At 53.2% G+C, this 57671-nt stretch carries 53 protein-coding genes and 5 tRNA genes (2 of these 58 running past the window's edge); 46 read left to right on the forward strand and 12 right to left on the reverse strand.

Annotated elements, in window-relative coordinates:
- The 3 genes from ACMGGR_RS03690 to rpoS form a co-directional block, all read left to right on the forward strand.
- Positions 1 to 612: the 3' portion of a protein-L-isoaspartate(D-aspartate) O-methyltransferase gene (locus ACMGGR_RS03690; protein WP_246761813.1), read on the forward strand. Its footprint begins 15 nt before the window's first position; 612 of the gene's 627 nt are visible here — the last part of the coding sequence; its start codon lies beyond the left edge, outside the window; it ends in the stop codon at positions 610 to 612.
- A 151-nt stretch (positions 613 to 763) separates the two neighbouring features.
- Positions 764 to 1828 carry a murein hydrolase activator NlpD gene (gene nlpD / locus ACMGGR_RS03695; RefSeq protein ID WP_246761814.1) on the forward strand — a complete coding sequence of 355 codons (1065 nt, stop codon included), beginning with the start codon at positions 764 to 766 and terminating at the stop codon, positions 1826 to 1828.
- Between the two features lie 52 nt (positions 1829 to 1880).
- Positions 1881 to 2873: an RNA polymerase sigma factor RpoS gene (rpoS, locus tag ACMGGR_RS03700; protein ID WP_125287448.1), complete on the forward strand. Its 993-nt coding sequence runs from the start codon at positions 1881 to 1883 to the stop codon at positions 2871 to 2873.
- A gap of 67 nt (positions 2874 to 2940) precedes the next feature.
- Here the strand turns inward: rpoS and ACMGGR_RS03705 are convergent, their stop codons facing one another.
- Both ACMGGR_RS03705 and mutS read right to left on the reverse strand, forming a co-directional pair.
- On the reverse strand, positions 2941 to 4290 hold the full coding sequence (locus tag ACMGGR_RS03705; RefSeq protein WP_246761816.1) for a hypothetical protein: 1350 nt from the start codon (positions 4288 to 4290) through the stop codon (positions 2941 to 2943).
- 238 nt (positions 4291 to 4528) lie between these two features.
- Complete coding sequence (gene mutS, locus ACMGGR_RS03710) at positions 4529 to 7084, reverse strand: DNA mismatch repair protein MutS (protein WP_414148192.1); 2556 nt, start codon at positions 7082 to 7084, stop codon at positions 4529 to 4531.
- Positions 7085 to 8031: 947 nt separating this feature from the next.
- Between mutS and ACMGGR_RS03715 the strand changes: the two genes are divergently transcribed.
- The 12 genes from ACMGGR_RS03715 to ACMGGR_RS03770 all read left to right on the forward strand — a co-directional run bounded on the left by ACMGGR_RS03715 (position 8032) and on the right by ACMGGR_RS03770 (position 18485).
- Positions 8032 to 8508: a type II secretion system protein N gene (locus tag ACMGGR_RS03715; RefSeq protein WP_414148193.1), complete on the forward strand. Its 477-nt coding sequence runs from the start codon at positions 8032 to 8034 to the stop codon at positions 8506 to 8508.
- A 32-nt stretch (positions 8509 to 8540) separates the two neighbouring features.
- A complete protein-coding gene (gene gspD, locus ACMGGR_RS03720; protein WP_414148194.1) occupies positions 8541 to 10496 on the forward strand; it encodes a type II secretion system secretin GspD in 1956 nt (651 codons plus the stop codon).
- Positions 10493 to 11947, forward strand: a complete 1455-nt coding sequence (gspE, locus tag ACMGGR_RS03725) for a type II secretion system ATPase GspE (protein WP_246761823.1) — start codon at positions 10493 to 10495, stop codon at positions 11945 to 11947. Before gspD ends, gspE begins: the two co-directional genes overlap by 4 nt.
- Positions 11948 to 11949: 2 nt before the next feature.
- A complete protein-coding gene (gspF, locus tag ACMGGR_RS03730; RefSeq protein ID WP_414148195.1) occupies positions 11950 to 13155 on the forward strand; it encodes a type II secretion system inner membrane protein GspF in 1206 nt (401 codons plus the stop codon).
- A gap of 2 nt (positions 13156 to 13157) precedes the next feature.
- Complete coding sequence (gspG, locus tag ACMGGR_RS03735) at positions 13158 to 13604, forward strand: type II secretion system major pseudopilin GspG (RefSeq protein ID WP_414148196.1); 447 nt, start codon at positions 13158 to 13160, stop codon at positions 13602 to 13604.
- Positions 13597 to 14142: a type II secretion system protein gene (locus ACMGGR_RS03740; RefSeq protein WP_414148197.1), complete on the forward strand. Its 546-nt coding sequence runs from the start codon at positions 13597 to 13599 to the stop codon at positions 14140 to 14142. Before gspG ends, ACMGGR_RS03740 begins: the two co-directional genes overlap by 8 nt.
- Positions 14139 to 14501 (forward strand): type II secretion system minor pseudopilin GspI, encoded by a 363-nt coding sequence (gene gspI, locus ACMGGR_RS03745; RefSeq protein ID WP_246761828.1) that lies wholly within the window; start codon positions 14139 to 14141, stop codon positions 14499 to 14501. Before ACMGGR_RS03740 ends, gspI begins: the two co-directional genes overlap by 4 nt.
- Positions 14498 to 15088, forward strand: coding sequence for a type II secretion system minor pseudopilin GspJ (gspJ, locus tag ACMGGR_RS03750; protein WP_414148198.1), 591 nt, complete (start codon positions 14498 to 14500; stop codon positions 15086 to 15088). The genes gspI and gspJ overlap by 4 nt, the downstream gene beginning before the upstream one ends.
- Positions 15085 to 16068, forward strand: a complete 984-nt coding sequence (gspK, locus tag ACMGGR_RS03755; RefSeq protein ID WP_414148199.1) for a type II secretion system minor pseudopilin GspK — start codon at positions 15085 to 15087, stop codon at positions 16066 to 16068. The genes gspJ and gspK overlap by 4 nt, the downstream gene beginning before the upstream one ends.
- Before the next feature lie 14 nt (positions 16069 to 16082).
- Positions 16083 to 17234 carry a type II secretion system protein GspL gene (gspL, locus tag ACMGGR_RS03760; RefSeq protein WP_414148200.1) on the forward strand — a complete coding sequence of 384 codons (1152 nt, stop codon included), beginning with the start codon at positions 16083 to 16085 and terminating at the stop codon, positions 17232 to 17234.
- A gap of 64 nt (positions 17235 to 17298) precedes the next feature.
- Positions 17299 to 17697, forward strand: a complete 399-nt coding sequence (gene gspM / locus ACMGGR_RS03765; protein WP_414148904.1) for a type II secretion system protein GspM — start codon at positions 17299 to 17301, stop codon at positions 17695 to 17697.
- Positions 17694 to 18485, forward strand: a complete 792-nt coding sequence (locus ACMGGR_RS03770) for a prepilin peptidase (protein WP_414148201.1) — start codon at positions 17694 to 17696, stop codon at positions 18483 to 18485. The genes gspM and ACMGGR_RS03770 overlap by 4 nt, the downstream gene beginning before the upstream one ends.
- A 42-nt stretch (positions 18486 to 18527) precedes the next feature.
- On the opposite strand, the gene gspS is transcribed toward ACMGGR_RS03770, so the two are convergent.
- Together gspS and narL are read right to left on the reverse strand one after the other, a co-directional pair.
- Complete coding sequence (gene gspS / locus ACMGGR_RS03775) at positions 18528 to 18902, reverse strand: type II secretion system pilot lipoprotein GspS (protein WP_414148202.1); 375 nt, start codon at positions 18900 to 18902, stop codon at positions 18528 to 18530.
- Positions 18903 to 19170: 268 nt separating this feature from the next.
- A complete protein-coding gene (narL, locus tag ACMGGR_RS03780) occupies positions 19171 to 19866 on the reverse strand; it encodes a two-component system response regulator NarL (protein ID WP_414148203.1) in 696 nt (231 codons plus the stop codon).
- A gap of 258 nt (positions 19867 to 20124) precedes the next feature.
- Between narL and ACMGGR_RS03785 the strand changes: the two genes are divergently transcribed.
- From ACMGGR_RS03785 to luxS, 21 genes are all read left to right on the forward strand, one after another.
- On the forward strand, positions 20125 to 21519 hold the full coding sequence (locus tag ACMGGR_RS03785; protein ID WP_414148204.1) for a NarK family nitrate/nitrite MFS transporter: 1395 nt from the start codon (positions 20125 to 20127) through the stop codon (positions 21517 to 21519).
- A 70-nt stretch (positions 21520 to 21589) separates the two neighbouring features.
- Positions 21590 to 25351 carry a nitrate reductase subunit alpha gene (locus ACMGGR_RS03790; protein WP_414148205.1) on the forward strand — a complete coding sequence of 1254 codons (3762 nt, stop codon included), beginning with the start codon at positions 21590 to 21592 and terminating at the stop codon, positions 25349 to 25351.
- A complete protein-coding gene (narH, locus tag ACMGGR_RS03795; protein ID WP_414148206.1) occupies positions 25348 to 26883 on the forward strand; it encodes a nitrate reductase subunit beta in 1536 nt (511 codons plus the stop codon). The genes ACMGGR_RS03790 and narH overlap by 4 nt, the downstream gene beginning before the upstream one ends.
- Positions 26880 to 27605 carry a nitrate reductase molybdenum cofactor assembly chaperone gene (narJ, locus tag ACMGGR_RS03800; protein WP_414148207.1) on the forward strand — a complete coding sequence of 242 codons (726 nt, stop codon included), beginning with the start codon at positions 26880 to 26882 and terminating at the stop codon, positions 27603 to 27605. Before narH ends, narJ begins: the two co-directional genes overlap by 4 nt.
- Complete coding sequence (gene narI, locus ACMGGR_RS03805) at positions 27602 to 28279, forward strand: respiratory nitrate reductase subunit gamma (RefSeq protein ID WP_414148208.1); 678 nt, start codon at positions 27602 to 27604, stop codon at positions 28277 to 28279. Before narJ ends, narI begins: the two co-directional genes overlap by 4 nt.
- Before the next feature lie 164 nt (positions 28280 to 28443).
- Positions 28444 to 29580 (forward strand): FMN-dependent L-lactate dehydrogenase LldD, encoded by a 1137-nt coding sequence (lldD, locus tag ACMGGR_RS03810; RefSeq protein ID WP_414148209.1) that lies wholly within the window; start codon positions 28444 to 28446, stop codon positions 29578 to 29580.
- Between the two features lie 227 nt (positions 29581 to 29807).
- Positions 29808 to 30881, forward strand: coding sequence for a lytic murein transglycosylase B (gene mltB / locus ACMGGR_RS03815; protein WP_414148210.1), 1074 nt, complete (start codon positions 29808 to 29810; stop codon positions 30879 to 30881).
- A gap of 168 nt (positions 30882 to 31049) precedes the next feature.
- Positions 31050 to 31544, forward strand: a complete 495-nt coding sequence (gene pncC / locus ACMGGR_RS03820) for a nicotinamide-nucleotide amidase (protein WP_414148211.1) — start codon at positions 31050 to 31052, stop codon at positions 31542 to 31544.
- A 98-nt stretch (positions 31545 to 31642) separates the two neighbouring features.
- On the forward strand, positions 31643 to 32710 hold the full coding sequence (recA, locus tag ACMGGR_RS03825; RefSeq protein WP_246761853.1) for a recombinase RecA: 1068 nt from the start codon (positions 31643 to 31645) through the stop codon (positions 32708 to 32710).
- Positions 32711 to 33067: 357 nt separating this feature from the next.
- Complete coding sequence (locus ACMGGR_RS03830) at positions 33068 to 33583, forward strand: regulatory protein RecX (RefSeq protein WP_246761855.1); 516 nt, start codon at positions 33068 to 33070, stop codon at positions 33581 to 33583.
- Between the two features lie 128 nt (positions 33584 to 33711).
- Complete coding sequence (gene alaS / locus ACMGGR_RS03835; protein ID WP_414148212.1) at positions 33712 to 36339, forward strand: alanine--tRNA ligase; 2628 nt, start codon at positions 33712 to 33714, stop codon at positions 36337 to 36339.
- Positions 36340 to 36586: 247 nt separating this feature from the next.
- Positions 36587 to 36772 carry a carbon storage regulator CsrA gene (gene csrA / locus ACMGGR_RS03840; protein ID WP_004155916.1) on the forward strand — a complete coding sequence of 62 codons (186 nt, stop codon included), beginning with the start codon at positions 36587 to 36589 and terminating at the stop codon, positions 36770 to 36772.
- Positions 36773 to 37078: 306 nt separating this feature from the next.
- A tRNA-Ser gene (locus ACMGGR_RS03845) sits at positions 37079 to 37171 on the forward strand.
- Positions 37172 to 37174: 3 nt separating this feature from the next.
- A tRNA-Arg gene (locus ACMGGR_RS03850) sits at positions 37175 to 37251 on the forward strand.
- Positions 37252 to 37492: 241 nt separating this feature from the next.
- Positions 37493 to 37569, forward strand: a tRNA-Arg gene (locus ACMGGR_RS03855).
- A gap of 93 nt (positions 37570 to 37662) precedes the next feature.
- Positions 37663 to 37739: transfer RNA gene (locus ACMGGR_RS03860), tRNA-Arg, on the forward strand.
- A gap of 164 nt (positions 37740 to 37903) precedes the next feature.
- Positions 37904 to 37980: transfer RNA gene (locus ACMGGR_RS03865), tRNA-Arg, on the forward strand.
- 319 nt (positions 37981 to 38299) lie between these two features.
- Complete coding sequence (gene yqaB, locus ACMGGR_RS03870; RefSeq protein WP_246761859.1) at positions 38300 to 38866, forward strand: fructose-1-phosphate/6-phosphogluconate phosphatase; 567 nt, start codon at positions 38300 to 38302, stop codon at positions 38864 to 38866.
- A complete protein-coding gene (locus ACMGGR_RS03875; protein ID WP_246761861.1) occupies positions 38863 to 39288 on the forward strand; it encodes a YqaA family protein in 426 nt (141 codons plus the stop codon). Before yqaB ends, ACMGGR_RS03875 begins: the two co-directional genes overlap by 4 nt.
- 31 nt (positions 39289 to 39319) lie before the next feature.
- Complete coding sequence (gene gshA / locus ACMGGR_RS03880; protein ID WP_414148905.1) at positions 39320 to 40921, forward strand: glutamate--cysteine ligase; 1602 nt, start codon at positions 39320 to 39322, stop codon at positions 40919 to 40921.
- Between the two features lie 152 nt (positions 40922 to 41073).
- Positions 41074 to 41589, forward strand: a complete 516-nt coding sequence (luxS, locus tag ACMGGR_RS03885) for an S-ribosylhomocysteine lyase (protein WP_246761862.1) — start codon at positions 41074 to 41076, stop codon at positions 41587 to 41589.
- 34 nt (positions 41590 to 41623) lie between these two features.
- Here the strand turns inward: luxS and ACMGGR_RS03890 are convergent, their stop codons facing one another.
- On the reverse strand, positions 41624 to 42910 hold the full coding sequence (locus ACMGGR_RS03890) for an HlyC/CorC family transporter (RefSeq protein ID WP_246761864.1): 1287 nt from the start codon (positions 42908 to 42910) through the stop codon (positions 41624 to 41626).
- Between the two features lie 25 nt (positions 42911 to 42935).
- Positions 42936 to 43727: an inner membrane protein YpjD gene (locus tag ACMGGR_RS03895; RefSeq protein ID WP_246761865.1), complete on the reverse strand. Its 792-nt coding sequence runs from the start codon at positions 43725 to 43727 to the stop codon at positions 42936 to 42938.
- A 158-nt stretch (positions 43728 to 43885) separates the two neighbouring features.
- On the opposite strand from ACMGGR_RS03895, the gene ffh reads away from it, so the two are divergent.
- From ffh to ACMGGR_RS03925, 6 genes are all read left to right on the forward strand, one after another.
- Positions 43886 to 45247 carry a signal recognition particle protein gene (gene ffh / locus ACMGGR_RS03900; RefSeq protein WP_246761867.1) on the forward strand — a complete coding sequence of 454 codons (1362 nt, stop codon included), beginning with the start codon at positions 43886 to 43888 and terminating at the stop codon, positions 45245 to 45247.
- 136 nt (positions 45248 to 45383) lie between these two features.
- Positions 45384 to 45632: a 30S ribosomal protein S16 gene (gene rpsP / locus ACMGGR_RS03905; RefSeq protein WP_105593983.1), complete on the forward strand. Its 249-nt coding sequence runs from the start codon at positions 45384 to 45386 to the stop codon at positions 45630 to 45632.
- Between the two features lie 18 nt (positions 45633 to 45650).
- On the forward strand, positions 45651 to 46199 hold the full coding sequence (gene rimM / locus ACMGGR_RS03910; RefSeq protein ID WP_246761868.1) for a ribosome maturation factor RimM: 549 nt from the start codon (positions 45651 to 45653) through the stop codon (positions 46197 to 46199).
- Between the two features lie 35 nt (positions 46200 to 46234).
- Complete coding sequence (gene trmD, locus ACMGGR_RS03915) at positions 46235 to 47005, forward strand: tRNA (guanosine(37)-N1)-methyltransferase TrmD (RefSeq protein ID WP_246761870.1); 771 nt, start codon at positions 46235 to 46237, stop codon at positions 47003 to 47005.
- A gap of 45 nt (positions 47006 to 47050) precedes the next feature.
- Positions 47051 to 47413, forward strand: a complete 363-nt coding sequence (rplS, locus tag ACMGGR_RS03920) for a 50S ribosomal protein L19 (RefSeq protein WP_024965502.1) — start codon at positions 47051 to 47053, stop codon at positions 47411 to 47413.
- A 155-nt stretch (positions 47414 to 47568) separates the two neighbouring features.
- On the forward strand, positions 47569 to 48867 hold the full coding sequence (locus ACMGGR_RS03925; protein WP_246761888.1) for a methyl-accepting chemotaxis protein: 1299 nt from the start codon (positions 47569 to 47571) through the stop codon (positions 48865 to 48867).
- Between the two features lie 107 nt (positions 48868 to 48974).
- Here the strand turns inward: ACMGGR_RS03925 and ACMGGR_RS03930 are convergent, their stop codons facing one another.
- Genes ACMGGR_RS03930 through ACMGGR_RS03940 form a run of 3 tightly spaced genes read right to left on the reverse strand, consistent with a single transcriptional unit; the run spans position 48975 to position 50790 of the window.
- Positions 48975 to 49574 (reverse strand): glutathione S-transferase family protein, encoded by a 600-nt coding sequence (locus ACMGGR_RS03930; protein ID WP_414148213.1) that lies wholly within the window; start codon positions 49572 to 49574, stop codon positions 48975 to 48977.
- Complete coding sequence (locus ACMGGR_RS03935) at positions 49571 to 50266, reverse strand: CTP synthase (protein ID WP_414148214.1); 696 nt, start codon at positions 50264 to 50266, stop codon at positions 49571 to 49573. Before ACMGGR_RS03935 ends, ACMGGR_RS03930 begins: the two co-directional genes overlap by 4 nt.
- Positions 50266 to 50790: a GNAT family N-acetyltransferase gene (locus tag ACMGGR_RS03940; RefSeq protein WP_246761892.1), complete on the reverse strand. Its 525-nt coding sequence runs from the start codon at positions 50788 to 50790 to the stop codon at positions 50266 to 50268. The genes ACMGGR_RS03935 and ACMGGR_RS03940 overlap by 1 nt, the downstream gene beginning before the upstream one ends.
- A 275-nt stretch (positions 50791 to 51065) precedes the next feature.
- Here ACMGGR_RS03940 and ACMGGR_RS03945 point away from each other — a divergent pair, with 275 nt between their 5' ends.
- The 4 genes from ACMGGR_RS03945 (at position 51066) to tyrA (ending at position 55342) form a co-directional block, all read left to right on the forward strand.
- The gene (locus ACMGGR_RS03945) at positions 51066 to 52655 is read left to right on the forward strand and encodes an OFA family MFS transporter (RefSeq protein ID WP_414148215.1); all 1590 of its coding nucleotides are present in this window, start codon (positions 51066 to 51068) and stop codon (positions 52653 to 52655) included.
- A gap of 18 nt (positions 52656 to 52673) precedes the next feature.
- Positions 52674 to 52856 (forward strand): hypothetical protein, encoded by a 183-nt coding sequence (locus ACMGGR_RS03950; RefSeq protein WP_414148216.1) that lies wholly within the window; start codon positions 52674 to 52676, stop codon positions 52854 to 52856.
- Positions 52857 to 53141: 285 nt separating this feature from the next.
- The gene (locus ACMGGR_RS03955; protein WP_246761895.1) at positions 53142 to 54221 is read left to right on the forward strand and encodes a 3-deoxy-7-phosphoheptulonate synthase; all 1080 of its coding nucleotides are present in this window, start codon (positions 53142 to 53144) and stop codon (positions 54219 to 54221) included.
- Between the two features lie 2 nt (positions 54222 to 54223).
- A complete protein-coding gene (tyrA, locus tag ACMGGR_RS03960) occupies positions 54224 to 55342 on the forward strand; it encodes a bifunctional chorismate mutase/prephenate dehydrogenase (RefSeq protein ID WP_246761897.1) in 1119 nt (372 codons plus the stop codon).
- Between the two features lie 134 nt (positions 55343 to 55476).
- Here the strand turns inward: tyrA and ACMGGR_RS03965 are convergent, their stop codons facing one another.
- From ACMGGR_RS03965 to pheA, 3 genes are all read right to left on the reverse strand, one after another.
- Positions 55477 to 56328: a substrate-binding domain-containing protein gene (locus ACMGGR_RS03965; protein ID WP_414148217.1), complete on the reverse strand. Its 852-nt coding sequence runs from the start codon at positions 56326 to 56328 to the stop codon at positions 55477 to 55479.
- A complete protein-coding gene (locus ACMGGR_RS03970; RefSeq protein ID WP_414148218.1) occupies positions 56217 to 57266 on the reverse strand; it encodes an ABC transporter substrate-binding protein in 1050 nt (349 codons plus the stop codon). Before ACMGGR_RS03970 ends, ACMGGR_RS03965 begins: the two co-directional genes overlap by 112 nt.
- Positions 57267 to 57370: 104 nt before the next feature.
- A protein-coding gene (gene pheA / locus ACMGGR_RS03975) for a bifunctional chorismate mutase/prephenate dehydratase (RefSeq protein ID WP_246761903.1) crosses the window boundary here: on the reverse strand, positions 57371 to 57671 show its end. It continues 860 nt past the right edge of the window; 301 of the gene's 1161 nt are visible here — the last part of the coding sequence; the start codon falls outside the window, past its right edge; it ends in the stop codon at positions 57371 to 57373.

Here is a 57671-nt window from a genome sequence, read left to right on the forward strand (position 1 = left end):
ATAGAAACCCTGTTAGCGCAGCTGCGTCAGCAGGGCATTACTGACGAAGCGCTGTTAAAAGCGATGGAGGCCGTGCCGCGCGAGCGCTTCGTTGATGAAGCCTTTGAACATAAAGCCTGGGATAACATGGCGCTGCCCATCGGCTCCGGCCAGACCATCTCCCAGCCCTATATCGTGGCGAGAATGACTTCGCTACTGGCATTAAAGCCTGACTCCCGCGTGCTGGAAATCGGCACTGGTTCCGGCTATCAAACGGCGATCCTCGCCCATCTTGTCGAACACGTTTACTCCGTCGAACGGATCAAAGGCCTGCAGTGGCAGGCCAAGCGGCGTTTAAAACAGCTCGATCTGCATAACGTTTCAACGCGCCACGGCGATGGCTGGCTGGGGTGGCCCGCACGCGGCCCTTTTGACGCCATTATCGTGACCGCCGCGCCACCGGAAATCCCGCTGGAATTAATGAACCAGCTGGAAGAGGGCGGAGTGCTGGTATTACCGGTAGGCGATGAGCAGCAGGAGCTAAAGCGCATTACCCGTAAAAACGGCGAATTTCTGGTCGAAACGATTGAGCCGGTGCGCTTTGTTCCGCTTGTGCAGGGCGAACTGGCCTGAGTTACCCGGGCAATTGTACACATCTGTTAATAGGCTCATCCGTTAATGGCACGCGACGGGCGATATTGCTACTATCCTATGGCTTCAGAATTTACGCCTGCAAATGCAGGTGATTACAGCTGTCACAGATTTGCCGTAACGGGGGATATACATGAGCACGGGAAGCCCGGTAATAAAATTGCGCCGTCTTGCGGCGATTTCATTTGTTGGCTTTTGGTTAGCTGGCTGTTCCAGCAATAATGCACCAGCACCTGTCAGCTCGGTTGGCAGCAACAGCGCGGCCGACAACGGCGGCGGCGGTCTGATTAGCCAGCCACCGCCGATTGTTTCACGTTCCGGCGGCACCATGGTCTCCGGCAACCAAAATGAAAACGTTGTTACGCAAAATGGCCATATCGTCTATAACCGCTCGTATGGGAATATTCCGAAAGGTAGCTACGGCGGACACACCTATACCGTTAAACGCGGCGACACGCTGTTCTATATTGCGTGGATTACCGGCAACGATTTCCGCGATTTAGCGGACAGAAATAACATCCCTGCACCTTACAGTCTCAACGTGGGCCAGCAGTTGCAGGTTAGTAACGGCTCCGGTAGCACCCTGACCGGCGGCAACGCGATTACCGCAGCAGATGCCACGGCCGGCGGCGTGCCAGCTCAGCCGACCAGTGCACAAATGAAAGGGGTAACGGTTGCGCGTCAGCCAGTTATTACGTATTCTGAGGATTCAGGTAAACCAAGTGAAGGCAAAATGTTACCTTCAGCCGGTACAAATAATGTCGCAATGACGACAGCGCCGGTAAGTGCTCCGACCGTCAGCAGTACAACGAACAGCTCTACTCCGGTAGGAAGCTGGCGTTGGCCGACCGACGGGAAGATTATCGATAACTTCTCTGCTTCCGAAGGTGGCAATAAAGGTATCGATATCGCGGGATCGCGAGGACAGCCCGTTGTATCAACCGCTTCAGGGCGCGTTGTGTATGCCGGGAATGCGCTACGCGGTTATGGCAACTTGATTATCATCAAACATAATGATGACTACCTGAGTGCATATGCCCATAACGATACGATGCTGGTCCGCGAGCAGCAGGAAGTCAAAGCGGGTCAGAAGATTGCGACCATGGGTAGTACCGGCACCAGCTCGGTTAGATTGCATTTTGAAATTCGTTACAAGGGGAAATCCGTAAACCCGTTGCGTTATTTACCGCAGCGATAAACCGGCAGAACCCTCTGGTGTTCTGCCCTGGGATCACGGGTAGGAGCCGCTTATGAGCCAGAATACGCTGAAAGTTAATGAGTTACATGAAGACGCGGAATTCGACGAAAACGGAGCTGAGATTTTTGATGAGAAAGCTCTTGTCGGAAATGAACCTGCTGATAACGACATAGCTGAAGAAGAGCTGTTGTCGCAGGGCGCCACACAACGTGTATTGGATGCGACGCAGCTCTACCTGGGAGAGATTGGTTATTCTCCGCTCCTTACGGCTGAGGAAGAGGTTTTCTTTGCTCGTCGTGCTCTGCGTGGTGACATTCCTTCTCGTCGCCGCATGATCGAAAGTAACTTACGTCTGGTAGTGAAGATTGCCCGTCGTTACAGCAATCGTGGTCTGGCTTTGCTTGACCTGATTGAGGAAGGTAACCTCGGTTTGATCCGCGCGGTAGAGAAATTTGACCCTGAAAGAGGGTTCCGTTTCTCTACTTACGCTACCTGGTGGATTCGTCAGACCATCGAACGGGCAATCATGAACCAAACCCGTACGATCCGTCTGCCAATTCATATTGTTAAAGAGCTGAACGTCTATCTGCGTACGGCACGTGAACTGGCCCACAAGCTGGATCATGAACCAAGCGCGGAAGAAATTGCTGAACAGCTTGATAAACCCGTTGATGACGTCAGCCGTATGCTGCGCCTCAACGAACGCATCACGTCAGTTGACACGCCGTTAGGCGGAGATTCTGAAAAAGCGCTGCTGGATATCCTGGCCGACGAAAAAGACAACGGTCCGGAAGATACCACCCAGGACGATGACATGAAGCAGAGCATCGTCAAATGGCTGTTCGAACTGAACGCCAAACAGCGTGAAGTGCTGGCGCGTCGTTTCGGCCTGTTAGGCTACGAAGCGGCAACGTTGGAAGATGTGGGTCGCGAAATTGGTCTGACCCGTGAACGTGTTCGCCAGATTCAGGTTGAAGGTCTTCGTCGTCTGCGGGAAATTCTGCAGGCTCAGGGACTGAACATTGAAGCCTTGTTTCGCGAATAAAACGGGCGCTTAAAAAGTGACTGCGAAAAGCGGTGGTGAAAACCACCGCTTTTTTATTGCCCGTTAATCAGACAATGTCTTTTACCTTATCTTTGGCATCGGATTTAACGTCCTGCATTGCATAGGTATCCATGACCGCGCCTTTATAAGCGCTCATCAGCATCTGCACCGGACTCACTTTGCCAGTCAGCAAGCCTTGCGCCACGCCTTTCAGCGCGTCAAAAGCCGTCTTCACGCCGCCGACAATCCCGCCTTTGATCACATCCCACGGATTAGTACTTTCCGCGCGCCCCATACCGGTCAGGACGTTGCTCAGCCCAGGAATAAAGGCCAGCGCCTTGCCCAGCTTCAGGCAGATCCCCTGAAAGCCGCTCTTGTTGGTGCCGTTAAGGTTCACCATCTCATCTTTGGTGGTGGTTAACCTGCCGTCTTTGGGGAAAGCCTTGTCCAGTCCCTGTTCCGCCACGTCTTTCACGATAGCGGCTTCGGTGCCGTGACGCGCATCGCCGTCTTTGGTCAGCCCTTCAATTTTGCCATTAGTGGAAATTTTGCCGCGATCGCCACCTTCGCGGTTATCCAGCGCCTTCACGTTGTTTAAAAAGTAAGACATGTTTTTGGCGGCCAGCGCCCGGCTTTTCTCGTCGGGATTATTCGACGTCCAGTCACCAAACTGCTTTTTCAGCTCATCCTGCTTAATGTCTTTCTGGTTGCCGAGATTTTTCAGCACGGGGTTGTCGTTAATAATCTGATCGGCGGAACGGTTGTCGCCATCCATATTCTTAAACAACGTGCTGCTGGAAGGCGGTACGCTGGTGTCCTTTTCGCTGGTCGGCATCGGCTGGGCGCTGGTGCCGCCATCCGTTGCCGTAGTGCCATCCGCCCCCGTGGTGGTGCCTGCTGCTGTCGTGCCGCTTGCGGCAGTAACGCCGGCGGAAGAGAGCAGCTCTTTCAACTGTGACAATGCGCTGCTGAGCTGAGAATCGGTAGAGCTACTGCCGGAAGTCTGCTGGCCTTCCTGACTTTGCTTGAGCAGTTTGCTGATGCTGTCGAGCAGCATCTGTAGCTGTGACATCACGTTTTGCGTACTGCTGCCGGACGTCCCGCTAGCGGAAGTCCCGTTGCCGGAAGCCTGGCTGCTGGCGGAAGATTGCTGCTGTGCAAGCTGCTCCTTCAGGCTTTTCAGCTCCTGCTGGCCCTGTTTGACCAGCGAGTCGATCAGCGTCTTGTAATCCGAACCTAACGAGGCGGTTGAGGTTTTCTGGCTGGTTTTGCCGTCAGCGCCGCCATACTGTAGCAGGCTGGACTTTTCCGAACCGGCAGCGCCACCGCCGTTTTGCGTCTTGCTAAAGCGTGCGGAGAACTGGCCCACGTTCATCGCCTCGCTGTTTATCCCACTGGGATTGACTCTCATGTTCATGACACGCTCCACTGGATTAGATGAAATGACACGGACAAAACGGCGCGGCGTTAGCCGGGCCTTAACGCTTTATCACTGTCATTACGTGGGAGCGAAGTGAGGATGGTTCCATAAACAGGCGAGACAGGAGAAGAACCAGCGCGTTGCCATTCCGCAAAGGACAAACTGGCGCACGACATCCCTGTCGCAGCGCCCGGCACTTTTATCCCGTTATCCTGCCTTAGCAAAACAGAAGGGCTTACACCAGCGACTTCAGGCGATAAATCCACTCCAGCGCCTGGCGTGGTGAAAGAGAATCGGGATCGAGCGCCTCCAGCGCTTCGACAGCGGGTGACGTCTCCTCAACCAGCAGCGGTAGCTGGGGACCTTCGGCACTGCCGGACGCCGCGTTGCCTGACAGGGTTTCCAGCTCCTTAAGCTTCTGCCGTGCGCGTTTGATCACCTCTTTTGGCACGCCCGCCAGCGCCGCTACCGCCAGACCATAGCTTTTACTTGCCGCGCCATCCTGCACGCTGTGCATAAAGGCGATGGTATCGCCATGCTCAACCGCGTCCAGATGCACGTTGGCCACACCCTCCATTTTCTCTTCCAGCGTGGTCAGCTCAAAATAGTGGGTGGCGAACAGCGTCATGGCTTTAATGCGGTTGGCCAGATTTTCTGCGCAGGCCCAGGCCAGCGACAGACCGTCGTAGGTGGAGGTGCCGCGACCAATTTCATCCATTAGCACCAGGCTGTATTCCGTGGCGTTGTGCAGGATATTGGCGGTTTCGGTCATCTCGACCATAAAGGTGGAGCGACCAGAAGCCAGATCGTCCGCCGCGCCGACGCGGGTAAAGATGCGATCGACAGGGCCAAGCACCGCCTCTTCCGCCGGTACATAGCTACCGATATAGGCCATCAGCGCAATCAGTGCGGCCTGGCGCATATAGGTACTTTTACCGCCCATATTGGGACCGGTGATCACCAGCATGCGCCGCTGTGGCGACAGCGTCAGCGGGTTAGCAATAAACGGCTCTTTCAAGACCTGCTCGACCACCGGATGACGGCCGCCGACCAGCTTAATGCCGGGCTTATCGGTAAACGTCGGACGGTTGAAGTTCAGGGTCCAGGCGCGCTCTGCCAGGTTTGCCAGCACGTCCAGTTCGGCCAGCGCGGCGGCGCTAATCTGCAACGCTTCCAGATGCGGCAGCAGTAAATCGAACAGCTGTTCATACAGCGCTTTTTCCAGCGCCAGCGCCTTACCTTTGGAGGTGAGAACCTTGTCTTCATACTCTTTCAGTTCGGGGATGATATAGCGTTCGGCATTTTTCAGCGTCTGGCGGCGCACGTAGTTGATCGGCACCAGATGGCTCTGCCCACGGCTGACCTGGATATAGTAGCCGTGGACGGCGTTGAAGCCGACCTTCAGCGTATCCAGCCCCAGCTTCTCGCGCTCGCGGATTTCCAGCCTGTCCAGATAGTCCGTGGCGCCATCGGCCAGCGCGCGCCATTCGTCCAGCTCCTCGTGATAGCTAGGCGCAATCACGCCGCCGTCGCGTACCAGCACCGGCGGCGTTTCGATAATGGCTTTCTCCAGCAGCTCGCGCAGCTCGTCAAACTGGCCCATCTGCTTACGCAGCGTTTGCAGATGCGGGATATCGCTGTCGACTAACAGCGCATCCAGTTCAGGAAGCTGCTGAAAAGCGTGACGCATTCTGGCCAGGTCGCGCGGACGAGCGGTGCGCAGCGCCAGGCGTGCCAGAATACGCTCAAGATCGCCCACCTGGCGCAACAGCGGTGCCACCTCGGCAGAGAAATCCTGCAGCGCGCCAATACTTTGCTGGCGATCGGTCAGCGTTTTCGTATCGCGGATTGGCATATGCAGCCAGCGCTTCAGCATGCGGCTGCCCATTGGCGTCACGGTTCTGTCCAGCACCGACGCCAGCGTATTGTCGATACCGCCTGCCAGATTCTGCGTAATTTCCAGATTGCGGCGCGTTGCGGCATCCATAATGATGCCGTCCTGCTGGCGCTCCATCGTCAGCGAGCGGATATGTGGCAGCGAGGTGCGCTGGGTATCTTTAACATACTGCAGCAGGCAGCCTGCTGCACGTAGCGCAAACTGCGCCTGTTCAACGCCAAAACCGTTCAGGTCGCGCGTGCCGAACTGCAACGTAAGCTGCTGTCGGGCGGTATCCACTTCATACTCCCACTGTGGACGGCGGCGCAGGCCGCGACGGTTCTCAATCAGCTGCATAGCGGCAAAATCTTCCGGATAAAGCAGCTCGGCCGGATTGGTGCGCTGGAGTTCCGCCGCCATCGTTTCCAGGTCGGTCGGTTCGGCCAGCCGGAAGCGGCCCGAGCTGATATCCAGCGTGGCGTAACCAAAACCGCGAGGTCCCTGCCAGATAGCGGCCAGCAGATTGTCCTGGCGCTCCTGCAATAACGCTTCGTCGCTGATGGTACCTGGCGTCACGATACGCACAACTTTGCGTTCTACCGGGCCTTTACTCAGCGCCGGATCGCCAATTTGTTCGCAGATGGCCACCGATTCGCCAAGCTGCACCAGCTTAGCAAGATAGTTCTCTACCGCATGGTAAGGCACGCCAGCCATAGGAATCGGCTCGCCAGCGGAGGCGCCGCGTTTAGTTAACGAAATTTCCAGCAGCTGAGAAGCGCGTTTGGCATCGTCATAGAAGAGCTCATAAAAATCGCCCATCCGATAGAACAGCAGGATTTCCGGGTGCTCGGCTTTCAGACGCAGGTACTGCTGCATCATTGGGGTGTGCGAACCGATATTTTCTAATGTACTCATAGTGTTGAGATGTCCATTATCATAAATAGTAGAGAGTTAAGTGATGTTATGGTTATCATTTTTCTCACGTTGTCTCGCTGGATCTCATGAAATCCTACATTTTCCTGCAGGCAAAAGTGTCGCTTGCCAGACATGTAGAGGGGAAAAAAGCAGCTTTGCGTGCCACAACCCACACTTCTTTTCACGAGTACGTAGCGAATATGATAACGGAGTCTTTATGGCAGGAAAACCAGCGTGACAGGCCCTTTCTTCGAGCGTGCTCGAAACAACGAGATCGGATGATGGCGGGAACGCTGTTATCGATCGACACGGCCCTGAATCTGCCAGCCCGGTGAGTCGTTCGTGTACTCGACAGGATCGCAGCCAACCGAGGATATCCCGTCATGCTTCATTGCGCTACGTGAAACAGACATTGTGGTACCGCAGGCGATAGGGATAATGGCCCTGAATCCTTTAATAAACAGACCGCACGCACGGCAGGCGAATGAGACGGTTTAACGTTTTTTTAATTTATTATTAATTAAGGCTATTAAATTAATTTAATGCGATTTTATTTTTTGTAAATTAGCGATTGTTAAAGTCACCTGTCCAGCATTAGCGTGATAAAAATGGCATCACGATAACGCTGCTGCAGGCGATTTACAGCGGTAAGTGCCGCATCATTATTCGTCTGGAAGGGGGGTAAGTTCGGGATATAAGATGAGGGAGGTAATTACTCATCCAGAATAACCGATGCAGCAGAGGTGAAAATTAATTCGACTGTCAGCACAGGCGATGATATAACGATAGCCCACAATGCCGGAACACCCGGTGGCGCTACAGTTATAGTATTTGAAAAAAACTTTACGAGAAGAAAACCAGTTTTTATTAATTTTGTGAAAAAAATAGGCGCAACGAGCTTCTTTTTATCGCATGCCTGTTAATGAATTATAATTAAAGGATGTTTGGTGAGTAAACGCGGCCTTAATCTTTTTATGATGATGATTACGCTGTTAGTCTTATCTGCGACAGGTGTTACTTTGTATAATAAAAGCCCTGACAAGAAGATAACATCTGGCGTCATTCCGTTTAAAAAAGATGAAGCATCAAGCCAGCTTGCGTTAACCGACTTGCCCTTGTTCAAAAACAAAAAAAATGTATTGTCTGATGAATGGGCGGTCGGACCCGATCCGCTGCCGGATGGTGTTTTAATGAATGCGCCTCTGGCAGAAAACGCGATAAAGCTAACGGGTACGCTGGCCGGTAGCGATTGTCAAAAATCGATCGCTATTATTGAGATGAACGGTATCCAGCGAAGCTATACGTGTTTTGACCATTTAGAAAACAACAACCAGAAAATAATCAGGATTTTCTCTGGCAAGGTGATTATTGATAACAATGGCTATTATGAATCTTTACAAATTAATAAAGATGAGTGGCGGTAGGTTGTGCCTGTTTATCAAAGAAGGTATTCCGAATGTTCTGTAATGCTTTAAAAAGATTTTCTGGTTTTTTTCCGGCTGCAGGCTGGGCATTAATACTGGTTTTAGTCGTGCCGGGTCAGGCAGTCGCTGAGGGATTTTCAGCAAGCTTTCAAAATGCGGATATTCGCGAGTTTATTAACACCGTCAGTAAAAATCTCAACAAAACTATCATTATCGAACCTTCGGTGCAGGGCACGATAAGCGTAAAAAGTTATGAGGAGATGGATAGTGAACAGTACTATCAATTCTTCCTGAGCGTGCTGAACGTTTATGGTTTTTCTGCTGTCTCCACAGCAGAAAACGTTATCAAAGTAATCCCTGAGCAAAATGCCAGGGCAGCCGGCGTGCCGCTGGTGCTGGACGGAAAGGTGCCGGTTGGAGATGAAGTGATTGCCCGCATGGTCTCTTTACATCACGTATCAGGCAGGGAGCTGGCACCGCTGTTACGCCAGCTTCACAATGCCGCAGAAGGCAGTATTATTCACTACAACCCGTCCAACACGGTACTGATGACCGGACGTGCATCTGTTATCAATCAGCTGGTTTCTATCGTTAAGCGTCTTGATGAAGATGCAAGTTTTGCCGTGGAAACGCTTCATCTTGAGAATGCCTCGGCGAGTGAGGTTGCGCGTATGTCGGCTTCATTACAGGGCAAAACCGACGGGGGCGCAGGCGATCGTGTTTACGTCACGGTTGTCGCGGATGAAAGAACCAATTCCGTATTGGTTACCGGTGATAAACAGGCGACTAAACGCATGGTTGCCACCTTAAAAAGGCTGGATCAGAACCGGGGCAGCGTTGAGGCAGGAAACACCCGCGTTATTTATCTTAAATATGCGAAGGCAGAGAATCTGCTAAAGGTGCTTACCGGCGTGATTAATGAAAAATCAAACACGCCTAATGAGAGTGCTTCGCTGGAAATTAATACGATTTCAAACAACGGCACCACGATTAAAGCCGATGCTCAAACTAACGCATTGATTATAAGCGCGCCGCAGCCTGTATTACGCGACATAGAAAAAGTTATCGCCAGGCTCGATATCCGGCGTGCACAGGTTTTGGTTGAAGCAATCATTGCCGAAGTCTCTGATGCAGAAGGATTAAACTTTGGCATCCAGTGGATGAACAATCGTGCGGGCGGCACTAATTTCCCTTCTGCGGGCGGTTCCGTTACGACACTGCCGGAAAAAGGCATGGTTAACGCGCTTTCAGGCGCAACAGGACTGGCAACCGGTTTTTATAGCGGCAACTGGTCCGGCTTACTTAACGCGCTAAAGACCAACAGTAAAAATAATATCCTGGCAACACCGAGCATCGTTACGCTGGACAATGTTGAAGCGGAATTTACCGTCGGTCAGGAAGTGCCGGTATTAACCGGTTCGCAAACCACTTCGGGCGACAATGTTTATAACTCGGTAGAACGGAAAAGCGTTGGTATTAAGTTAAAAGTTACGCCGCAAATCAACCAGGGCGATGCTGTGATGATGAATATCGAACAGGAGGTCTCCAGCGTCTCTGAAACCGGCGTCAATAGCGAGCTTGGCCCGACGTTCGATACGCGCGTAGTAAAAAATGCCGTTCTGATTGGAACAGGAAAAACCGTAGTAGTGGGCGGCCTGCTGGATACCAGCAACAGCAATACCGAAAGCAACGTGCCTCTACTGGGACGTATTCCGCTGTTGAAATATCTGTTCGGTACGACAACCCACAAGGTAACGAAACGAAACCTGATGCTTTTTATCCGCCCGACGATTATTCGCCAGGAGGAAGATTTCACGCGCGTTAGTCAACAATCCCGTGGGAAATTCGATCGGTACGAGATGAAAGATATCGCCCGGGCCGATATGAAAAGCTCCGTCGACCGCGAGCTTAATTTATCAGGCGAGCGCGGTGGATTAAATAACGTCCTTGACCAGATAAATGCTTTCTATGCCGGGCAACCGCGATGAGCGAGATGTTTTCCTTTACCTGGGTACAAAAAGCGGGCGTGTTCACTAAAAACGACTGCCTCTATTTTCGGCCAGACGCCAGCCTGCAGGCTATACGAGAGGCGCTACGCGTGACGTCAGGCTGCACCATGCAGCCGCTATCGGCTGAGGCTTTTACGCAGTACGTTATCGAAGCCTATCAGCAGGATGCTTCCCAGGCGCGACAAATGATCGAAACGCTCGGCAACGAGGCCAACCTTTTTGAACTGGCTGAAGCGCTACCTCAGGATGAAGATCTGCTCGACTGTGATGATGACGCGCCCATTATTCGCTTTATTAACGCCATGCTGGCAGAAGCGATAAAAGAGGGCGCGTCGGATATCCATGTTGAGCCTTACCAGCACAATCTGCTGATCCGTTTTCGCGTAGACGGCGTGCTGCGTCCCGTACTGTCGCCGCCTCGTCAGCTGGCCGCCGTGCTGATTTCCAGAATCAAAGTCATGGCCCGGCTGGATATTGCGGAGAAACGTCTGCCGCAGGATGGGCGTATTGCACTACGTATCGGGGGGCGCGCCATTGACGTGCGTCTTTCGACACTCCCGTCGCGCTACGGCGAGCGGTTAGTTATGCGCCTTCTGGATAAAAATGCCGTGCAACTGGATCTTGCGCGGTTAGGAATGGCCGAGGCACAGCGCGAAAGCATGGCGGAATTACTACGTCATCCTCACGGCATCATTTTGGTTACCGGGCCGACAGGGTCCGGCAAAAGCACCACGCTGTATGCCGCTCTCAGCCAAATTAATAGCCAGGAACGGAATATCATGACGGTTGAGGATCCGATTGAGTATGAGCTGGAAGGAATAGGGCAAACTCAGGTCAATACCAAGGTAAAAATGACCTTCGCCGCAGGTTTAAGGGCGATTTTACGTCAGGATCCGGACGTGGTGATGATTGGCGAAATCCGCGATACGGAAACGGCGCAGATAGCCGTGCAGGCTTCGCTTACCGGGCATCTGGTGCTCTCTACCTTACACACCAATAGCGCAATTGGCGCTATCGGACGCCTGCGCGACATGGACGTCGAGCCTTTTCTGCTGGCCAGTTCGCTGACTGGCGTGCTGGCACAGCGTCTGGTCAGAACATTATGCGTGGCCTGCCGCAGGCCAATAACCCTAACGCCTGCCCAGGCGCGTAGCTTCGGTTTCGAACTACAGGGAGATAAGCAGCAAATTTACCAGCCGACCGGTTGTGAAGCCTGTAACCACAGCGGCTACCGTGGCAGAACAGGTATCCATGAGCTGATTCTGGTCGATACGCCGCTTCGCCAGGCGATAACCCGGCTGCAAACTGAAACGGAGCTGGAACAGATCGTGCGCCGCAATACCACTTCGATTCGCCACGACGGCTGGCAAAAGGTGCTGGCTGGTCATACTTCGCTTGAAGAAGTGGTCAGGGTTACAAGGCAGGATTGAAGATGAGATTTCGCTACAGTGCTGTTGATCGCCAGGGAAAGAAGCAGCGCGGCTGGATTGATGCACCTTCCCGGCGGCTCGCTTGCCAGAGCCTGCTGGAGAAAAACCTGCAGGTCACGGCGATAAAACAGTCGGATGAAGCTTCCGCTCTGCCGTTTTTCCCTGGCAAACACCATATGCGCGGTAACGATCTGGTGATTTTTACCCGGCAGCTGGCCACATTACTGAGTGCAGCGTTACCGCTGGAAGATGCTTTGCAGACGATAGCGCAACAGTGCGAAAAAACGGCGCAGCAAAAGGTTGTCCAGCAGCTGCGCCAGCAGGTACTGGAAGGGCGCGCTTTTTCTGAAGCATTAGGCGGCTATAAAAAAACCTTCAGCAGGCTCTATCGCGCCGTGGTGGCGGCAGGCGAGTCATCGGGAAAATTAGCGCTGGTTCTGACGCGTCTGGCTGACCACACCGAACAAAGCCAGAAAATCAAGAGTAAGCTTTTGCAGGCTTTGCTCTATCCGCTACTGCTGACGCTGATCGCCATTGCCGTCATCGTCATATTATTAACCTCGGTCGTTCCCAAAGTTGTCGAGCAGTTTATCTACTTAAAAGCGGAGCTTCCCGTTACCACGCGTATTTTGCTGGCAATAAGCGAAGGGTTAGCAACGTGGGGAATAGCGATGTTGATGATGATTGTTCTCTTTACGCTGCTCGTCAGATACCTGTTAAAAAAACCGCGCTATCGGCGGCAGTTTGACCGCTTCTTTTTAACCTTACCCGCGTGCGGGAAAGTATCGCTTAACCTGAATATAGCCCACTACGCCAAAACGTTAAGCATACTCAGCGCCAGCGCGGTGCCTTTACTGGAAGCCATGCAGATAAGCGCTTTAGTCGTTAACAACAGCCATGCACGTCAGGCGCTGATTCGCGCACAGGAGCGAGTCCGCGAAGGCGCCGAGCTGTCGCACGCGTTAACAAAGAGCGGTCTTTTTTCACCCATGATGCGCCATATGATTGCTTCAGGAGAACGTAGCGGAGAGCTGGATAATATGCTTGGCCGCGCCGCTGATATTCAGCAGGAAACGTTTATGAATCAAATCACCACTATGGTCAGTCTGTTTACACCCTTATTAATTATCGTTATGGCAGGCATGGTCTTTTTTATCGTACTGGCCATTTTGCAACCTATTATGCAAATGAATAGCCTTGCAGGATAAACATGGAAACAGGAAAAATGATGGAAATAAAAAGAAAGCATGAGCGCGGCTTTACGCTGCTTGAAGTGATGATCGTTGTGGTTATTTTAGGCGTGTTAGCCAGCCTGATGCTGCCCAGCCTGATGGGGAATAAAGATAAGGCGGACAGGCAAAAAGCGATCAGCGATATTGTGACGCTCGAAAATGCACTGGAGATGTACAAGCTTGATAATAACGTCTATCCCACGACGGAGCAGGGTTTAAATGCGCTGGTTAAAAAACCGGTTATTGCTCCGGTGCCACGCAATTATCGTCATGACGGCTATATTCGCCGCCTGCCGAAAGATCCCTGGGGCAATCCGTATCAGTTAAAAAGCCCTGGCGATCGCGGCGCGGTAGATATTTACTCGTTTGGCCCTCAGGGTGTGGAAGGGAAAGAGAGTATTAATAACTGGACGCTGGATGAATAACGGTGCCGCTGGCATAAAGGGTTTTACCTTATTAGAAATAATGCTGGTGATGGTGATCCTTGCGGGGCTGGCGACGCTGGTGGTCAGTCGGGCACCGGCCGACAATTCGCGGCAGGAAGGCGAGAGGCTTGCCTGGTCCATTCGCCAGGTAGCCGAGCGTGCGGAGCTGGAAAATAAAATCTACGCGCTTGCTGTGTTTACCAATGGCCTGCAACTTAAGGTATTAAGTCGCCAGGCTCTTCATGGAGAAGCCAGTAAAAGCTGGCCCGGCTATTACTGGCATCAGGCCAGGCTAATGAAAAAATATCCGATGTTCTCTTTGCCGCAGCACATGCGTTTATCGCTCAGGATTGAGAATAAATCCTTCGAGCTTCAGGCGATGGAAAACAATACGCAGCCGCCGCAGCTGGTTTTTTTTCCTGACGGTGAAATCATTGATTTTACGCTGGGTATTTATGCTAAAGGAAAATTAACAGGAAGGATAACTATTCATAACGGCAGTATGGCTTTTATTCCTTTTGCAGAGAATGCTCTATGAAATGCAAAGGAATGACGCTATTAGAAGTTCTGTTTGCAATGGCGATTTTAGCGCTGGCAGGGATAACGTTACTTAATAGCGGCGCGGAAAAAGTCAGAAATCTTGAGCGGCTACAGCAAAAACAGCTGGCGGCATGGGGGGCGGAGGATCTGGCCATTAACATCAAATTAAGCAAAACGCTGCCGGAAGGAACGAGCCAACCTGAAAAGTTTCAGGTGGGGGAGAAGAGCTTTTACAGATGGTGGCGGATACAGGCAACGAGTTATAAAAACGTATACCTGCTGCAAATTGATGTTTCTGCTGACGAAAGGCATGAGGACAACCTTTATTCTTTAAAAACCTGGCTGGTAAAAAAATGAGAAGCATGCAGCGAGGATTTACCCTGCTTGAAATGATGGTGGCGCTAATGATTTTTTCTCTGGTTAGCTTATCGGGGGTAATGCTGCTCCAGGGAACATTACGTACTGGCGAGCAAATCAAAATAAAAAGTGCCAACTTCAGTGCTCTGCAAAGAGCTATTTTCCTGCTGGAACGGGATTTTTCCCATGCGGTCGCCCGCCCAATCAATGCGCAGCATGATAACGACCTGCATCCGGAAATACGCTATCTCCAGCAAACGCAGGAAAACAGCAGCGTAACGCTTTTACGGACAGGTAAATTTAATCCTGGCGGCCAACTTTCCCGCGCTTCGCTGGAGTGGGTCAGATGGCGAACGGTGGACGGTAATTTATTACGCGCCAGCGCGCCTTTTCAGGATGAGACGGCTGATATGCAAGAAAAGCGCATCCTTGCAGACGTAAGCGCGTTTCAGATACGTTTTTTTGCCAAAAAAGTCTGGCTGAATCGCTGGCTCTCCACCACGACCTTACCTGAAGCCATTGAAATTACCCTGAAGCTACGTTCCGGAACGTTAAAACATCTGATTTTACTCACGGAGAGCGAATGAAAAGCAGGCAGCACGGAATGGCGTTGATTATGGTGCTGATGATGATTGCGATTATGGCCGCGCTGGTCACCGCTACTCAACAATACTGGCTACAGGCCTTCAGCCGTAGCGGCAATTTACATTCTCGCATGCAGGATAAGTGGGCAGTGTTGGGCGCGGAGTCGGTAATTATTCATCACTATTCAGAGGCGTTATCGGCATCCGTGTTGCGGCCGAAAAATACAGGGAAAATGTCATTCCTGAAACTGGACGGACACATCTTTAATATTAATTTTCGCGACCTCCAGACCTGCTTTAATCTCAACGCCATGTTTGATGAGGCTAAAAAAACAGCGCCGCAGCAAGAAAATAATTCCGTGGATGCCGATGAGGTTGCAGACAGTAGCTTTGATCAGCCAGCCAGCACGATGCAGGAAAACGATAACGCGACAGCAAAGAATTATGCAGAGCAGGTCTTTATACGCCTGCTGCAAAATACCGGAAGCAAAGAAGAGGAGGCAAAGGCCATTGTTGATTATATTCAGGACAACAGCCGAAAAACCGGCAGGATGTTGGCTGACATTACCGAGCTGCGTCAGGCGCGAGTAATCAGCCCAAAGCAATGGCGTGCTCTTTCCGGCATGCTGTGCGTATTACCGGATACCCGGCTAAAAATTAGCGTCAATGGATTAACAAAGAAAGACCTTCCTTTTGTTTCCGCGCTGCTGGGAACGGCTTTAACCCAGCAAGAGTTAGACCGCTGGCTCGCTGCGCGTCCGCAAAAAGGTTGGCATTCGCTGGAGGCGTTAAAAAATGCCGGCCTGCCTGAAGAGAGTGTAACTGCGCTGAACAGAATAAAGGAACACCTGTCATTCAACAGCGACTATTTTGAGTTGAAAATAGAGCAGCGCGATACGTCAGCCTGGCCCTTAAGCAGCTGGATAAAACGCTCGGACAGTGGCTTTAAGGTTATCAAACGTCAATACGGTATAAGTGAATAAGCGGGCGGGTTTAAATGATAAAAACATCCCAGGGCATTATTATTATTCGTGCAGGCCACCAGCATGATGCTGCTTTTTTATGGTTCTACCGTTCGCCTCAGGGAGACTATTTTGCAGGCAGTCTGGATAATATCGTTTTGCCAAAAAGACTATTCAGAGAAAACAAAGTTATTTTCCTGATGCCCTCCAGCCGGCTATTGTTTTGCGATATAGCCGCGGCGAACCTGAAAAAACCTTCGTTACAGACGTTAATCTGGCAAATTGAAAGCGAACTGCTGAGCGAGGCTGAATCCCTGCATGGCGTTATTCTTGGCCGCGATAACGGCCAGTACAGTGTCGCGGCGGTGGAGAAACAGCTTTTTGCCCGGTGGCTGGAGCGTCTGCGTCAGGCTGGCATAACGCCTGATGCCGTCTACCCGGACGTGCTGGCGCTTCCCTGCCACGCCGCGATAAAGCTGGGCGAGGAGTGGCTGGTAAGGTATGGCCCGACAAAAGGCCTTTGTGCCAGCGAAACGTACCTGGCTTTGTTATGGGATAAGACGGAAAACACAGCGCCGGTCCGCTGTTTCAGCGCGCCGGTTCCTGCTATTGCAGGCTGGGAAGCAGCCCCTGTTTGCACGGCTTCGGTACTTTTTGACACCCCTCTCTTACCCGAACACTCTTTTTTAACCAGCGAGTTTCAGCCCAGGCCCGCGCTGACGCGCCTGGCGGGCTTTAAAGCACTGATTATCGGTTCCGCTGTATCGGCACTGCTACTGGCAGGGCTGCCTTTTTTTGAAGCTTACTCTGCTATGCGGCAGGCCAGTCAGCTGGAAAACCAGGCCCGCCAGCAGGCAGGAAGCCACTTTTCCTCCTTGCCTGAACGCGTGCCGTTACGAGCATGGCTGGAGCAGAAGCTGAGCCGTTCCTCGCCAGCGTCGTCTTATGGTCTCCACGGCATGCTGGAAAAAAGCTATCCGCTGCTGGCGCAAATCCATCAGGGGCAAACCGAAGCCCTGACGTGGGACAGCGAACAGCAAACCCTGACTTTTACCCTTGCCGATACGCAACCTGACCTGCCCGGGCTGGCCAGTGGGCATGCCGTTGAAGGATTGCTGGTGCAAGCGGAGCCGCAAAAAAGAAAGCGAGTCCGGCTGATAATTCGACGAGTAAATGATGAAGGTTAATAAAATAGTGGGCGCATGGCGTTGCCGCAACCGGCGTGAAAAAATCTTAATAGCGGTACTGGCTATGATAATTTTGCTGGCGGGGGGAAAGGTGCTTGTTCTTGATAACTTAAGCGCTTATCGGCTACAGGCTCAGAAGCGGCTGACGGTAGCGCAGCGGCAGTTAATCTGGTTACAACAGCACGAACGAGAACTGGCAGCAGCAGGCCAGGCGGAAAAAGTAAAAGCGGATAACACCCTGACAGAGCGTGTACAGAATACGCTTCCCGATAATATCAGCATCAATGAATGGCAGGAGCGGCCCGATCGCCGTTTTATTCTGTTTATAACCACGCCAGATCTTTATTCAGTGGTAACGTGGCTTAATCAGCTGGAGACGCAGCAGCAGATCCTGGTCGATAAATTTAGCTTCAGCCTTAAAAATGAAACGGCTGAAGTTATCCTGAGGGAAAGAGAGCAATGAGTCTCTGGTGGCACGCTCAACCGCAATGGCTACTGCATCTTTTCTTCGCTTTAACGGGCGCTGTTGCGGGGAGCTTTATCAATGTGGTTATTTACCGCGTTCCCCTGATGATTGCGCAGGAAAATAACCTGCGCTACAACCTTTTCTTACCGCGCTCGCATTGTCCTGCCTGTTGCCAGACGCTGAACTGGTATCACACTCTTCCGATACTAAGCTGGTTACTTTTAAAAGGGAGATGCGGCTGGTGCAGCAAAAAAATAAGCATCCGCTATTTGCTGGTAGAGCTATTTTTTACGTTATTGGCTCTGCTGCTGTCATATTTAAAACAGGATCTCACCGAGGCTTTTTTTTCGCTGCTGTTCTGTGGTTTTCTGCTGCCGTTAACCCTGATTGATCTCAGAACAAAAATGTTGCCCGATATGCTGACCCTCCCTTTTTTATGGGCAGGGCTGCTGTTTCATGCGCTGGCACCAGCGTCTTTCCCGACCCTTGCTGATGCGGTTTACGGTGCTGTTGCAGGCTATGTGGCGCTCTGGCTGCTGTACTGGCTGTTTTATGGCATAACCGGGCGCGAAGGGCTGGGCTACGGTGATTTTAAGCTGCTGGCCGCGCTGGGTGCCTGGTTTGGCTGGGCGATGCTGCCAGGGATTTTATTGCTGGCTGCCAGCCTTGGTCTTATCGCGGCAGTGTTTGCCCGGCTGGTGAGTAATAAAAAGCTAACGCGTGAAATCCCCTTTGGGCCTTTTCTGGCGGCGGCGGGGCTGGCTTTTTACTTTTCCCCGTTCTGAGCGCCGGTACGGCTATTCGTACCGGTCATATAGTCAGGCTGGTTATTGACCGCTAATAAACGGCAGCAGCGAATCTGCCAGCTTCCGGCATTTTTCCTCGGTTAACCGGGGATCTTCATCGATTAGCTGCTGTTTTTTCATACTGATGAGATTGAGCGACTTATACTCTGCGGCACGGGTATTCCAGCCTCTTTTTTCTGCCAGCCCAAGCGCTCTTGCCGTCAGGGCTTGTTCATCCGGTAAGGTTGTTTGTGCACATTGTTGCCGCAAATAGCTGCCGCCTGCAATCAGCGAGGCAAGCTGTTCAACCTGCTCGGTGGCTATCGGAGCATTGACGCGGGAATGGTGACAGCCTGTCATAATAAAAGTAAGTGAGAAGGCAATAATAACCCGGTGGATAAAAGCATTTTTTTTCATGTAGTTCCCATTGGCGTTACGTCGCTAATAAAAAATTATCGATTTATTTAAAATAAGATATTTATTCGGCAGGGAATAATAGCGCTTTCCTTATTATTTTCAATAGCGGGTGAACGACATAAAATGCAATCAGGAATACTCAAGGAAAGTTAAATAAGCTGATATTAAATAATGATTGTTTTTATGTTAAGTGCCAGAAAAATATTTATCAATCCGCCGTGCTATTCTTTTATCATTCACTCTGAAATAGCAATGAATGAAAACGATACTAATAACCATTCTGCAAAGCCCAGACCGCCGCCTCTACCCGCGATTTTAATTTCATCTTTTTCAACAGGTGTTTTACGTGGACCTTGACCGTGCTTTCCGTAATGGAGAGCTTGCGGGCAATGGCTTTATTGGTCATACCCAGCGTAATCAGCTTCAGGATATCGCGCTCACGACGAGTCAGCTGCTCAATATCTCGCGCTTCAGCCGGGCGTGCTTCGCGCAGGCTGGTTACCAACACATTGGTCAATTTTTCACTCAGCACCATCTGTCCGGCGGCGGCCTGATGTAGCGCTTTTAGCAACGCTTCCGGTTCCATATCTTTTAGCAGATAACCGTCGGCCCCTCGCTTCAGCGCATTGACGACATCGTCTTCGTGATTAGAAACGCTAAAAACCACAATGCGGCCGGAGAGATCGACGGTGCGCAGCTGTAACAGCGTATCCAGCCCGTTCATGCCGGGCATATTTAAATCCAGCAGGATAAGGTCCGGATCGTGCTGTTCTGCCAGCATGACGCCCTGCGCGCCGTCGCTGGCTTCGCCTACTACCTGTAAACGTTCGTCCAGCTCAATCAACTGCTTAACGCCATTGCGCAGCATGGGATGATCGTCAATCAGCAGGATGGTGGCTTTCTCTTCTTTCACTCTGGTTTTCCTGAACAGGCGGCGGCGACAAATTACCCAATGATACCGCATTTTACCGATTAGCCATGCTAACCCTATACCACTAAGGGAGTAACTCTTTATTTTTGCCGCGCGAAGGAGCCGGTAAGCAGGACGATAATCTAAATATTAATTACTTGAAAAATAAAAGTATTTACAGGATTCCCAGGCTACTCATACCGGGCTGAAACAGGCCCGTCGGGTGGAAATGACCTGCATCCTCGTTGATTTAAGTCAACCTGGCCCGGAGACGCGTTACGCAGAATGCGCACGATTAACCCGGAGAATATTATGTCGCAGCTTGTCCCACTTCACCCCAGGCAAAACAGCGCGGTAATCCAGACGTGGCAGCCGGAGAACAGCGAGTTCTGGCAGCAGCATGGAAAACGTATCGCCAGCCGTAACCTGTGGATTTCCGTTTTCTGCCTGTTGCTGGCGTTTTGCGTCTGGATGCTGTTCAGCGCGGTAACGGTAAATTTAAATAAGGTCGGCTTTACTTTTACTACCGATCAGCTCTTTTTACTGACGGCGCTGCCGTCGGTTTCCGGCGCGCTGCTGCGTATTCCTTACTCCTTTGTTATCCCACTTGTTGGCGGACGGCGCTGGACGGCCTTTAGCACCGGCATTCTACTGGTTCCCTGCGTATGGCTGGGCTTTGCCGTTCAGGATACCAGCACCTCCTTTACCACTTTTACGCTTATTGCGCTGCTGTGTGGCTTTGCCGGAGCAAACTTTGCCTCCAGCATGGGCAACATCAGCTTCTTTTTTCCCAAAGCACAGCAGGGCGGCGCGCTGGGTATTAACGGCGGCCTGGGGAACCTGGGCGTCAGCGTGATGCAGTTTGTCGCGCCGCTGGCGGTTTCCTTCGGCATTTTTAGCCTGTTTGGCGGTGAAGCGCAGACGCTGGCCAGCGGTGAGACTATCTGGCTGGAAAATGCGGCCTGGATCTGGGTGCCGTTTCTGGCTGTCGCCACGCTGGCGGCGTGGTTTGGCATGAACGATCTGGCGGCAGCGAAATCCTCGCTGCGCGAACAGCTACCGGTACTGAAGCGCGGCCATCTGTGGATTATGGCACTGCTCTATCTGGCGACCTTCGGCTCCTTTATCGGCTTTTCGGCGGGATTTGCCATGCTGGCAAAAACGCAGTTTCCCGATGTCAGCATCTTACAGTTTGCCTTTCTCGGCCCGCTGCTGGGCGCGCTGGCACGTTCCGCAGGCGGAATGATTTCCGATCGTTTTGGCGGCGTGCGGGTCACGCTAATCAACTTTGTGCTGATGGCTATTTTCGCCGCGCTGCTGTTTCTGACGCTGCCTGATGCCAGCAGGGCCGGCTCGTTTGTGGCCTTCTTCGGCGTCTTTATGGGGCTGTTTTTAACGGCGGGGCTGGGTAGCGGTTCAACCTACCAGATGATTGCCGTCATCTTCCGCAAACTGACGCTGGAAAAAAGCGCCGCGGCAGGTAAAAGCGCAGAAGATGCACAGCGTGAAGCCGTTACCGAAACGTCTGCCGCGCTGGGTTTTATTTCCGCAATTGGCGCACTGGGCGGATTTTTTATCCCGCAGACCTTTGGGCTTTCTCTGTCCATGCTGGGCACGCCAACGGGCGCGATGAAAATTTTCCTCGCCTTTTATCTGGTATGCATCGGCGTGACCTGGCTGGTATACGGCCGCAAAAATCGATTCTGATAAACGCGCGCAGGCTACGTCCCTGCGCCGCTTAAGCAATGTCACCCTAAAGCCTTCAGGAGTTTTCCGGATGAGCAAATTTCTCGATCGGTTTCGCTACTTTAAACAGTTAGCGGAGCCTTTTTCTGGCCAGCACGGTCAGACACTCAATACCAATCGCGACTGGGAAGAGGGCTACCGTAGCCGCTGGCAGCACGACAAAATCGTGCGCTCGACCCATGGCGTAAACTGTACCGGCTCCTGTAGCTGGAAAATTTACGTCAAAAACGGTCTGGTAACCTGGGAAACGCAGCAGACCGACTATCCGCGCACGCGTCCGGATTTACCCAACCATGAACCGCGCGGCTGTCCGCGTGGTGCCAGCTATTCCTGGTACCTTTACAGCGCCAACCGCCTGAAATATCCGCTAATGCGCAAAAAGCTGTTGCAGCTGTGGCGCGAGGCGAAAGTGGCCCATCAGGATCCCGTGGCGGCCTGGGGATCGATCGTTAGCGATCCTGAAAAAGCGAAAAGCTATAAGATCGCGCGCGGTCGCGGCGGTTTTGTTCGCTCCAGCTGGCAGGAGGTTAACGAGCTGATTGCCGCTGCCAATATTTATACGGCAAAAACCTTCGGCCCCGATCGCATCGTTGGCTTTTCGCCGATCCCGGCGATGTCGATGGTTTCCTATGCCGCTGGCGCGCGCTATCTGTCGCTGATTGGCGGCGTCTGCCTGAGCTTCTACGACTGGTATTGCGATCTGCCGCCCGCTTCGCCAATGACATGGGGCGAACAGACCGACGTGCCGGAGTCGGCCGACTGGTATAACTCCTCTTACATTATCGCCTGGGGCTCTAACGTGCCGCAGACGCGCACGCCGGATGCGCATTTCTTTACCGAAGTACGCTATAAAGGCACCAAAACTGTCGCCATCACGCCAGATTATGCCGAAGTCGCCAAGCTGTGTGACCAGTGGCTCAATCCCAAACAGGGTACCGATAGCGCGCTCGCGCTCGCGCTGGGTCACGTCATCCTGCAAGAGTTTCACCTTGACCGCGAGGTAGGCTACTTCCGCGACTATGTCCGCAGCTACACCGATATGCCGATGCTGGTACTGCTGGAGCGGCGCGAAGGGGGTTATTACGCCGCTGGCCGTCAGCTGCGCGCCAGCGATCTGATTGATAACCTTGGCCAGGAAAATAATCCGCAGTGGAAAACCATCGCTATCGACCAGACCAGCGGCGAGCTGGTGGCACCACAAGGATCTATCGGCTATCGCTGGGGCGAAAAAGGCAAATGGAATCTGGAGCAGCGCGAAGGCGGAACGCAGCAGGAAGTGACGCTACAGCTTAGCCTGTTGCACAGCCATGATGCGGTAGTCGACGTCGGCTTTCCCTACTTTGGCGGCACGGAGAGTGAAAACTTCAACAGCGTGACGCTGGAAGAAATCCTGCTGCACAAGCTGCCGGTAAAAAGATTGCAGCTGGCGGACGGTAGCGAAGCGCTGGTCACCAGCGTTTACGATCTGACGCTGGCCAATTACGGGCTGGATCGCGGCCTGGAAGATGACAACTGCGCCCGCAGCTATGATGAAGTCAAAACCTACAGCCCTGCCTGGGCCGAACAGATTACCGGCGTCTCCCGGCAAAACATTATTCGCCTGGCCCGTGAATTTGCCGAAAACGCGGAGAAAACGCGTGGCCGCTCGATGATCATTGTCGGGGCCGGGATGAACCACTGGTATCACATGGATATGAACTACCGTGGATTGATTAATATGCTGGTCTTCTGCGGCTGCGTCGGGCAGAGCGGCGGCGGTTGGGCGCACTACGTCGGTCAGGAAAAACTGCGGCCGCAAACCGGCTGGACGCCGCTGGCGTTTGCCCTTGACTGGCAGCGTCCGCCGCGCCATATGAACAGCACCTCGTTCTTTTATAACCACTCCAGCCAGTGGCGCTATGAAACCGTGCAGACCAGCGAACTGCTTTCTCCGCTGGCGGATAAAAAGCGCTACGGCGGCAGCCTGATCGATTTTAACGTACGTTCCGAGCGGATGGGCTGGTTACCTTCCGCCCCACAGCTAAACAGCAACCCGCTGAACATTGCCGCACAGGCTAAAGCCGCTGGCCTTTCGCCGGTGGATTTTACCGTACAGAGCCTGAAAGAAGGAACGCTGCGCTTTGCCGCTGAACAGCCGGACAATCCGCAGAACTTCCCGCGTAATATGTTTGTCTGGCGCTCAAATCTGCTTGGCTCATCCGGCAAAGGCCATGAGTACATGCTCAAATATTTACTGGGTACGGAACACGGTATTCAGGGCAAAGATTTAGGCGCGAAGGGCGGCGTAAGGCCGGAAGAAGTGGAATGGCAGGAGCAGGGCGGTGAAGGCAAGCTGGATCTGGTCGTCACGCTGGATTTCCGCCTGTCGAGCACCTGTCTCTATTCCGATATCGTGCTGCCGACCGCTACCTGGTACGAAAAGGACGATATGAATACCTCGGATATGCATCCGTTTATTCATCCGCTGTCGGCGGCGGTCGATCCGGCCTGGGAAGCCAAAAGCGACTGGGAAATCTATAAAGGCATCGCCAAAGCCTTTTCGGAACTTTGCCCCGGCCACCTGGGCGTGGAAACCGACGTGGTCACGCTGCCGGTACAGCACGACTCTCCGGCAGAGCTGGCGCAGGCTTTTGACGTCGCAGAGTGGAAAAAGGGCGAATGCGATCTGATTCCGGGCAAAACCGCGCCGCATCTTATCGCAGTCGAGCGTGACTATCCGGCCACCTGGGAGCGCTTTACCTCGCTTGGCCCACTGCTCGACAAGCTGGGCAACGGCGGCAAAGGCATCAGCTGGAACACGCAAAAAGAGGTCGATTTCCTTAAAGAGCTGAACTACGTCAAGGCCGAAGGGCCAGCGGCGGGCCGTCCTAACATCGACAGCGCCATTGATGCCGCCGAAGTGATCCTGTCGCTGGCGCCGGAAACCAACGGTCAGGTAGCGGTAAAAGCCTGGCAGGCGCTGAGCGAAATCACCGGACGCGACCATAGCCATCTGGCATTAAACAAAGAAGATGAAAAGATCCGTTTTCGGGATATCCAGGCGCAGCCGCGCAAAATCATCTCCAGCCCAACCTGGTCAGGACTGGAAGACGAGCATGTCTCCTATAACGCCTGCTACACCAATGTTCACGAGCTAATCCCGTGGCGTACGCTCAGCGGACGCCAGCAGCTTTATCAGGATCACGAGTGGATGCGCGCCTTTGGCGAAAGCCTGCTGGTTTATCGTCCGCCGATTGATACCCGCGCGGCTAAGCCTTTGCTCAACCAGAAGCCGAACGGTAATCCGGAGAAAGCGCTGAATTTCCTGACGCCGCACCAGAAGTGGGGCATTCACTCTACCTATAGCGACAATCTGCTGATGCTGACGCTGTCGCGCGGCGGCCCCATCGTCTGGATGAGCGAAGAGGACGCCCGCGAGCTGGGTATTGCGGATAACGACTGGATAGAAGCCTTTAACGCCAACGGCTCGCTGACCGCTCGCGCGGTCGTTAGCCAGCGTATTCCCGCCGGGATGACCATGATGTATCACGCGCAGGAACGCATCGTAAATATTCCCGGTTCGGAAATCACCGGCCAGCGCGGCGGCATTCATAACTCCGTTACCCGCGCCTGCCCTAAACCAACCCACATGATCGGCGGCTATGCGCAGCTCTCCTACGGTTTCAACTATTACGGCACCGTAGGCTCCAACCGCGATGAGTTCGTGGTGGTGCGCAAAATGAATAACGTCAACTGGTTAGACGATGAAGGCAACGACAGCCGCCAGGGCAGCCAGCAGGAGATCAAACCATGAAAATTCGCTCGCAGGTCGGCATGGTGCTGAATCTGGATAAATGTATCGGCTGCCATACCTGTTCCGTAACCTGTAAAAACGTCTGGACCAGCCGTGAAGGCATGGAATACGCCTGGTTTAACAATGTCGAAAGCAAACCGGGCGTCGGCTATCCGCACGCCTGGGAAGATCAGGAAAAATGGCGGGGCGGCTGGATCCGTAAAATCAACGGCAGGCTGGTGCCGCGCATGGGTAATCGCGTTGGACTGCTGTCGAAAATCTTCGCCAACCCTGACGTGCCGGGGCTGGATGATTACTACGAGCCGTTCGACTACGACTATCAGCATCTGCATAACGCGCCCGCCGGCAAACATCAGCCAGTCGCGCGGCCACGCTCGCTGATCACCGGCCAGCGCATGCAGAAAATCGAGAATGGCCCGAACTGGGAAGAGATTCTGGGCGGCGAATTTTCTAAGCGTTCGCAGGATAAAAATTTCGATCGGATGCAGAAAGAGATGTACGGCCAGTTTGAGCACACTTTTATGGCCTATCTGCCGCGGCTGTGCGAACACTGCCTCAATCCCGCCTGCGTCGCCACCTGCCCAAGCGGCGCGATCTACAAACGTGGCGAAGACGGCATTGTGCTGATCGACCAGGACAAGTGCCGCGGCTGGCGCATGTGCCTGACCGGCTGCCCTTATAAAAAAATTTACTTCAACTGGAAAAGCGGTAAGTCGGAGAAATGTATTTTCTGCTATCCGCGCATCGAAGCGGGCCAGCCGACGGTCTGCTCGGAAACCTGCGTGGGCCGCATTCGCTATCTTGGCGTGCTGCTGTATGACGCGGATCGCATCGCCCAGGCGGCCTCAACCGAACACGAGCAGGATCTCTACCAGAGCCAGAGGGAGATCTTCCTTGACCCTGACGATCCGCAGGTTATCGCCGAAGCGTTAAAAGAAGGCATTCCGCAAAGCGTAATCGACGCCGCGCAGCGTTCGCCGGTCTACAAAATGGCGATGGAGTGGAAGCTGGCGCTACCGCTGCACCCGGAATACCGTACGCTGCCGATGGTCTGGTATGTGCCACCGCTGTCGCCGATTCAAAGCGCGGCGGATGCGGGCAAGCTGGCGCACAACGGCATATTGCCGGATGTAGAAAGCCTGCGCATCCCCGTGCAGTACCTGGCGAATTTGCTGACCGCTGGCGATACCGAGCCGGTGTTACTGGCGCTGAAAAGGATGCTGGCGATGCGTCACTACAAGCGTGCGGAAACCGTTGATAACGAGAAGGATACCCGCGCGCTGGAAGAGGTTGGCCTGAGCGAAGCGCAGGCGCAGGAGATGTACCGCTATCTGGCTATCGCTAATTATGAAGATCGCTTTGTCGTGCCTTCCAGCCATCGTGAGCTGGCGCGCGAAGCTTTTCCTGAAAGCAAAGGCTGCGGCTTCAGCTTTGGCGATGGCTGCCGGGGCAGCGACGGCAAATTTAACCTGTTTAACAGCCGCCGTATTGACGCTATTGATATCGGCAACAAGTCGGAGAAGCCGCAATGATCGCTTTAAATATACTTGCCCGGCTGCTGGACTATCCGGACGAAGCGCTGTTTACGCATCAGGCCGAGCTGATTACGGCGCTGGAAAAAGCCAGCGAGTTGACTACTGCACAACGGACGCGCCTGTCTCAGTTCATCACCACGCTGTGCGCCAGCCCGCTGCTGGACAGGCAGGCCGACTACTGCGAACTGTTCGATCGCGGTCGTGCTACCTCGCTGCTGCTGTTTGAGCACGTTCATGGTGAATCGCGAGATCGTGGCCAGGCGATGGTCGATCTGCTGGATCAATATCGGGCCGACGGGCTGGAGCTAACGGCAAAAGAGCTGCCCGATTTTCTGCCGCTCTATCTGGAATATCTTGCCAGCCTGGACGCTGCGCGCGCGCGATCCGGCCTTGCGGATATCGCGCCGATTCTGGCCTTGCTGGCCGCCAGGCTGCATCAGCGCCAGAGCCGCTACGGTGAGCTGTTTGATCTGCTGCTGGCGCTGGCCGAATCCGGACTGGCGGCGGAAGATCTTAGACCCCGGGTAGGCAAAGAAGCCCGCGACGATACGCCTGCGGCGCTGGATGCCGTGTGGGAAGAAGAGCAGATCAAGTTTCTCGGCGAGCAGGGCTGCGCTTCGGCACAGCAGGCAGCGCATCAACGGCGTTTTGCCGACGCGGTGACGCCGCAGTATCTGGACGTGGCGGCGATAACAACATCCACGGGACATTCATCATGAATTTTTTGACGGGTTTCTTTTTCGATATTTATCCATACCTGGCGGGCAGCGTCTTTTTAATCGGCAGCTGGCTACGCTATGACTATGGCCAGTACAGCTGGCGCGCCGGTTCCAGCCAGATGCTGGATAAAAAAGGCATGCGGCTTGCCTCTAATCTGTTTCATATCGGCATTATCGGGATTTTTTTCGGCCATTTTGTTGGCCTGCTGACGCCGCACTGGATGTACGAGTCCTTTTTACCGATTGCCGTCAAGCAGAAGCTGGCAATGGTTGCCGGTGGCCTTTGCGGTTTAATGACGCTGGTGGGCGGCGGGCTGCTGCTGAAGCGCCGCCTGCTTAATCCACGCGTCAGGGCAACCAGCAGCACGGGCGATATTTTGATTCTGACGCTGCTGGTGGCGCAGGCTGCGCTGGGTCTGCTGACCATTCTTTTCTCCGCACAGCATATGGACGGCAGCGAAATGATGAAGCTGGTAGGCTGGGCGCAGGCCATAGTAACCTTCCACGGCGGCGCATCTCAGCATCTGGCAGGCGTTGCGCTGATTTACCGCATCCATATGGTGCTGGGCATGACGCTGTTTCTTCTGTTTCCATTCTGCCGCCTGGTGCATATCTGGAGCGTGCCGCTGGAATATCTGACCCGTCGCTATCAGCTGGTACGTAATCGGCGTTGATTTTTTTGCAAAAAGGGCGATACGCAAGTTGTTAACGTTATGTTGAGATGTTGCTCAGCGTATCCGCTTTTCTCCTCTACTACACTGCCTGTTATTACGAGCCGCCGTCGCGGCTCTTTTTTTGCTCATTATGGAGCCAGCGTTTTAACAGGGCAGGAGAGCTGATGATCATTTCTGCATCAACGGACTATCGCAAGGCAGCGCAGCGCAGGCTGCCGCCTTTTTTATTCCACTATATCGATGGCGGGGCCTATAGCGAGCACACGCTAAAGCGCAATACCGCCGATCTGGCCGACATCGCACTGCGCCAGCGCGTGCTGAACAACATGTCCGAGCTGAGTCTGGAAACCACGCTGTTTAACGAAAAGCTGGCGATGCCGGTCATTCTTGCACCGGTAGGGCTAACCGGTATGTATGCCAGACGCGGTGAAGTACAGGCGGCTCGCGCAGCGGAAAAAAAGGGCATCCCTTTTACGCTTTCTACGGTTTCCGTCTGCCCGATTGAAGAGGTTGCGCCAGCTATCCAGCGCCCAATGTGGTTCCAGCTTTACGTGCTGAAAGATCGTGGCTTTATGCGTAACGCGCTGGAACGCGCCAGGGCGGCGGGCGTCACCACGCTGGTGTTTACCGTAGATATGCCGGTTCCCGGCGCGCGCTATCGTGATGCACACTCCGGTATGAGCGGCCCGAACGCCGCAGCGCGACGCATTATTCAGGCAATGTTGCATCCGCATTGGGCATGGGATGTCGGCCTGAACGGCAAACCACACGATTTGGGGAACGTCTCTGCTTATCGCGGTCATCCCACCACGCTGGAAGACTATATTGGCTGGCTGGGCGCAAATTTCGATCCGTCGATCTCGTGGAAAGACCTGGAGTGGATCCGGGAGTTCTGGCAAGGGCCGATGATCATTAAAGGCATTCTGGATCCGCAGGATGCGAAAGACGCGGTCAGCTTTGGTGCCGACGGGATTGTGATATCCAACCACGGTGGTAGACAGCTTGATGGCGTACTGTCGACGGCACGCGCGTTGCCTGCTATTGCCGATGCGGTGAAAGGCGATATCAAAATCCTGGCGGATTCAGGTATTCGTACCGGTCTGGACGTGGTGCGGATGATTGCGCTGGGCGCAGACAGCGTGCTGCTGGGCAGGGCCTTTATTTATGCGCTGGCGGCGGCGGGCGAGGCGGGCGTGGAAAATCTGCTATCGCTGATGGAAAAGGAGATGCGCGTGGCGATGACGTTAACCGGCGCAAAATCGATAGCTGAGATTAACCGGGATTCACTGGTCGCGTTGTAGGGCTGGCTGTCGGCGGGCGTTTAAGCTGCTTCGCCGACAAATCATAACGTTAATACCGCCAGCTTTAGCCATGCATAAAATGGCTTTTTACCTGCCGAATATTGTCGGCTTTATAACGGCAGCAAAACGGCCCGGCAGAAAAGAAACTGGTTTACGTAACATCTGTTTTCATCATCGCGATCTATGCTCTAACATAAGTTCTACTTTTCGTTTCATATGGATATCCAATGCGTTGTCTGGCCACACTTTTACCCGCGCTGGTACTGCTTTCCGCCTGTAGCAGCAAAGCACCGCAGCCCGAGCCGTACGGCAACCCTTTTCAGGGCGGCAACCGTTTTCTGTTAGATCCTGCGCATAATGTGGCTCCGCTGGACGGCGATTTCGCTAACAGTCCGTCAGCAGAAGCGTTTATCGATAAAATGGTGCGCGAGCACAACTTTGACCGGCAGCAGCTGCACAACGTGCTGGCGCAGGCAAAGCGCCTCGACTGGGTGTTGCGGTTGATGGATCGCCAGGCCCCCTCTTATCAGCCGCCTTCCGGGCCAAACGGCGCGTGGATCCGCTACCGCAAAAAATTTATCGTGCCGGATAACGTGCAGAATGGCGTGCAGTTCTGGAACCAGTATCAGGATGCGCTCAATCGCGCCTGGCAGGTTTACGGCGTCCCGCCGGAAATTATCGTTGGCATCATCGGCGTTGAAACCCGCTGGGGACGCGTGATGGGTAAAACCCGTATTATCGATGCGCTGGCAACGCTCTCCTTTGCCTATCCGCGCCGCGCCGACTATTTCAGCAGCGAGCTGGAAACCTTCCTGTTGATGGCAAAAGAAGAGAATGACGATCCGCTCGATTTACGTGGCTCTTTTGCCGGAGCGATGGGCTACGGTCAGTTTATGCCGTCATCGTTTAAACAATATGCGGTGGATTTCAACGGCGATGGCCATATCAACTTATGGGATCCGGTTGATGCCATCGGCAGCGTCGCGCATTACTTCCAGGCGCACGGTTGGGTAAAAGGCGAAACCGTTGCCGTTCCGGCTAACGGCCAGGCTCCTTTGCTGGAAAACGGCTTTAAAACTCGCTATACGCTGTCGCAGCTGGCCGAGGCTGGCCTGTCGCCACAGGTGCCGCTGCAAGAACAGCAGGTTAGCCTGCTGCGCTTCGATATGGGGACCTACTATCAATACTGGTATGGGCTACCAAACTTCTATGCCATCACCCGCTATAACCACAGCAACCACTATGCGATGGCCGTGTGGCAGTTGGGTGAAGCCGTACGGGACGCTCGCCGAAGCCTGTAACACTCACTAGCGCGCCATCCGGGCGCGCTTCTTCATAACCTCCTGTTTGTCATCTGCTTTTCAACGCGTTATTCAGGAAGACGCCTCGCAAACCTTGCCATTCTTCCTTCTGCCCGTGCTAAAAAGTGCTAATCTTTCTTTTCATTGAAGAGAGGGCAGGGAATTCTGATGACGGATGATGAGCTAAGCCAGTTGAGCCTTGAAGTCGGCCAACGTTTGCAGCGTTTACACGCCACGGTGGCGACGGCTGAATCCTGTACCGGCGGCTGGATCGCTAAGGTGTTAACCGATACTGCCGGTAGCTCACAGTGGTTTGAGCGGGGCTTTGTTACCTACAGCAATGACGCCAAACAGGCGCTGGTCGGTGTCAGTCAGGCTTCGCTGGAAAGCTTTGGCGCAGTGAGCGAACAGGTAGTGCGGGAAATGGCAGAAGGCGCGCTTAAACAGGCTGGCGCACAGTATGCCGTGGCCGTCAGCGGCATTGCCGGGCCTGATGGCGGAACGGCGGAAAAACCTGTTGGCACGGTCTGGTTTGGCCTGGCGGCGGCTGAGGCTAACTCGCTGGCGCAGCGCAAAATTTTCGCTGGCGACCGCGCTTCCGTACGCCGCCAGGCCACGGCTCATGCGCTGTTGCTGCTGCGTGACCATTTTCTGAAAAATTAAGCTTGATACTGTATGACTATACAGTATAATTGTTCCCATATTGATTGTGACACGAAGCCGCGCAAGCGTGCTTTACCCCCGCGTGATTAGGAGTGGAAATGGCTATTGACGAAAACAAGCAAAAAGCACTGGCAGCAGCGCTGGGCCAGATTGAGAAACAATTTGGTAAAGGCTCCATCATGCGCCTGGGTGAAGACCGCACTATGGATGTGGAAACCATCTCTACCGGTTCGCTTTCGCTGGATATCGCGCTTGGCGCGGGCGGTCTGCCAATGGGCCGTATCGTCGAAATTTACGGGCCGGAATCTTCCGGTAAAACCACGCTGACGCTGCAGGTTATCGCTGCTGCACAGCGCAAGGGCAAAACCTGCGCCTTTATCGATGCCGAGCATGCGCTCGATCCCGTCTACGCCAAAAAACTGGGCGTGGATATCGATAACCTGCTCTGTTCTCAGCCGGATACCGGTGAGCAGGCGCTGGAAATCTGTGACGCGCTGGCACGCTCCGGTGCTGTGGATGTGATCATCGTCGACTCCGTCGCGGCGCTGACGCCAAAAGCGGAAATCGAAGGCGAAATCGGTGACTCTCACATGGGCCTCGCGGCACGTATGATGAGCCAGGCAATGCGTAAGCTGGCCGGTAACCTGAAGAACTCCAACACGCTGCTGATCTTCATTAACCAGATCCGTATGAAAATCGGCGTGATGTTTGGTAACCCGGAAACCACTACCGGTGGTAACGCGCTGAAGTTCTACGCTTCCGTCCGTCTGGATATCCGTCGTATCGGCGCCATCAAAGAGGGTGACGAAGTAGTAGGTAGCGAAACCCGCGTGAAGGTAGTGAAAAACAAAATCGCTGCGCCGTTTAAGCAGGCGGAATTCCAGATTATGTACGGCGAAGGCATCAACATCTACGGCGAGCTGGTTGACCTGGGCGTTAAGCACAAGCTGATTGAGAAAGCGGGCGCATGGTACAGCTACAACGGTGACAAAATCGGTCAGGGTAAGGCAAATGCCGGCAACTTCCTGAAAGAGAATCCGGCTGTGGCGACAGAGATCGAAACCAAACTGCGCGCGACGCTGATGAACAACCCGGACAGCACGCCTGACTTTGTTGCGGATAAAGACGACGCGGACGAAGCAAGCGAAACGAACGAGAACTTCTAAGTTCGCCAGCCGTACCGGCACGTTGTTAACCATCATAAGGAGTGGCTCAGGCCACTCCTTTTTGTTTTCCCGCCTGAGTCACGTCGGCGGTGGCCGCAGGTTTTTTGACAACGGCTATTAGCGCCTTCAGGGAGAGCTATTAACTGTTTAAAAGTAGCTATCGGTTTTTCGCCGCTGGCTGACAAGCTTCTTCACCCGCAGCCAGAAACAGCGTCCTGAATCTGCTGTTTTCTTCACCCGCAGCCAGAAACAGCGTCCTGAATCTGCTGTTCAGGTACTTTCATCTCAATCATCTTTGTTTCTTTCGCTGTTCCTCGCTACCCTTATCCTGATTTGACTAATGAAAACCGGAGCAAGATGTCTGACGCCACCGAACGAAGCCAGTTTACTCGCCTGCTGGACAGAGCGATGCGCATCCTGGCCATGCGCGATCACAGCGAAGCCGAGTTTCGTCGCAAATTGTCGCTTTCTGCCGAACGCGCGGCGATGTATGCCAAAAATCAGGCCCAGCAGCCAGAACCCGTCACGCCAGAACAGATTGACCGTGTGGTAGCCTGGTGCTATGAAAGCAACTACCTTGACGATGCCCGCTTTGCCGAGCGCTTCGTCGCCAGCCGCAGCCGCAAAGGCTACGGCCCGCAGCGTATCCGCATGGAGCTGGGGCAAAAAGGCGTGGCTAAGCCGCTGATTGATGAAACGCTGGCGGCCACTGAAATTGACTGGCAGCAAATGGCTTTCGACGCGGCGGAGCGCAAGTTCGGCCTGCCGCTGCCCACCGACTGGAAAGAAAAAGCGAAAGTGCAGCGTTATTTGATGACTAAAGGCTTCTTTTCAGAGGATATCCGCAGCATTTTTTCAAATTTTGGCGATTGAGCGCCGATGGGATTTTACTTCGTACCGAAGAAAATTTATCTTATTCACCACTTTTTGTTCGTGTGTTGCTGGCCTGAACGGCGCAGTTAAACCCACGACACCTTCGTTAGCGTGATTCCAGGACAATTATGAGCAAGAGCACTGCGGAGATTCGCCAGGCGTTTCTCGACTTTTTCCATAGCAAGGGACACCAGGTTGTAGCCAGTAGCTCCCTCGTCCCGACTAATGACCCGACGTTGCTGTTTACCAACGCCGGTATGAACCAGTTCAAAGATGTTTTCCTGGGCCAGGATAAGCGCAACTACTCGCGCGCTACCACCTCGCAGCGCTGCGTGCGCGCAGGCGGTAAACATAATGACCTGGAAAACGTTGGCTATACCGCTCGCCACCATACCTTTTTCGAAATGCTGGGCAACTTCAGCTTTGGTGACTATTTCAAGCGTGAAGCGATTGGCTTTGCCTGGGAACTGTTGACCAGCGCCGAATGGTTCGCCCTGCCGAAAGAGAAGCTGTGGGTCACCGTCTATGAAACCGATGATGAAGCTTTCAACATCTGGGCAGACGAAATTGGCGTGCCGCGCGAGCGTATTATTCGTATCGGCGACAACAAAGGCGGCGCTTACGCTTCCGATAACTTCTGGCAGATGGGCGATACCGGCCCTTGCGGCCCGTGCAGCGAGATTTTCTTCGATCACGGCGACCATATCTGGGGTGGCCCACCGGGAAGCCCGGAAGAGGACGGCGATCGCTTTATTGAGATCTGGAACATCGTTTTCATGCAGTTCAATCGTCAGTCTGACGGTACAATGCTGCCGCTGCCAAAACCTTCTGTCGATACCGGTATGGGACTGGAGCGTATCTCCGCCGTGCTGCAACACGTCAACTCTAACTACGAAATCGATCTGTTCCAGAAACTGATCAAGTCCGTAGCGGAAGTGACCGGCGCTAGCGATCTCACCAGCAAATCACTGCGCGTTATTGCTGACCATATTCGTTCCTGCGCTTTCCTCGTTTGCGATGGCGTGATCCCGTCCAACGAAAACCGTGGTTACGTGCTGCGCCGCATTATTCGTCGTGCTATTCGTCACGGCAATATGCTGGGCGCGCAGGGCACTTTCTTCTGGAAGCTGGTTGCACCGCTGATTGAAGTGATGGGTGCAGCAGGCGATGAGCTGGCGAAGCAGCAGGCGCAGGTTGAACAGATCCTGAAAACGGAAGAAGAGCAGTTCGCCAAAACGCTGGAGCGCGGTCTGGCGCTGCTGGATGAAGAGCTGGCAAAACTGCAGGGCGACACGCTGGATGGCGAAACCGTTTTCCGCCTGTACGACACCTTCGGCTTCCCGGTCGACTTAACGGCGGACGTCTGCCGCGAACGCAACCTGAAGATTGATGAAGCCGGTTTTGAAAAAGCGATGGAGCAGCAGCGCCAGCGCGCCCGTGAAGCCAGCGGCTTTGGCGCGGATTACAATAACGTGATCCGCATTGAAGAGGCGTCAACCTTCAAAGGCTATGACCAGCTGGCGCTGACTGCTGCCGTGACGGCAATTTTTGTCGACGGCCAGCCAGCCGATAAAATCAGTGCCGGTCAGGAAGGCGTCGTCGTCCTGGATGAAACACCGTTCTATGGCGAATCGGGTGGTCAGGTTGGCGACACGGGTGAGCTACGTAACGATAATGCGGCCTTCACCGTTACCGATACGCAAAAGTATGCGCAGGCGATTGGTCATGTCGGCAAACTTGCTTCCGGACAGCTGCGTATTGGCGATCGTCTGGCGGCACACGTTGACGAAGCGCGCCGCGACCGCATCAGGCTGAACCACTCCGCCACGCATTTGCTGCATGCCGCGCTGCGTCAGGTACTGGGCCATCACGTGGCGCAGAAAGGATCTCTGGTTAATGATAAATATCTGCGTTTTGACTTCTCGCATTCCGAAGCGATGAAGCCGCAGGAAATTCGTCAGGTAGAAGAAATCGTTAACGCCCAGATCCGCCGCAATCTGCCGGTCGATACCAACGTGATGGAGCTGGAAGCCGCGAAAGCGCTGGGTGCCATGGCGCTTTTTGGCGAAAAATATGACGATCGCGTACGCGTGCTGACCATGGGTGATTTCTCTACCGAGCTTTGTGGCGGTACGCATGCCAGCCGCACGGGCGATATTGGTCTGTTCCGTATCACTTCAGAATCAGGTACCGCAGCAGGCATCCGTCGTATTGAGGCGGTGACGGGCGAGGGTGCGCTGAAGCAGATGTACGCGCAAAGCGAGCAGCTGCACGATATCGCGCAGCTGGTTAAAGCTAACAGCAGCAACCTGAATGAGAAAGTGCGTGGCCTGATGGACAACGTCAGGGCGCTGGAAAAAGAGCTACAGCAGCTAAAAGATCAGCAGGCGGCGCAGGAAAGCGCTTCCCTGAGCAGCAAAGCTATTGACGTAAAAGGCGTTAAGCTGTTGGTTAGCGAACTGAGTAACGTTGAACCAAAAATGCTGCGCACTATGGTAGACGATTTAAAAAATCAGCTGAAGTCAGCCGTAATCGTGCTGGCGACGGTTGCTGAAGGAAAGGTCTCGTTGATTGCTGGCGTAACCAAAGATGTCACTGACCGCGTGAAAGCTGGCGAGCTGGTGGGCGAGTTAGCCCTTCAGGTTGGCGGTAAGGGCGGCGGCCGGCCAGATATGGCTCAGGCCGGCGGCACCGATGCCGGAGCACTACCAGGGGCTCTGGCCGGTGTGGAAAGCTGGGTGGCAGCAAAACTGTAACACTATAAAAAGGCATCCCGGAAAGCGCGGTGGGCACAGCTCCACGGCGTTTTTCTGTCAGGTGCAAACGCAAAAAACACAAAGTCAGGTTGCTGGTGTGTATTTCGGCTAAACTAAGTATCAGCAGAATGTATTATTGCGATGGTGCACTTGTCGTGTATTTGTCATAGTCTACATTTAGCGTTATATGATGGATAATGCCGGGCGCCAGTGAACCCGACTCTTTTAATCTTTCAAGGAGCAAAGAATGCTTATTCTAACTCGTCGAGTTGGTGAAACCCTCATGATCGGTGATGAGGTGACTGTAACGGTGCTGGGAGTGAAAGGGAACCAGGTTCGCATTGGTGTGAATGCCCCTAAAGAAGTTTCGGTTCATCGCGAAGAGATCTATCAGCGCATTCAGGCCGAAAAAACTCAGCAAACGAGTTACTAACGGATCCAGCGCCTCGCCAGAGTGGCGAGGCGCTACCGGTTTTCGCCTGCTTTTCCCCATTTCCCCTGTTTTCTTTCTCTGTTTCCCTTCTGGCCTGCCTCCATTTTTTCTCTGTGAAAAGGCCAATTGTTGCTGATAAATCACTCTTTTTGCTTTTCAAATACCCATATTGGCGGGTAAATGCGCAATCAAACGCATCGGTGAAAAAATATGTTTGACTTATAAGGCCCAGAAAGTAATATGTGCGCCACGCAGTGCCGATGAGCAGAAACAAGTTCAGAAGCACAGCTCGATAAGAGCGCGTATGGTGAGGTGGCCGAGAGGCTGAAGGCGCTCCCCTGCTAAGGGAGTATGCGGTCAAAAGCTGCATCCGGGGTTCGAATCCCCGCCTCACCGCCATTTGCATCCGTAGCTCAGCTGGATAGAGTACTCGGCTACGAACCGAGCGGTCGGAGGTTCGAATCCTCCCGGATGCACCACTTTAAGATGATGTTGCAAACACTGTACTGGCATGTCGTTAGCAGTAACCGCCAGCGCAAGGGATGATAACGTTGCTTTAGCAACGACCCGCAAGGGTAAGGCGCAAGCCGAATAATCGTCCCGGATGCAGCATTATTTAACAGGCTGGTTTCCAGTTTGTTTGGGTAGTACCGATACAGCGTTAGCAGCCTGTATCAAGGTGAGTCGTTAGCACCCCTGCGTTATACCAGATTTTGATATGCATCCGTAGCTCAGCTGGATAGAGTACTCGGCTACGAACCGAGCGGTCGGAGGTTCGAATCCTCCCGGATGCACCATTATCTGAGAAATGAAAGAGCCGTAAAGCATCTGTCAGTTTCTTCCGTATCTCCTCAGGTTTGTCGCGTTATCTCCCCCAATGTTTTTCCGATGCATCCGTAGCTCAGCTGGATAGAGTACTCGGCTACGAACCGAGCGGTCGGAGGTTCGAATCCTCCCGGATGCACCATTTCAAGATGATGTTGCAGCAATCCTGTACTGGCATGTTGTTAGCAGTAACCGCCAGCACCAGGGATGATAACGTTGCTTTAGCAACGGCCCGCAAGGGTAAGGCGCAAGCCGAATAATCCTTCCGGATGCAGCATTTGAAGTAGTTTTAAAGCATATCCCAATGCATCCGTAGCTCAGCTGGATAGAGTACTCGGCTACGAACCGAGCGGTCGGAGGTTCGAATCCTCCCGGATGCACCATCTTCTGAAGATATCCCCGCAGCTGTTCTCGCCCCCTGAAGCATTAAAATCGAATTAACCCTGTTTTTTCCGCCGTCTTTATTACTCCAGCTTTCTTAATTCCTCGTTAAACATGCCGGTACTCACTCCACAGTCATCGCGTTATTTCGCTGCATTTTTGTGCTTTTTTACCCCATTTCCGCTCATTCTTTGACAAGGATATAATCTGATAATAAAAAACCCTATATGTTTCAAGGCATTTGCGGATCCATGCCGACAGCGACAAGTACGGTGCTTTACGCTAAAGTAAACGTTCGTTAATTCAGGGACGGAGGCTCGCGTGTACGATAGTTATGACGGCTTGATATTCGATATGGACGGCACGCTGCTGGACACGGAGCCGACGCACCGACAAGCCTGGCGTAACGTGCTGTCACGTTATGACATGAGCTTTGACGAACAGGCGCTGGTCGGTCTGAACGGATCGCCAACGTGGCGCATAGCGGAGGCGATTATCCATCGTCATCAGAGCAGCCTTGATCCCCATAAGCTGGCCGCAGAAAAAACCGCAGCGCTGAAAGAGATACTCTTTGATACCGTACAGCCTCTACCGCTGATAGATGTCGTAAAGTTTTATCATGGTCGCCGCCCTATGGCGGTTGGCACCGGCAGCGAGCACGACATGGCCGAAGCGCTGCTACAGCATCTGGGCATCCGCCACTACTTTACTGCAGTGGTGGGTGCCGATGACGTAACGCGGCACAAGCCGGAGCCGGAAACTTTTCTCCGCTGTGCCGAATTGATCGGCGTTGCGCCTGAACGCTGCGTGGTGTTTGAAGATGCCGATTTCGGCATTCAGGCGGCAACGGCGGCGGGTATGGCTTTTGTCGACGTCAGGCTGCTGTGAGCGACTGGCTCTACGGTTCAATGTTTGCCAGCAGCTTTTTGAGCGCCACGCTACTGCCGGGGAATTCAGAAGTGCTGCTGGTTACGCTGCTGTTATCGGGGAAAGTCTCCGCTGCTGGCGTAACGAGTATCGCCGCTCTTGGTAACACGCTGGGCGGATTAACCAATGTTATTATCGGACGTTGTCTGCCGCTAAAAAAACAGGGCCGATGGCATAACACAGCAACGGCGTGGCTGCACCGATGGGGTCCAGCTGCGCTACTTCTTAGCTGGTTGCCGGTTATCGGCGATCTGCTTTGCGTTCTCGCAGGTTGGCTGCGCTTCGCCTGGCTCCCGGTTGCGCTCTGGCTCGCCGTGGGCAAGACGCTACGCTATGGCGTGCTGGCTTTCGCAACATTACAGGGCATGGAATGGTGGCAGTGATTCGCAAAGGGTCGCTGCCATGATTAATATTATGCTGAACAATAATAAATTTTTCCCCAAGCGGGAGGTCAATTTGATCCCGGACGTATCACAGGCGCTTTCCTGGCTGGAAGCTCACCCTGAGGCAATGAAAGGTATTGGTCGCGGTATTGAACGCGAAACGCTGCGCGTAAAACCTGATGGTCATCTGGCGACCAGCGGGCATCCCAAATCGCTTGGCTCAGCGCTGACCCACAAGTGGATCACCACCGACTTTGCCGAAACGCTGCTCGAATTTATTACGCCAGTCGATAAAGATATCGATCATCTGCTGGCTTTTTTACGCGATATTCACCGCCACACCTCGCGCGATCTCGGCGAAGAGCGGATGTGGCCAATGAGCATGCCGTGTCTGATTGACGACAGTAATAATATTGAACTGGCGCAGTACGGCAGCTCAAATATCGGCAAAATGAAAACGCTTTATCGCCAGGGCCTGAAAAATCGCTACGGCGCGCTGATGCAGGTTATTTCCGGCGTCCACTATAATTTTTCGCTGCCGCTCTCTTTCTGGCAGGCCTGGGCAGACGTTAAAGATGAAAAAAGCGGCAAAGAGGCGATTTCGGAAGGTTATCTGCGCCTGATCCGCAACTATTACCGTTTTGGCTGGGTTATTCCCTACCTGTTTGGCGCTTCTCCGGCGGTTTGCAGCTCTTTCCTGCAGGGAAAAGAGACAAAGCTGCCGTTTGAACAGACGGAGAACGGCCTGCTTTATCTGCCTTACGCCACGTCTCTGCGTCTGAGCGATCTTGGCTATACTAATAAGTCGCAAAGTGGTCTGGGCATTACTTTCAACAACCTTCCTGACTACGTCAAAGCGCTGAAGGCGGCGATTAAAACGCCTTCGGAAGAGTATGCTCGTATGGGCATCAAGGACGAGCAGGGCGACTGGCTGCAGCTTAATACCAACGTGCTGCAAATTGAAAATGAGCTCTACGCGCCGATTCGTCCTAAACGCGTAACGCGTTCTGGCGAAAATCCTTCCGATGCGCTGCTGCGTGGCGGCATTGAATATATTGAAGTTCGCTCGCTGGATATCAATCCGTTTTCGCCAGTTGGCGTAGATGAAAACCAGGTGCGTTTCCTCGATTTGTTCCTGATCTGGTGTACGCTCGCTGACGCGCCAGAAATGAGCAGCGACGAACTGCTGTGTACGCGCGGCAACTGGAACCGGGTGATCCTGGAAGGCCGCAAGCCGGGGCTGATGCTGGGAATGGGCTGCGGTGAGGCGGAGTATCCGCTGGCGGAAGTGGGCAAAACGCTGTTTAAAGATTTGCAGCGTGTGGCGCAGACGCTGGATCGCCAGCAGGGCAATCATCATTATCAGGAAGTATGCGACAGGCTGGCCGCTTCGTTTGACGATCCGAACCTGACCTTCTCGGCACGCTTCCTGACCGCGTTAAAAGAAAACGGCCTGACCGGTACCGGACTGGCGCTGGCGGAACAGTATCACGCACAGCTGGCGAACGAACAGCTGGAGGTACTGACCGAGACGCAGTTTGAGCAGGAAGCTATCCGTTCAAACGTTAGCCAGCAGGAAATTGAAGAAAGTGATACGCTTAGCTTCGAAGACTTTCTGCAAAGCAGAAGCTAGCGCAAAAGAAAAAGGCCACATCAATGTGGCCAAATTAACATCTCTGTTGTCAGGGATGATGATAACAAAATGCGCGTCTTTCATAGATTCAGACCACGGGACGACAGAGAAAGTTTCATCACTGCAAAAATAAATTTATCAGAGGTAACAATATGCCATTGCTGGATAGCTTTACCGTCGACCACACCATCATGGCGGCTCCTGCGGTTCGTGTTGCAAAAACCATGAAAACGCCTCATGGCGATACCATCACCGTTTTCGATCTGCGTTTTTGCCGCCCAAACAAAGAAGTGATGCCTGAACGTGGGATCCACACGCTGGAACATCTCTTTGCTGGCTTTATGCGTAACCACCTGAACGGTGAAGGTGTGGAAATTATCGACATCTCGCCAATGGGCTGCCGTACCGGTTTTTATATGAGCCTGATCGGCACGCCGGATGAGCAACGCGTAGCGAAAGCCTGGAAGGAAGCGATGCAGGACGTGTTGAAGGTAAGCGATCAACGCACCATTCCTGAGCTTAACGAGTACCAGTGCGGCACCTATGAAATGCACTCGTTAGATGAAGCGCAGGACATCGCGCGGCACATCGTTGAGCACGATATCGGCGTTAACCATAACGACGAGCTGGCGCTGCCAAAAGAGAAGTTAAAAGAACTGCATATCTAGTTGCTATTATCCCCTGCCCGGCAGGGGATAAATTTTACGATCCTACCGATTCCTTCAGCGTTTTCTGCGGCGTAACGCGAACCTGCTTAATCATATTTTCCTGCACGTCCAGAATGTCTATCGCATAGTGGCCGATATGCACCGTCGTGTTTGGCAGCGGTATATCTTCCAGCACTTCCAGAATCATCCCGTTAACCGTGCGCGCTTCTTCTTCTGGCAAATGCCAGTTAAAAGCCTTATTTAGCTCACGTACGTTAGCACTGCCTTCAATCAATACCGAGCCGTCATTCTGCGGCATAACTTCTTCAGCCAGCGTAGGGGACATTGAGGTCGTAAAGTCGCCCACAATCTCTTCCAGAATGTCTTCGATAGTAATCAGCCCTTTGATATCGCCATACTCATCCACTACCAGGCCAACTTTCTTCTTGTTGCGCTGAAATTTGACCAGCTGGACGTTAAGCGGCGTACCCTGCGGCACATAATAGATCTCGTCAGCCGCGCGCAGCATCACTTCTTTGGTGAACTCTTTTTTCTCGGTCATCAGCCGGTAAGCTTCACGCACGCGCAGCATGCTGATAGTGTCATCCAGCGAATCACGATAAAGCACAATGCGGCCGTGCGGTGAGTGGGTCAGCTGGCGGACAATAGATTTCCAGTCGTCATTGATATTGATGCCGACCACTTCATTACGCGGCACCATGATGTCGTCAACGTTGACCTTCTCCAGATCCAGCACCGACAGCAGCATATCCTGGTTGCGATGCGACATCAGCGTACGGGATTCATAAACGATAGTTCGCAGCTCTTCCTTGCTCAGCGCGGAATTGATGGAGCTATCGGTTTTCATCCCAAACATACGCATTAAAATGCGGGTAATGGTATTCAGCAACCATACCAGCGGCAACATCACAATTTGCAGCGGGCCCAGTAGCAGGCTGCTGGGAAAAGCCACTTTTTCGGGATAGAGCGCCGCCACGGTTTTTGGCAGGACTTCTGCAAATACCAGCACGACGAAGGTCAGGATACCGGTGGCGATAGCGACGCCTTCATCACCATGTAAACGCATGCCGACAATGGTTGCCAGCGCGGAAGCCAGGATATTAACCAGGTTATTGCCAATCAGAACCAGGCTCAGCAGGCGGTCCGGGCGGCGCAGCAGCTTCTCCACGCGGCGAGCGGCGCGATTGCCGTTTTTAGCCTGGTGGCGAAGCTTGTAGCGGTTGAGCGTCATCATGCCGGTTTCGGAGCCGGCAAACCATGCCGACACCAGCACCATGACAAACAGAATAATAATCAGCGTGGTGGTTGAAACTTGTTCCAACGAGGGAGTTCCTTGTAGTGGACGATCAGGAGGTCAAAAAATGTTGCAGCATACGGCTGCCGAAATAGGCCATCGTCAGCAGAAACGCGCCGCCAAAGTTGAACCAGGCAACGCGACGTCCGCGCCAGCCTTCATGGTAGTGACCCCAGAGCAAAACGATATAAACAAACCAGGCGAGAATCGACAATACGGCTTTGTCCACATTTTCGCGACTAAACAGATCGTGCATATAAAATAGTCCGGTGCAGAGCACCAGCGTGAGCAGCACCACGCCAACCTGGGTGATGTGAAACATTTTGCGCTCAATGGTCATCAGCGGCGGAATATCATTGCTGAAAGCCAGCTTTTTGTTTTTCAACAGCCAGTCAATCCACGCCAGCTGCAAGGCGTAGAGCGCTGCAATCATCAAGGTTGCATAGGCAAAAAGCGCCAGGCCAATATGCACCATCATGCCGGGCGTTGTTTCCAGATGCGTAATAAAGGCGTTTGGTACAAAGGTAGCAAAAGCCAGGTTAATCAGCGCAAAACTGTAAACGATGGGCAGCAGTATCCAGCCGCGATTGCGCGAAGCCACGATGGTCATAATGGCGCAAATCAGCAGGCTGACCAGCGAGCCGACGTTCAGCAGGCTAAGATTCTGACCGCTGCCTGCCGCAAAAATGCGCTGCTCCAGCGCCACGCCGTGACAGATCAGGGCGCCAGTGGCTGAGATAACGGCCATGCGTCGCCAGGCGCTCTGTTTACGCAGCAGGCTGGGAATAATCAGTGCAAGGCTGAAAGAGTAGGCGAGCAGCGCCAGAATCGCAAAAACGGACATAGATGGTACCGGCAAGGCTATGAAAAAAAGCAGTATAGCGTTAGCGGGCGCTGGCTCCAAACGATCTCAACTCAGATGGCTGAGATCGCAGCGGCTTCATGTTATAATCCGCGCCATTGTGTCGCCTGGCGACCTCTCATTACGTTGAGCGAGAGACGATGTTTGATAATTTAACCGACAGATTGTCGCAGACCCTGCGCAATATCAGCGGCCGTGGACGGCTGACAGAAGACAACATTAAGGACACTCTGCGCGAAGTGCGCATGGCGCTGCTTGAGGCGGACGTTGCGCTGCCGGTAGTGCGCGACTTCATTAGCCGCGTAAAAGAGCGCGCCGTAGGGCACGACGTTAACAAAAGCCTGACGCCTGGTCAGGAGTTTGTGAAAATTGTTCAGAATGAGCTGGTCGCCGCCATGGGCGCCGAAAACAACACGCTCAATCTGGCTGCTCAGCCACCGGCCGTCGTGCTGATGGCGGGCCTGCAGGGTGCGGGTAAAACTACCAGCGTGGGCAAGTTGGGTAAATTCCTGCGCGAAAAGCACAAAAAGAAAGTGCTGGTCGTCTCTGCCGACGTCTATCGTCCTGCGGCAATCAAACAGCTGGAAACGCTGGCGGAACAGGTTGGCGTTGATTTCTGCCCGTCCGACCTCAGCCAGAAGCCGGTCGATATCGTTAAAAACGCGCTGCAGCAGGCAAAGCTGAAGTTCTATGACGTGCTGCTGGTGGATACCGCAGGCCGTCTGCACGTTGACGAAGCGATGATGGACGAAATCAAACTTGTCCATGCCGCCATCAACCCGGTAGAAACGCTGTTTGTGGTTGATGCCATGACCGGCCAGGATGCGGCGAACACGGCAAAAGCTTTCAACGAAGCGCTGCCGCTGACCGGTGTGATCCTGACTAAAGTGGACGGTGATGCTCGCGGCGGTGCTGCACTTTCCATCCGCCATATTACCGGCAAACCTATCAAGTTTATGGGCGTCGGCGAAAAAACCGAGGCGCTGGAACCCTTCTATCCGGACCGTATCGCTTCCCGTATTCTGGGCATGGGCGACGTGCTGTCGCTGATCGAAGATATCGAAAGCAAAGTCGATCGCGCGCAGGCGGAAAAACTCGCCAGCAAGCTGAAAAAAGGCGACGGTTTCGATCTCAACGACTTCCTGGAACAGCTCAAGCAGATGCGCAACATGGGCGGCATGGCCAGCCTGATGGGCAAGCTGCCGGGCATGGGCCAGCTGCCGGATAACGTTAAGTCGCAGATGGACGATAAAGTGCTGGTGCGCATGGAGGCGATGATCAACTCCATGACGCGCAAAGAGCGCGAAAAGCCAGAGATTATTAAAGGTTCCCGCAAGCGCCGTATTGCGCAGGGTTCCGGCATGCAGGTGCAGGACGTCAACCGTTTGTTAAAGCAGTTTGACGATATGCAGCGTATGATGAAAAAGATGAAGAAGGGCGGTATGGCGAAGATGATGCGCGGCATGAAAGGTATGATGCCGCCGGGCTTCCCGGGCCGTTAAGCCAGCCGGAAAAACGCTCAGGCGAATTAGATTGCTTTTTGCGCCAAAATGAGTAAAATTTTCGGGCTTTTTATATTGCACCCGGGCCCCGTTCCCTCAATGGGGCCCGGTTGTTTTATTAACTAAAGAGGATGTTATGGTAACAATTCGTTTGGCACGTCACGGCGCTAAAAAGCGTCCGTTCTATCAGGTAGTCGTCACCGACAGCCGTAATGCTCGCAACGGTCGCTTCATCGAGCGCGTTGGTTTCTTCAACCCGATCGCTTCTGGTCAGGCTGAAGCACTGCGTCTGGATCTGGACCGCATTGAGCACTGGGTTGGCCAGGGCGCTACTCTCTCTGATCGCGTTGGTGCGCTGGTCAAAGAAGCTAAGAAAGCAGCTTAATCTGTCACGGTGGTCAACATGAGCAAGCAACTCACCGCCCAGCCCCCCGCTAACCCGTTAGTCTTAGGGAAAATGGGATCGGCCTATGGTATTCGTGGTTGGCTCAAAGTGTTTTCCTCCACCGAAGATGCTGAAAGCATTTTTGACTATCAGCCCTGGTTTATTAAACAGGCAGGTCAATGGCGGCTTATCGAGCTGGAAGGCTGGAAGCGCCACAATCAGGACATGATCATCAAGGTCAAAGGCATTGAAGATCGTGATGCGGCCACGCTACTTACCAATTGCGAAATTGTGGTAGACGCGGAGCAGCTGCCGGCTCTGGAAAGCGGCGACTATTACTGGAAAGACCTTATGGGTTGCCAGGTGGTCACCACTGAAGGATACGAACTGGGAAAAGTCATCGATATGATGGAAACCGGTTCGAACGACGTACTCGTCGTTAAGGCAAACCTGAAGGATGCATTTGGTGCGAAGGAGCGGCTGATTCCGTTCCTTGATGGACAGGTTATCAAGAATGTCGATCTCACTACCGGCACCATCGAAGTAGATTGGGATCCTGGTTTTTGAGCTCCGGACAAAACGGTAACACTCCGGCGCGGTCGATGTGGATTGGCATAATCAGCCTGTTCCCTGAGATGTTCAGCGCAATTACCGAATACGGAGTAACTGGCCGGGCAGTAAAAAATGGCCTGCTCAGCATTCAGAGCTGGAGTCCTCGTGACTTCACTCATGACCGGCACCGTACCGTGGACGATCGTCCTTACGGCGGCGGACCGGGAATGCTAATGATGGTACAACCCTTACGGGATGCCATCCATGCAGCAAAAGCGGCGGCAGGAGAAGGCGCTAAGGTGATTTATCTTTCACCTCAGGGTCGCAAACTCGATCAGGATGGGGTTTGCGAGCTGGCGACCAGCGAGAAGTTAATTCTCGTGTGTGGTCGCTATGAAGGGATTGATGAGCGCGTAATCAAAACCGAGATCGACGAAGAATGGTCGATTGGAGATTACGTTCTCAGCGGTGGGGAACTGCCGGCAATGACGCTGATTGATTCGGTCGCCCGGTTTATTCCTGGCGTACTGGGCAAGCAGGCGTCGGCCGAGGAAGATTCGTTTTCCGATGGTTTGCTGGACTGTCCGCACTATACCCGACCTGAAGTGTTAGAAGGGATGGAGGTTCCGCCAGTTCTGCTGTCGGGCAACCATGCTGAAATTCGCCGCTGGCGTCTGAAACAGTCGCTGGGCCGTACCTGGCTAAGAAGACCTGAACTTCTGGAAAACCTGGCTCTGACTGAAGAGCAAGCAAAGTTGCTGAAGGAGTTCCAAAAGGAATTCAGACAGCAGCATAACGATGATGGGCAGTCCGGGCAGTAGCCGCGGTGCCTGAATATCAGTTTACCCAGGATAAGAGATTTAATTATGAGCAACATTATCAAGCAAATCGAACAAGAGCAGATGAAACAGGACGTACCTTCATTCCGTCCGGGTGATTCCGTGGAAGTGAAAGTATGGGTTGTTGAAGGCTCCAAGAAGCGTCTGCAGGCATTCGAGGGCGTGGTTATCGCTATTCGTAACCGCGGTCTGCATTCTGCATTCACCGTTCGTAAAATTTCTAACGGCGAAGGTGTTGAGCGTGTATTCCAGACTCACTCACCTGTCATTGACAGCATTGCTGTTAAACGCCGTGGTGCCGTACGTAAGGCCAAACTGTACTACCTGCGTGAGCGTACCGGTAAGTCTGCACGTATCAAAGAACGTCTGGGCGCTAAAGCAGCATCCTAAGTTAATACCTGATAAGGGGCTGGCCGCAAGGCCGGCCCTTTTTTTATGCCTGCAACAAAGTTATTACCGATTGAATTAATAAAACCAATTGATTAAAGCCTGAACAAATAGCGCCGATACAACAGATAACTCTAATAAAAATCGGATATTACGCTATGCAAACGCGCTTTAATTTTTTCTCGTTTGGCGACCATGCTGCTGACACGCTGCGTTCGCTAAAAAAGACCGTTGCCTGTATCGAATTCAGGCCTGATGGCACCATCCTGACCGCCAATCCCCTTTTTCTGAGCGTGATGGGATATGGTCTGGACGAGATCGTCGGGCAGCATCACCGTATCTTTTGCGCGCCGGAGCTACTCGCTTCCCCGGCCTATGCTCATTTCTGGCAGCGTTTACGCGGAGGTGAAAGCTTTAGTGACAAATTTATGCGCATCACCAAAGACGGCACGCCTGTCTGGCTGGAGTCGCACTATATACCGGTAACGGATCGGCGCGGGCGCGTAATGAAAATTGTTAAGCTGGCTTCCGATATCACTGAACGGGTCGAAGACGCGCTGGAACAGCGGGCGATAACGACGGCCATAGGAAGATCCATGGCGGTCATTACCTTTACGCCGGAAGGGAAAATAATTAAAGCTAACGATAACTTTTTTAGCGTTATGGGTTATACCCCTGCTGAAATTGTTGGTCGTCATCACAGCATGTTCTGTACTGCTGAAATTCGTAACAGCGCTGAATACAACGCTTTCTGGAGCAGCCTTAAGCAGGGGAACTTTATCTCCGGCCAGTTTGAACGTGTCAACAAGCGTGGCGAAACGGTCTGGCTGCGGGCAACCTACAACCCGGTTTTTGATGAAAATAATCGGCCTTATAAGGTTGTTAAGTTTGCCAGCGACGTAACGGCGCAGGTCAACAAAAATCAGCAGGAGCGTGAGGCCGCCCAGCACGCCTGGCATGCTGCTACCGGTACTCAGGAAAATACGCGTACCGGGGCTACGGTGATTGAAGGCAGCGTTGACGTCATGAACGCCATTGCTACCGAGCTGGAGCTGGTTACCGGCGGTATTACCGACCTGAACAAACAGTCTCACCACATTAGCGAAATGGTCGAAACCATCCGCAATATCGCTAACCAGACTAACCTGTTAGCGCTGAATGCGGCCATTGAGGCGGCGCGGGCGGGCTCTCACGGACGTAGCTTTGCCGTTGTCGCCAATGAAGTACGCATGCTGGCTACCAATATCAATAATGCGACGCAGAAAATTGAAACCGTGGTACGGCATAACCATACTCTGGCAAACCAGGCGCTAAAAAACATTGGCGACAGCAGGCGGAAGGCGGAAGAGGGCGTCACCCTGATCCAGCAGGCGGGGCAGGTAATTACGGATATTCAGCACAACGCCGCTCAGGTTGTTGAAGCTATTGACCATGTTAACGCCGCGCTAAAAGAGTAGCCGCGCGGCGATCCGTTTTGCTGTACGGTACCTGCTTGAGGATTGGGAATGCGACCCTGTTCAGGTCGCATTGTTATATTACCTTTCGTCACTCAGGCAATAAATTCTCAAACTGTTCTGTTATTGCATTCTAACGCTTTGCTGTAACTTTCCCGCTGCTGACACTTCTTAACGTAAGCATTTAATGCATCATTCAAAGGCAAGCCGCACAGCTGCGCCCACAACAGCGTATGGGCCAGAAAAATATCCGCCAGCGTAAAATGTTCACCGGTAATCCAGTCGCCATCCGGCGCTATAATGGCGGTAAGCGCCTTACAGGCATCGTGGAAAGCTGTATCTGTCACGGCTGGTGAACGCAAGTTTTCAGGCAGCAGATATTTATGCTTAAGCAAAGTCCAGACGGGAGACTCAAGGTCGGTCAGAGCAAAGCTGAGCCATTCATTTACTTTGGCTTTCCGTAAAGGGTTATGCGGATAAAGCTCGTCATTACCCTTTTTCTCGGCAAGGTACTGACAGATAGCTGCTGTTTCAAAAATCAGACTTCCTTCGTCTTCCAGTACCGGTACTTTGCGTAACGGATGTGGAGAAGAGACCACAGGCCGGGAGGAAAGCAGATCGACAGGACAAGTGGTGTAATCAAGCCGCAGTTCTTCCAGCGTCCAGAGCACTCTTAAAGAGCGGCTTTTGGGAAAAGTATAAACTTTCACTGGCCGGATGCCGCAGTAAGTAAAGCCACTACCAGTGGCGAAAGCTCATTACGTAGTGAAGCCCGCTCTGACTGAAACAGCGTGGCAACAAAAAACCTGTGCCCCGAAAGCTCCACGCCGCGCACGTCGCCTTCACTATCGCGGGCGCTGATGCGTAATGGATAGTCCCGTAGCTCTTTTGCAAAGTCACCATTAACGCCAAAATTACAGTGATAGCCTTCATGGGTCGTAAGCTTTCCATAAGCGGTAGCAATAACAGAATCTGCTGCAATCACGATATCGCCCGTTTGTTCCACTAACGAACAGCTTAATGGCGTAATTACCGCACGGCCTTCGCTATCTGTCTCCGCATGCGCAGCATCATGCCAGCCCATTACGTTACGGGCATACTCAATCACCGCATACTGAAAACCACCACAGGAACCCAGGAAAGGCACGTTGTTTTCGCGTGCGTAAGTGATAGCCATAAAAGCGCCGGCATCATTTTTATAAGGGCTGCCGGGCACTACCCAAACAGCATCAAAATTCTGAAATATTTCCGGCGTGGTTATCGATTCAGTTGGCACCCATTCAGCCGTAACGGCAAGGGCAAGGGAGTCGGCAGCCAGCCGAACGGCACCGGGAATAGCCTGATGCGCAACGGCCTGCGGACGATAGTCGCCAACAAGGGCCAGACGAACAGAACGAGTCATTAAATATTTCCTGTACGATGAAAATGATAAATAGCCGTATCAACCGGCCCGCTTGCCAGCACAATCAGACCATGCCTGATACCCACAAACTCGCCGCCACATTTTTCCGCCACCCGACGGCTGGCAATATTTTCTGCGACGGCCAGAATCTCTACCGTCTCTCTTTCCTGACTTTGCCAGGCCAGCTCAAGCAGATGGTGCACGGCCTGGCTGGCGACGCCCTTGCGCTGTTCGCTGCTGCGAACCCAGTAGCCGATTGAGCAAAGGTTTTTCTGCTGGTCAGAGTAGCGCAGACCTGCGCCCCCCAATAATCGCCCGTCATCCCCGGCAAAAAGACCCAGCTCGTTCGCTTCGCCGGTTTCACGCAGCGTACAGGTAGCCGCGAACCAGCGGCAAGCCTCCTCCACCGTAAAACCTTTATGCGGCCAGAGCAGCCAGGGGTGCAGAGTATCCAGAGACGCGTTGACGGCTTCGGCAAAGGCTGGCGCATCGTCGTTATGGTAAGGGCGTAAAAGGACTTTCATGCCGTTCTTCCTGTCAGGTAATTAGCGCGCCATAAGGCTCAGGGTCCGCAAGATCCCTCACTTTGATAAACCCACTTTCAAAATGAGATGCTACTTTTTTTAGCCGCTCGGTTATCCGTACAGGAGCGGGAAAAACGCAAAAATCTCGCGAGTTAACTCACAATATCATTACCCTGTACCGGCGATGGAATGAAATTTGCTCAATAAAATCCGAAACTAAATCATATTCATCACTATTACGGAGTAAGGCTTTAACCAAAACAAGGAGTGATTAAATGGACAAAATGGATTTTTTTGCAAAGCGCCGCATTGTTGCCGCGCCGGGATTTAACCGCTGGCTCGTTCCACCAGCCGCGCTGGCCATCCATCTTTGCATTGGCATGGCATACGGTTTTTCCGTGTACTGGTTGCCAATGTCGCAGCTTTCAGCCGCCTCTGCTTCTTTATCATGCAGCGCTGAAAGTAGCCTGTGGCAACAGCTGTTTACCAGCGGCTGTCGCTGGCGGATCTCCTCGCTGGGCTGGATTTATACGTTATTTTTCGTTTTTCTTGGCTGTTCGGCGGCCATCTGGGGAACCTGGCTGGAGAAAGCCGGGCCGCGCAAGGTCGGCTTTATTGCCACGCTGTGCTGGTGTGGCGGACTCACCATTGCCAGCTTCGGCGTATGGTCTCATCAGCTCTGGCTATTATGGCTGGGCGCAGGTGCCATTGGCGGCATTGGTCTGGGGCTGGGCTATATTTCACCCGTTTCCACATTGCTACGCTGGTTTCCCGACCGCAAAGGCATGGCCGCTGGCCTGGCGATTATGGGATTCGGCGGCGGAGCGATGATTGGTGCGCCACTTGCTACCACGCTGATGCATTTTTTTAGCACGGACGGCGAGGCAGGTATCTGGCAAAGCCTGCTGGCGCTGGCGGGTATCTATTTTGTGTTTATGCTCGCTGGCACGCTTAGTTATCGTATTCCCCCCATTGGCTGGCAACCCGAAAACTGGCAGCCTGCTTCGACAGAGCAACAGAACAGGGTGCAGGTACACGTTAACATGGCGATAAGAACCCCGCAGTTCTGGCTGCTGTGGCTGGTGCTTTGCCTGAACGTTTCCGCCGGAATCGGCGTGTTGGGCATGGCATCACCGCTTTTTCAGGAAGTGATGGCCGGACGCTTAAGCACGACTAGCGGAGATAAAGCAGTCGATATTGCTATGCTCGCCGCCGGGTTTACCGGTTTACTGAGCCTGTTTAATATTCTTGGCCGTTTTTTTTGGGCGTCGCTTTCCGATCGGCTGGGCAGGAAGTTAACCTTTTCGCTGTTTTTCGTGCTGGGAGCGATTTTCTATCTGCTGATCCCTTTTATTACCCGTACCGGCAGCATCCCGCTTTTTCTGATGTGCTTTTGCATTGTAATTTCCATGTATGGCGGAGGCTTTGCCACCATTCCAGCTTATCTGGCCGATATTTTTGGTGCGCGGATGGTCGGTGCTATCCACGGCAGGCTGCTGACCGCCTGGTCTGCGGCAGGTATTGTAGGGCCGGTGCTGATTAACTATTTACGCGAACATCAGCTTGCTTCCGGCCTGCACGGCGCAGAGCTTTACCAGTTAACGCTCAATATCCTTGCAGGGCTACTGCTGCTGGGACTGCTTTGCAACTTGCTACTTTGTCCCGCCGATAAAAAATATGCCATGAGTGAACAAGAAGAGCAAAGTGCCGGCTCGCTCTATCAAACGTCTCATGGAAGCTGTCTAAGCTGGCATCCGGCCCGTTCAAGCTGGCCGCTAACGGTCGTTAGCTGGGTAGTGGTGCTGATCCCACTGCTGTGGGGAATTAGCATTACCCTTAAACGAACCCTCGCGCTGTTTACCTGATAGCAGGGGGGCAGATCTGTGTTCAGACGATTTATCTTCACCGTTATTCTTAGCAGCGTACTGATCTTTTTTTGCCTGCTGTTCCTGAATCTCTTTGAGCCTTGCCCACGGGACAAAGAGATAAAGCTGGGGCTTTCCGTACTTATCAGCTACTTCAGCTACTGGCTGATAAAACGCCAGCTCGAAAAGAAGAGCAGGTAATCGGCCTGCTATCGTTTGCCCGAGGAAATTGTTTATAAAAGCTTTTCACCAGCGTCGCCAGAGTAATCTTTTGTGTAAAGATATAATTACATTTGAATTAATGTGGGCGCATTTTTTAATTACTTTAATTATATGATTTTAAATAAATTAATCCATAATGGCGTCGTGTTTTTACAATGATGGTAATAAATATGTACAAGGTGAGATTGATGTTTGTACGGATTCTGATACAGTAATCAGCACCTCGACGACAGGCTGAAAAAACTTACAAGAGAGCTGAAGACCATGCAAAAAGACGCGCTGAACAACGTTCATATCGCTGACGAACAGATCCTGATTACGCCGCAGGAGCTGAAAAACAAATTCCCGTTGACCGCCGCTCAGGAGGCGCAGATTGCCGCTTCCCGACAGACGATTTCTGACATTATCAGCGGGAAAGATCATCGTCTGCTGGTAGTTTGTGGGCCGTGTTCCATTCACGACACAAAAGCCGCGCTGGAGTATGCCCATCTTCTGAAAACGCTCTCTTCAGATTTACAAGATCGGCTTTATATCGTCATGCGCGTCTATTTTGAAAAGCCTCGTACCACCGTGGGCTGGAAAGGGTTGATCAACGACCCTTACATGGATAACTCTTTCGATATGGAAGCCGGACTGCATATTGCCCGTCGTCTGCTGGTGGAACTGGTCGATATGGGATTACCGCTGGCAACGGAAGCGTTAGATCCGAACAGTCCGCAATACCTGGGCGATCTGTTTAGCTGGTCGGCAATCGGCGCACGCACTACCGAATCCCAGACCCACCGCGAAATGGCCTCCGGTCTTTCCATGCCGGTTGGTTTTAAAAACGGCACGGATGGCAGTCTGGGCACCGCTATTAACGCTATGCGCGCTGCCGCCATGCCGCATCGTTTTGTCGGCATCAACCAAAGCGGTCAGGTCTGCCTGCTGCAAACCCAGGGAAATCCGGACGGTCATGTCATTTTGCGCGGCGGTAAGAAGCCAAATTACGGCCCGGAAGATGTAGCGCAGTGTGAAAAAGAGATGCTGCAGGCGGGACTCCGTCCGTCACTGATGATAGATTGCAGCCATGGCAACTCTAACAAAGATTTCCGTCGCCAGACCGGCGTGGCTGAATCTGCCATAGCGCAGATCAGAGACGGCAACCGCTCCGTTATTGGCCTGATGCTGGAAAGTCATCTGCATGAGGGTAACCAGTCTTCCGAGCAGCCTAAAAGCGATATGCGCTACGGCGTTTCCGTTACCGATGCCTGCATTAACTGGGAAACAACGGAAACCCTGCTGCGAACGATTCACCAGGAACTGGACGGAGTGCTGGCGGCGCGACTGTCGCAAAAGGATTAATTATGGTGGCTGAACTGACCGCGTTACGCGATCAAATTGATGAAGTTGATAAAGCACTGCTCGATTTACTGGCTAAAAGGCTTAGCCTGGTGGCAGAAGTTGGTGAGGTAAAAAGCCGCTACGGATTACCGATTTACGTGCCGGAACGTGAGGCAACAATGCTGGCCTCACGCCGTAAAGAGGCCGAGCTGCTGGGCGTGCCGCCGGATTTAATCGAAGACGTACTGCGTCGCGTAATGCGCGAATCTTATGCCAGTGAAAATGATAAAGGCTTTAAAACGCTTAACCCTGAACTGCGCCCGGTGGTTATCGTTGGCGGCAAAGGTAAAATGGGGCGTCTGTTTGAAAAAATGCTGACGCTTTCCGGCTATCAGGTCAAAACGCTGGATAAAGATGACTGGGCGCAGGCGCCTGACATGCTGGCGGATGCGGGCATGGTGATTATCAGCGTGCCAATCCATTTGACCGAAAAGGTCATCGCGGAACTGCCGCCGTTGCCGGAAGACTGCATCCTGGTGGATTTGGCCTCCATAAAAAATGGCCCGCTACAGGCGATGCTGGCCGCGCATAGCGGCCCGGTTTTAGGGCTGCATCCGATGTTTGGCCCGGACAGCGGTAGCCTGGCAAAACAGGTTGTGGTCTGGTGCGACGGTCGCCAACCGGAAGCCTATCAGTGGCTGCTGGAACAGATTCAGGTGTGGGGCGCACGGCTGCACCGCATTAGCGCGGTAGAACACGATCAGAATATGACCTTTATTCAGGCGCTGCGTCACTTTGCCACTTTTGCCTATGGTCTGCATCTGGCAGAAGAAAACGTCGATCTGGAACAGCTGCTGGCGCTCTCTTCGCCTATTTACCGGCTGGAACTGGCAATGGTGGGACGACTGTTTGCGCAGGATCCGCAGCTGTATGCGGATATTATTATGTCGTCAGAAAACAACCTGGCGCTGATCAAACGTTATTACCAGCGTTTTGGTGAGGCTATCCAGCTGCTGGAAAAGGGCGACAAGCAGGAGTTCATTAACAGCTTCCGTCGCGTGGAACACTGGTTTGGTGATTACGCCCAGCGCTTTATGCTGGAGAGCCGCTCGCTGCTTCGTCAGGCCAACGACCGTCAGTAAGCGGGATGCTTCGCCAGGCATAGCTGGCAGTAAGCGAAAGCCGGTTACGGTAAAGCAACCTACGCCATGGATGGCGTAACCCGAACCATGAAAAACAGTATCTGCTAAATTCGTACCCATCCTTCATGTCAGCCTTACGGGCTGCAATCCTCTTTCCCGGCCAGCGGTAAAAATCCTTTCTTTTGCAAAATCTCCTGCGCCTGAGCGCTTAATAAAAATTCCGCAAGCGGTCTGGCTGCGGGCTGACAAATTGCCAGGCCGTAGCTGGCGCGAATTTTAAAAGGGGCGGGAATAGCCATAACGGTGATGCCTGGCAGCTGATTAATGCGCGCTGCATAGCTCTGATAACCGATAAAAATATCGGCCCGGTTATTGTTCAACAGCCAGCCTGCCGCAACTTCGCCAGCGGGAACAGGCAGACTTTGCGGGCCGCCAACCAGCTGAAGCGCTCGTTGCTTCAGCGCCGCGCCCATAGTCGGCCGATATTGCTCAATAAGGTCAAACAGCTGCCAGGTATAATCGCCGGACGGATCGCTTATCGGCGTGGAAGTCGCTATGCGCAAAGCCGGATCGCAAAGCAGCTCGAACCAGTTGCGGTCTGCAGCCGCCAGCTCTTCCCTGACGCTAAGGCAAAGCTGATTGTGGCAAAAGACGCTGATATCCATTGCCCTGCCTGACGCCAGCAAAGCCTGTGGGTGCATTATATTTGCCGACAGAAAAAGATCGCAGTGCTCGCCATGCATAATTCGCTGTCGCAAAAGCCCTGCCGGACCAAAGGTGCTGGTAACCGTGTTTCCCGTCGATGCGCGATAAGCTGCGGCTAAATCAGGCCAGACCGCTCGCAGGCTCCCGGCAGCCAGAACCCGCAGAGTCATCAATGACTGCCCACATAGTGGGTACGATAAAAGCGTTGATACCAGGCATCCGCTTTTTGCTGCATATCTATATCGCGGAATTTCTGCGGATAAAGCTTTTTCGCCATCCATAGCTCGCCCAGCGCCAGCGCTTCCGGCATCGGATAGCCCCAGGCTTTGGCATACTCCGGCATCAGATAAACGCGATGATGTTTAACCGCATCAATAGCCTGCCACGCTGGCTGCTGGTTGATCTCGTCGATCACCTGCGGATAACGATCCTGCACAAAGATCACCTGCGGATCCCAGGCGATGATCTGCTCCATCGAAACTTGTTTATAGCCTTTTACCGTAGCGGCAGCCACGTTCAGCGCGCCAGCGTGAGCCATCATCAGTCCGGTGTATTTACCCGAACCGTACGTGGTGAGATCGGGATTAGCCATATAAACGCGAATACGCTGTGAAGCGGAGACTGTTTTTAACCGGTCGGCAGTTTGCTGACGCTGGCTAAAGGTTGCCTTGACCAGTTCTTCTGCCTGCTGCTGATGGTTGACGACCTCACCGATTAGACGAATGCCTTCTTTTAAGCCCTGATTGTAGGCCTGCTCCTCATCAGTAAGCTCGGGATTAAGGCGGTTCTGTTGCTTATCATCGCGACGTAATGAAATAGCGATAACGGCTATCCCCAGCTTTTGTATCCGCTCGATCATTTCCTGCGGTGCGTAGTTAGTAACAAATACGACCTGCGGATGTAGCGCAACCAGTTTTTCTATATCAACGTGCGTCAAATCGCCCAGTGTTGGTATCCGGGTTAGCTCAGGCACCAGACGCTGGTAGCTGTCGCCCAGCTGCTGCTTCCAGCTGCTGAGAATACCTACCATCGTGCCGGTGGCATCCAGCTGTACCAGAAGATTCAGCGTTTGATGCTGAAGCACGACCACGCGATCGACCCGATCGGGAATAGTGACCTGGCGGCCCAGCTGATCGACAACCTGACGATCGGCATAAGAAGAGAAGGGCGACAAAGCTGCCGCTGCCAGCAAGAGGGAGCAAAAAATTTTACGCATCATAGTTACCTGAATTCCGTTATGTATTTGATGATATAGCGGTGGGTGTATCAGGTAAATAAGTCTGTCGAGGTATTTGCCGCTCCAGGGAGCGGCGGGTTTAATCGTTACTTTGGCTCTACCGGCAGAACGTTTTCGCCAGGATAGCAGCCCAGCACTTTTAACGAGCGGGTGATCGGAGCCAGCTCTCGCAGCGCCTGCTGAACTTCTTCCGAACGCAAATTGCCCTGAAAATCGATATAAAACATCTCTTCCCATGGATTGCCGTTAATCGGACGAGATTCCAGCTTGCTCATTACCAGATTATGGCGGCGCAGCACCAGCAGCGCTTCGACCAGCGCGCCCGCCTGCTGGCCCGTTGCCATCACCAGCGTAGTTTTGGCTGGAACCTGAAGCGTGACGTCAACC

The sequence above is a fragment of the Erwinia sp. BNK-24-b genome, from assembly GCF_047456155.1.
GTDB classification, from domain to species: domain Bacteria; phylum Pseudomonadota; class Gammaproteobacteria; order Enterobacterales; family Enterobacteriaceae; genus Erwinia; species Erwinia phyllosphaerae.

Coding starts and splice junctions, on each gene's coding strand:
- nlpD (WP_246761814.1), top strand. CDS start 764: ATGAGCACGGGAAGCCCGGTAATAAAATTGCGCCGTCTTGCGGCGATT.
- rpoS (WP_125287448.1), top strand. CDS start 1,881: ATGAGCCAGAATACGCTGAAAGTTAATGAGTTACATGAAGACGCGGAA.
- ACMGGR_RS03705 (WP_246761816.1), bottom strand. CDS start 4,290: ATGAACATGAGAGTCAATCCCAGTGGGATAAACAGCGAGGCGATGAAC.
- mutS (WP_414148192.1), bottom strand. CDS start 7,084: ATGAGTACATTAGAAAATATCGGTTCGCACACCCCAATGATGCAGCAG.
- gspD (WP_414148194.1), top strand. CDS start 8,541: ATGTTCTGTAATGCTTTAAAAAGATTTTCTGGTTTTTTTCCGGCTGCA.
- gspE (WP_246761823.1), top strand. CDS start 10,493: ATGAGCGAGATGTTTTCCTTTACCTGGGTACAAAAAGCGGGCGTGTTC.
- gspF (WP_414148195.1), top strand. CDS start 11,950: ATGAGATTTCGCTACAGTGCTGTTGATCGCCAGGGAAAGAAGCAGCGC.
- gspG (WP_414148196.1), top strand. CDS start 13,158: ATGGAAACAGGAAAAATGATGGAAATAAAAAGAAAGCATGAGCGCGGC.
- ACMGGR_RS03740 (WP_414148197.1), top strand. CDS start 13,597: ATGAATAACGGTGCCGCTGGCATAAAGGGTTTTACCTTATTAGAAATA.
- gspI (WP_246761828.1), top strand. CDS start 14,139: ATGAAATGCAAAGGAATGACGCTATTAGAAGTTCTGTTTGCAATGGCG.
- gspJ (WP_414148198.1), top strand. CDS start 14,498: ATGAGAAGCATGCAGCGAGGATTTACCCTGCTTGAAATGATGGTGGCG.
- gspK (WP_414148199.1), top strand. CDS start 15,085: ATGAAAAGCAGGCAGCACGGAATGGCGTTGATTATGGTGCTGATGATG.
- gspL (WP_414148200.1), top strand. CDS start 16,083: ATGATAAAAACATCCCAGGGCATTATTATTATTCGTGCAGGCCACCAG.
- gspM (WP_414148904.1), top strand. CDS start 17,299: ATGATAATTTTGCTGGCGGGGGGAAAGGTGCTTGTTCTTGATAACTTA.
- ACMGGR_RS03770 (WP_414148201.1), top strand. CDS start 17,694: ATGAGTCTCTGGTGGCACGCTCAACCGCAATGGCTACTGCATCTTTTC.
- gspS (WP_414148202.1), bottom strand. CDS start 18,902: ATGAAAAAAAATGCTTTTATCCACCGGGTTATTATTGCCTTCTCACTT.
- narL (WP_414148203.1), bottom strand. CDS start 19,866: ATGCGGTATCATTGGGTAATTTGTCGCCGCCGCCTGTTCAGGAAAACC.
- ACMGGR_RS03785 (WP_414148204.1), top strand. CDS start 20,125: ATGTCGCAGCTTGTCCCACTTCACCCCAGGCAAAACAGCGCGGTAATC.
- ACMGGR_RS03790 (WP_414148205.1), top strand. CDS start 21,590: ATGAGCAAATTTCTCGATCGGTTTCGCTACTTTAAACAGTTAGCGGAG.
- narH (WP_414148206.1), top strand. CDS start 25,348: ATGAAAATTCGCTCGCAGGTCGGCATGGTGCTGAATCTGGATAAATGT.
- narJ (WP_414148207.1), top strand. CDS start 26,880: ATGATCGCTTTAAATATACTTGCCCGGCTGCTGGACTATCCGGACGAA.
- narI (WP_414148208.1), top strand. CDS start 27,602: ATGAATTTTTTGACGGGTTTCTTTTTCGATATTTATCCATACCTGGCG.
- lldD (WP_414148209.1), top strand. CDS start 28,444: ATGATCATTTCTGCATCAACGGACTATCGCAAGGCAGCGCAGCGCAGG.
- mltB (WP_414148210.1), top strand. CDS start 29,808: ATGCGTTGTCTGGCCACACTTTTACCCGCGCTGGTACTGCTTTCCGCC.
- pncC (WP_414148211.1), top strand. CDS start 31,050: ATGACGGATGATGAGCTAAGCCAGTTGAGCCTTGAAGTCGGCCAACGT.
- recA (WP_246761853.1), top strand. CDS start 31,643: ATGGCTATTGACGAAAACAAGCAAAAAGCACTGGCAGCAGCGCTGGGC.
- ACMGGR_RS03830 (WP_246761855.1), top strand. CDS start 33,068: ATGTCTGACGCCACCGAACGAAGCCAGTTTACTCGCCTGCTGGACAGA.
- alaS (WP_414148212.1), top strand. CDS start 33,712: ATGAGCAAGAGCACTGCGGAGATTCGCCAGGCGTTTCTCGACTTTTTC.
- csrA (WP_004155916.1), top strand. CDS start 36,587: ATGCTTATTCTAACTCGTCGAGTTGGTGAAACCCTCATGATCGGTGAT.
- gshA (WP_414148905.1), top strand. CDS start 39,320: ATGCTGAACAATAATAAATTTTTCCCCAAGCGGGAGGTCAATTTGATC.
- luxS (WP_246761862.1), top strand. CDS start 41,074: ATGCCATTGCTGGATAGCTTTACCGTCGACCACACCATCATGGCGGCT.
- ACMGGR_RS03895 (WP_246761865.1), bottom strand. CDS start 43,727: ATGTCCGTTTTTGCGATTCTGGCGCTGCTCGCCTACTCTTTCAGCCTT.
- ffh (WP_246761867.1), top strand. CDS start 43,886: ATGTTTGATAATTTAACCGACAGATTGTCGCAGACCCTGCGCAATATC.
- rpsP (WP_105593983.1), top strand. CDS start 45,384: ATGGTAACAATTCGTTTGGCACGTCACGGCGCTAAAAAGCGTCCGTTC.
- rimM (WP_246761868.1), top strand. CDS start 45,651: ATGAGCAAGCAACTCACCGCCCAGCCCCCCGCTAACCCGTTAGTCTTA.
- trmD (WP_246761870.1), top strand. CDS start 46,235: ATGTGGATTGGCATAATCAGCCTGTTCCCTGAGATGTTCAGCGCAATT.
- rplS (WP_024965502.1), top strand. CDS start 47,051: ATGAGCAACATTATCAAGCAAATCGAACAAGAGCAGATGAAACAGGAC.
- ACMGGR_RS03925 (WP_246761888.1), top strand. CDS start 47,569: ATGCAAACGCGCTTTAATTTTTTCTCGTTTGGCGACCATGCTGCTGAC.
- ACMGGR_RS03935 (WP_414148214.1), bottom strand. CDS start 50,266: ATGACTCGTTCTGTTCGTCTGGCCCTTGTTGGCGACTATCGTCCGCAG.
- ACMGGR_RS03940 (WP_246761892.1), bottom strand. CDS start 50,790: ATGAAAGTCCTTTTACGCCCTTACCATAACGACGATGCGCCAGCCTTT.
- ACMGGR_RS03945 (WP_414148215.1), top strand. CDS start 51,066: ATGGACAAAATGGATTTTTTTGCAAAGCGCCGCATTGTTGCCGCGCCG.
- ACMGGR_RS03955 (WP_246761895.1), top strand. CDS start 53,142: ATGCAAAAAGACGCGCTGAACAACGTTCATATCGCTGACGAACAGATC.
- tyrA (WP_246761897.1), top strand. CDS start 54,224: ATGGTGGCTGAACTGACCGCGTTACGCGATCAAATTGATGAAGTTGAT.
- ACMGGR_RS03965 (WP_414148217.1), bottom strand. CDS start 56,328: ATGGATGGCGAAAAAGCTTTATCCGCAGAAATTCCGCGATATAGATAT.
- ACMGGR_RS03970 (WP_414148218.1), bottom strand. CDS start 57,266: ATGATGCGTAAAATTTTTTGCTCCCTCTTGCTGGCAGCGGCAGCTTTG.